This window comes from Acidobacteriota bacterium (genome assembly GCA_018268895.1).
GTDB lineage: Bacteria > Acidobacteriota > Terriglobia > Terriglobales > Acidobacteriaceae > Edaphobacter.
In genome coordinates, this window is record JAFDVP010000001.1 from 1,150,711 (window position 1) to 1,208,381 (window position 57,671).

Consider the following 57,671-nt stretch of genomic DNA (forward strand, 5'->3'; position numbering starts at 1 on the left):
GTTCCGCTGATAAAGAGCTTTGGCTGGGTGCAGTTTTCCAGAAACTCGTAGCTGTAGCTGCGCCCCTCGGCACGGTAGGGAACCCCAAGTCCAACGATCCCCAGGACCCGAGGGTCGCCGCACCCAGCCTGCATCCCCACGAACGAGCCGAACGAGAACCCCGCAACCAGCACCGGAAGTTGCAGCTTCGCGTCCAGCCAGTCCAGCGCGGCCTTTGCGTCTCCAACCTCGCCGCGCCCATGGTCGAACTCCCCTTCGCTCAACCCCACCCCGCGAAAGTTGAAACGGAGCACAGGCAGGCCCATGCCCGAGAAGACCTTCATCGCGTGATACACCACCTTGTTGTGCATCGTCCCGCCACCCAGCGGATGCGGGTGGCACACCAGCGCGGCATAGCGCGCATCGCCGCGGCCGCCATTCAGGATCGCTTCGAGCTTTCCTGCGGGACCGTTGAGGTCTTCGATGGCTTGCACGGAAGGTCGCACGGTAGAAGATATTGCATCCGTCATCGTCTACTCAGTCTAGCGAGAAAAAGACTGCTCGCGTCCAGCATTACGGACATCGCCGGGCCATATCGTATTCTGAACCTATGCCTGTTGACCCAATCCAGCTCACCCGCCAGCTCGTCGATATCGAATCCACGACATATCACGAGGGACGGGCCGGGGCCTTTCTGCATGAATACCTTCTCTCCCAGCGCTATAGCGTCGAGCGTATGCCTGTCGCCCAGCCCGAACTTGCCCTGACTCCCGGCGCGGGTGATGGCGAGCGGTTCAACGTCTACGCCGCAATGGCCGGCACCATGCCCGACGTCGTCCTCTCTACTCACTTCGACACCGTGCCGCCATTCTTCGGCTGCACCGAGGACGACGAGTTTCTCTACGGCCGAGGAACCTGCGACGCCAAAGGCATCCTCGCCGCGCAGGTAGCCGCCGCCGACCGTCTCCGCGAGGCTGGCGTCAAAGTCGGCCTCCTCTTCGTCGTCGGCGAAGAGCGCGACTCCGCCGGCGCCATCGTCGCCAACCAGAACCCGCGCGGATCGAAGTTCCTCATCAACGGCGAGCCCACGGACAACCGCCTCGCCCTCGCTTCTAAAGGTGCTCTCCGAGTTGAACTGCGCGCCAAGGGGAAGATGGCCCACTCCGCCTACCCTGAGCTGGGAGACTCCGCGGTCGACAAGCTCGTCGAGGCACTCCACGGTCTTCTTGCCATGCCTCTCCCCGTCGAGCCTGACCTGGGAGAGTCCGGCGCCTCGACCATGAACATCGGCCTCATCGAAGGAGGCCGCGCCCCCAACGTCATCGCCGACAAGGCCGAGGCGCACCTTCTCATCCGCCTCGTCAGCCCTGCAGACGAGACCAAGCAAAACATCCTGAAGATCGTAGGCGACCGCGCCGACGTCACCTTCTCGCTCGAGCTGCCATTTGTGCGCATGCGCAGGATTGACGGCTTGCCGACCATGGTCGCCAAGTTCACCACCGACATCCCCTCGCTCACCAACTGGGGCGAGCCCTTCCTCCTCGGCCCCGGCTCCATCCACGTCGCGCACACCCCCAACGAGAAGATCGCCAAAAAGGAGCTGCTCGAAGCCGTCGACCTCTACTACAACCTCGCCACTAGCCTCGTCGGATAACTGTTCGGCTTCCACAGGCGTCATTCTGAGCGAAAGCGAAGAATCCCTGTATCTCTCTCGTTGTGTCACGAAGTCAGGAAGTAGCGACGCACCTCAACCATCCATGAACCCACACCGATACACCGGCTATTTGTGACGAGTTTTCCTCACTCGGTGGAGGCTTAACATAGAGCTATGGCCGCCGAGTTCACTCACCTCCATCTGCATACGGACTACTCTCTCCTCGATGGGGCCTGTGACGTCGACAAACTCGCCGCGCACCTGAGCAAGATCGGCCAGACCGCCGCGGCCATGACCGACCACGGCAACATCTTCGGCGCCGTCCACTTCTTCGATGCCATGAAGAAGAAGGGCATCAAGCCCATCCTCGGCTGCGAACTCTACCTCTCCGAGACCGCCGACCACCGTGACCTATCCGGCGGCTACAACCACTTCCTCGTCCTCGCCGAAAACGAAGAGGGCTACCGCAACCTTGTCCGACTCACCAGCGAGGCCGCGCTGCACGGTTTCTATCGCAAACCGCGCGTCTCCAAGGAATTCCTGTCGAAACACACCAGGGGCCTCATCGCCTTCTCTGGCTGTCTCGCCGGCGAGCTCAACCAGCACCTGATGGCCAAAAAGTACGACGAGGCCAAAAAGACGGCTGGCGTCTTCCAGGACATGTTCGGCAAGGACAACTTCTTCCTCGAGGTGCAGGACCACGGCCTCGAGCCCGACAAGCCCGTCCGCGAAGCGCTCTACCGCATGGAGAAGGACCTCGGCATCCCGCTCATCGCCACCAACGACTCGCACTACGTCGCCAGCGACGACTCCCGCGCCCACGAGATCCTGCTCTGCGTCCAGACCGCGGGCTCGATGAACGATCCCAACCGCTTCAAGTTCGACACGCAGGAGTTCTACATCAAGTCGGCCGACGAGATGCACACTCTCTTCGCCGACAACCCCGAGGTCTGCACCCGCACCATGCAGTTCGTCGACCGCTGCAATCTCAAGCTCAGCGCGGTCGACAACCCGTTCCCCGAGTTTCCCGTCCCCGAGGGCTACGACCTCTACAGCTACTTCGAACAGGTCTGCCGCGACGGCCTCAAGAAGCGTCTCGAGACTACCGTCGCTCACCTCCGCGCCAACGGCCTGCTCAAAAAATCCATCGCGGACTACGAAGCCCGTCTCAACCGCGAGCTCGACTGCATCAAGCAGATGAAGTTTCCGGGCTACTTCATGATCGTTTGGGACTTCATCCGCTACGCCAAGGAGCAGGGAATCCCCGTAGGCCCGGGTCGTGGCTCCGCCGCCGGATCGCTCGTCGCCTATGTCATGGAGATCACGGACATCGACCCGCTCCAGAACGAGCTGCTCTTCGAGCGGTTCCTCAACCCTGAGCGCGTCTCCATGCCCGATATCGATATCGACTTCTGCATGAACCGCCGCGGCGAGGTCATCGACTACGTCAAGCGCAAGTACGGCAACGATCAGGTCGCGCAGATCATCACCTTCAACACCATGGCCGCCAAGGCCGCCATCAAGGATGTCGGCCGTGCGCTCGAGATGCCCTACGGCGAGGTCGACCGCATCGCCAAGATGATCCCCGCGACCATCGGCATCACCATCGATCAGGCCCTCGCCGACAAAGGCCCTCTCTCGCAGGCCTACGAAGCCGACCCCAAGATCAAGGAACTGATCGACACCGCCATGCGCCTCGAAGGCCTCGTGCGCGGAGCCGGCGTCCACGCCGCCGGCGTCGTCATCGCGCCCAAGCCCCTCACCGAGCTTGTCCCCGTCACCCGCACCAAGGACGAGGCCACAGTCACCGCCTACGACATGAAGGCCGTCGAGAAGATGGGCCTCCTCAAGATGGACTTCCTCGGCCTGACGACGCTCACCGTCATCGACGACTGCCTCAAACTCATCAAGCAGACGACCGGCGAACTCCTCGACCTGACCAAGATCCCGCTCGACGACACGAAGACCTACGAGCAGGTTTTCCATCGCGCGCTCACCTCCGGCGTCTTCCAGTTTGAATCCGGCGGCATGCGCGACGTGCTGCGCCGCTACAAGCCCATCACCGTTGAAGACCTCACCGCACTCAACGCGCTCTACCGCCCGGGCCCAATCCAGGGCGGCATGATCGACGACTTCATCGAGCGCAAGTGGGGCCGCCGCGCCGTCGAGTACCTCCTTCCCGAATTGGAAGATCTCCTCAAGGAAACTCTTGGCGTCATCGTGTACCAGGAGCAGGTCATGCAGATATCCTCCGCCATTGCGGGCTACTCGCTCGGCGGCGCAGACCTCCTCCGCCGCGCCATGGGGAAAAAAGATCCCGAAGCCATGGCGAAGCAGCGCGATTTGTTCATGCAGGGAGCTGCGGAACGGAAGCACCCAAAGGAAAAGGCCGGCCAGCTCTTCGACCTGATCCTCCAGTTCGCAGGCTATGGCTTCAACAAGTCGCACTCCGCCGCCTACGCTCTTCTCGCGTATCACACCGCATGGCTCAAGACGCACTATCCGGTCGAGTTCATGGCCGCGCTGCTCACCTCCGAAACCTCCAAGCCCGAAAACGTCGTCAAGTACATCGGCGAGTGCCGCGAGATGAACATCCCCGTCGTTCCGCCCAACGTGCAGATGTCGGACGCGAACTTCACCCCCGTGCGCAACGAGCAGGGAAGCGCCATCGGCTTCGGTCTCGCCGCCATCAAGAACGTCGGCCACAACGCCATCCTCTCCATCCTCGAGGCGCGAAGCGCGTTGCACGCAGAAGGGAAGCAGGGCTTCAGCTCTCTCTGGGAGTTCTGCGAGAAGGTCGACCTCTCGCGCCTCAACAAGCGCGTCCTCGAATCGCTCATCAAAGCCGGCGCCATGGACGCCTTCGGCAACCGCGCGCAGACCACCGCCGCGCTCGACTCCGCCATGGAGCGCGCGCAGAAGGCCCAGCGCGACGCCGCCTCCGGTCAGCACGGCCTCTTCGGCATCTTCGACTCAGACGTCTCCTCAAGCAAATCCGCCGACACACTGCCCGCTGTCCCCGAGTGGGACGAGCACACGCGTCTGCAAAACGAGAAAGAGGTCCTCGGCTTCTTCGTCTCCGGCCACCCCATGGACAAGTACCGCGAGAAGCTGCGCAACATCAAGGTCGTCGACACCGCCACCGCCGTCGAGATGAAGCCCGAGCCCCAGGTCTTCCGTCGCGGCCGCGACGAATCTCCGCAAAATGAGATTCAGATCGCAGGTGTCATCACCGGGCTCAAGGTTGCCAAGTCCAAACGCTCCGGCGAACTCTACGCCCAGGCCGCACTGGAAGACACCACCGGCAAGATCGAGTTGATCGCCTTCCCGCAGTCCTACGAAAAGCTCGCCGAAAAGCTAAAGATCGAGGTCCCCGTCCTCGTGCGCGGCGTACTGCGCGGCGAAGAAGACTCCGCTCCCAAGCTGGCCATCAGCTCCATCCAGGCGCTCGAAGACGTCAAGATCAAGCTCCCCGAGGCCCTCCGCATCAAGGTCCCGCTGCACAACCCCGATGCCGCGCTTCTCGAAAAACTTCACGACATCCTCACCTCCATGCCAGGCAAGGGAAAACTCCTGCTCGACCTCGAAGAGCCCGGCGAGTTCTGCGCCGTCCTCGAACCCGCCGGAGTCATGGTCGCCGCCGACCGCCTCTTCATCGACCGCGTCGAAGAGCTCGTCGGCCAGGGCGGCGTCCGTGTCATCAGCTAACCGAACCGGTTGATACGACGTCATCCCCAGCGAAGCGCGCCACCTCACTCACCGTGTCATTCCAGGCGAAGCCGCTCCTGCGGTATAGAAGTGTCATTCCGAGCGAAGCTGAGGAATCCCCGCATTTTTCTCCGGGGGACGCCGGAAACTCCCCGGGTTGCAACTACCCCTGAACCCCGGCAAGACGCAAACCACCGGGAACGGTACAATCAAAGTCGAGAATTCCTGACTTCGATATGGCAGAACATCAGACGAGCAAAGCCGGTCATTCATCAGCCGGGGCACATGTACCGGAGGCCTGGATCAAGACCGAGCTGGCCCGCCACCCGCAGCGCCCTTATCCCATGGACTTCATCGAGGCAATCTTCACCGACTTCAGCGAGATTCACGGCGACCGCGCCTTCGGCGACGACCAGGCGATGTCTGCCGGTATGGCGTGGTTCCACGGCGAGCCCGTCATGGTCATCGGCAATCTTAAGGGCCGCACACTCAAGGAGCGTGTCGCCCGCAAGTTCGGCTCGCCCGATCCAGAGGGCTACCGCAAGGCCCTCCGCGCCATGAAGGTTGCCGAAAAATTCGGCCGCCCCATCTTCACCTTCATTGATCTCGCCGGTGCCTACCCCGGCATCGGCGCTGAGGAGCGCGGCCAGGGCGAGGCCATCGCACGCAACCTCATCGAGATGTCGCGTCTCCGCGTCCCCACCATTGCCACCATCACAGGCGAAGGTGGCTCCGGCGGAGCACTGGCCCTCGCTGTAGCCGATCGTGTCCTGATGCTCGAGAACTCCATCTACTCCGTCATATCGCCGGAAGGCTGCGCCTCGATCATGTGGAAGGACGCCAACAAGAAACAGCAGGCCGCCCAGGCGCTCAAGTACACCGCCTCCGACGTCCAGCTCATGGGCTGCGTCGACGACGTTCTCGCCGAACCCGAAGGCGGCAGCCAGAACGACCCGACCCTCGCCTTCAGCATCGTCGACGACCGCCTCCGCCATCACCTCGCCAGCCTGCGCACGCTTTCGATCGACCAGATGCTCGAAGAGCGCTATCGCAAGTTCCGCAACATCGCCCAGTTCTACACCAGCGACTCTGCCTTGCCCGCCGCTGCCTCAGGCATCTAACAGACCGCAATCACGGAGCATCGACCGTTGTCCGCGCCCGATTCAACTACAACACACGAGCGAACCGGAAGGGCCTTTTCATCCGCGCTCGTCCTCGCGGCGCTCGCCTGGTCGTTCTCCTCGCGGCTGCTCTCCGCAAGCTCGGCGCTCGGCATCACCAACCGCCTCAATATCGATTGGGCGGCGCCGCTGCTCGCCGCGCTCTTCCTCGTCTTTCTGCTGGCAGTCGGCTACTCGCTGCTCGATATCCTCTCGCGCAAACCCGCGTCCGGGCGTCAGGCACTCGGACTCCCCAATCGCCCCACCGCGCTGCGCGAGTGGCTGACCGGCGCCGCCGTCGGCTGGGGAATCGTCACCTTCACCGTACTCCCCATGGCGCTCGTGGGCGACCTCCACGTCGGCTTTTGGTTCAGCTCCGACGCACTGCGGCCCTTCCTCATCGGCCTCGCCACCATCGCCGTGGGAACCCTGGCCGACGAGGCCATCTTTCGCGGCTATCCCTTCCGACGGCTCATCGACGCAACCGGCCCTGTCACGGCCACCATCGTCATGTCTTTGCTCTTCGCCCTCCGGCATCTGCTCCACTTCGGCGCAGGAGGGCTGGCTTTCGTTCTCTCTATCCTCACCGGCGTCGTCTTCTCCGTCTCCTGGTTCAGGACGCACGGTCTCTGGATGGCCTGGGGTATGCGCTTCGCGTGGACAGCGAGCATGGGCGTTCTCTTCGGCCTCCCTGTCTCGGGCACCGTCGACAACTCGACGATCATCCAGACCGCAGCGATTGGCCGAGGATGGTTCACCGGAGACGACTACGGCCCCGAGGCCTCCATCGTCCTCCTCTTCGCGCTCATCGCCGGACTCATCGTCCTCGTCCGCGTCACGCGCGACTACGCATGGAACTACACTCACCCTCCCGTCGTCCCCGGAGGCTACCCCATGGACATAGCGCCTCCGCCCGCTCACACCGCCATGGAGCAGTCCGTACAGGCCCGCGAGCCCGCCCTCATTCAGATACTCCCCGCAACTCCACAGGGCCGCTCCACGACAGACGATCCTGCATCGTGAAGCATTTATGTAATCAACACATTTGAGAAACATCTTGAGCGAAGCGTAGCGGCGTCGAAGGGATCTGCGTTTTGACAACTGAGTGACAAAACAACACCGCCTCCCGCTTGTCAAAAGCTTGGCGAAAGGCGCAAGCTTGTCTATATCTGAGGTGCTTTATGGGACGCACGCACAGATGGGTTCTCCTCACAGGTTGTCTGGCTCTCTTCGCTCCCGCGCTCCGGGCGCAGGTCTTCGTCGTGGGCGAAAAGACCGCGACCGCCGACATCTCGACTGCCTTCAAGGCGACCAATGTACTTCTACCCACCGACAAACTGACCGAGCGTGGCCGCCGCGACCTCGTCCGCAACCTCGAGGCCGAGCAGGGATTCGCGCATCGCGCCCTGCCAGTCGCCGTCATCACGCTCAAGGCCAACGGCGATCTCAGCCCCGGCCCCGACAAGTACCGTCAGATGATCTTCGAGAAGGGACAGGCAGCAGCACCCGGCGACCGTGTCGTCATTACTGCGCTCACCATCAAGGGTAACGAGATCACGCTCGATCTCAATGGCGGCCCCTACGCAAAGCATCGCTTCCTCTCGCATATTCAGCTCAACGATGCTCCCACCGCAGTCACCAATCCCGAGCGGCCTATCGGCTCCCGTATCACCCTCGTCTTTCCCAACGGAGTTCCGGAGATCTCCGCGCCTGAGGTCAAGGCTCTCCTCGAGCCAGTCATTGACTTCGGGGTAAAGACCGGCGACCAGGCCTACGCCGACACGCTCCCGCCGCATCTCCGCGATGCCATCGCCGCGCACGAAGTTCTCGTCGGCATGAACCATCGCATGGTGCTTGCATCACTCGGAGCGCCTGAGAGCAAGGTTCGTGAACAACAGAGCGGCGACCCCAATGGCGCGCGCTACGAGGAGTGGATCTATGGCCACGTCCCACAGACTGTGAAATTCGTCCGCTTCGTCGGCGATCGCGTTACGGTCGTCGAGATCGCCGCGCTGGGAAAGCCCGTTGAGATCCACGACAAGAACGAGCTCGACGGATCGGAGCTTCCCACCAACACCCGCGAGGTCGCGATGGGCGACCGTGCTCCTGCAAAAGAAGGCGAAGACCCTGCCGCCGCTCCCAAGCCTCCGTCGCTTCGACTCCCCGGCGAGGCTGCACCCGCCAACACACAGGGTAAGGTGCAGTATCCGGTCGACAAAGACAAGTCGGCATCAAGGTCTGCTGATCGTCAGCCCATACCGGCCGCACCCGGTTCTTCTGCCGATACAACGGCGAACGATCCTCAGCAGCCGGCGTCACCCATTCCCGACGCATCACAGTCGGGCACCAGCCCCTATCCACAGCAGACCCAGCCGGGAAGTTCCTACCCACAGAACACAACACCAGGGCAGACGCGACGAACGCAGTAGCACCGACTGGAACCCGGCCCACACAACAGATGTCATCGCAACCCGGAATCGTGTAAAATTATCGGGAAGCAACGACCGCAGTTCTTCTCCTGAAGATTTTTTCCGAGGGTAACCTCCCGGACAATCCTGAGAAGTACCCGGATGCCCTTGAGCATCAGGCATTCCAGCGCGAAGCTGAAACATTCGTTAGGGAGAACAAGTCATTATGGCGAAGATTGCCAAGACCGGCGACCGTAAGAAGGTCATGGATACCCACAAGAGCACCGATTGTCCCAAGTGCTCCAAGCCCACCCGCATCGTCAAGCGCGTCAAGGACCGCGAGCGCGGCACCCCCGGCGGCGTCTACATCTCCTGCTCGGCCTGCGAGTTCTTCGAGAAGCTCTAATCGCAAAACCAGCATCATAAAGAAGAGCCCCGGCAAGGGGCTCTTTTGCTTTGCTCTGGAGTCAAAAAACAAAGCATATCTTGCAGCCTGGTTACCTTTTGCTCTATGGAGGGTCGAACCAAAGTTGTACAAAAAATTACTGTAACTCCTCTTGACGATTGCCGCTTCGGACGGGCAGACTCATCACCGGAAAGCAGGGAACAGCGTTTCTATGAGCACCATTAGCACTTCAATCAAAACAGCAGCTTCGGCCTCTTCTTCCTTTTCCTCCCTCCCTCACTTCGACAGGCCAACATACCTGATGTGCCCTCCAGAGTGGTATGACGTGAACTATGTCATCAATCCCTGGATGGCCGGGAATCTGCATCGCCCGTCAAGGGACAAGGCCTTCGCCCAGTGGAAGGAGCTTCATCATCACCTTCAAAAGATCGCCGACATCCGCCTGATCCACGGCCAGCCCGGCTCCCCGGATATGGTCTTTGTGGCCCACACCGCTGTAGTGCAGCACGGAGTCGTCGCTCTCTCGAGCTTCAACCACCCCCAGCGCCAGACCGAGGAGCAGCCGCTCCGCCGCTGGTTCCAGTCCGTCGGCTTCCTCGTATGGGAGACTCCCCGCGAGACTGCCTTCGAGGGAGAAGGAGACGCGCTCTTCAACGCCACTGGCGATCACTTGTGGGCAGCCCATGGACTGCGCACCTGCCTCCAGAGCCATCGGCACGTCGCCGATGCCTGGCATACCAAGGTTACGTCGCTCCATCTCAGAGATCCCCGTTTCTACCACCTCGATCTCTGCTTCGCTCCTCTCTCGGGCGGGCATCTGCTTTATTATCCCGGGGCGTTCGACGCTCCGTCGCTGGCAAAGATCGAGGCTGCCTACGCGCCAGAGATGCGTATCCCGGTAACCGAAGCCGAGGCGACCCAGTTCGTCTGCAACGTCATCAATGTTGGCCCCAACATTTTGATGGGAGTTTCAGGCACATCGGTGGCAAAGCGGCTCACCGACTTCGGTTATAAGGTCACGGAGCTGGACCTGAGCGAGTTTCTGCATGGAGGAAGCTCCGCCAAGGCGCTGGCTCTCCGCCTTAGCGACTCTAAGGTCACGAGCGGCATCCCGGCACAGGTCTGATTTTCAGCTAGATACTAAAAGGCCTGCACCCTCTTTCGGGGTGCAGGCCTTTCAATTTAAGGCATTACTGAGCCTGCTCAATCTCTTCAAGAATTGCTCTCGCAGCCTTCGCCGGATTGGACGCTCTCGTAATCGGCCTCCCGACCACCAACATCGAAGCGCCACGCGCGATCGTCTCCGCTGGAGTCGCCACGCGCTTCTGGTCATCAGTTGCTGAGCCTGCCGGACGCACCCCCGGAACCACCAGCATTGTCTCCTGCCCGGTCGCTGAGCGTATCGCAGCTACCTCCTCGGGCGAGCAGACCATGCCGTCAATGCCTGCACTCTTTGCCAGCTTCGCCAGCCGCAGCACCTGCTCCGCGGGTATCCCCTGAACTCCCGCAGCATTCAACTCAGCCGCATCCATGCTTGTGAGCACCGTTACGGCCAGCAATTTGGGAGCGCCCGGTGCCTGCGCAGCCTCCGCCGCCGCCCGCAGCATCGCAGGGCCGCCTGAGGCGTGGACCGTCAGCAACTCCGCTCCCGTACCGCTCACCGACCGGACCGCACCTGCCACGGTGTTGGGAATATCGTGCAGTTTGAGGTCGAGAAAGATTCGATAGCCGTGGCCGCGAAGGGTCTCAACCAGCTCATTTCCGGCAGCATAGTATAGTTCCATGCCGACCTTCAGCCAGCGGCAGGAGCCGTCCAGCCGGTCGATCAGCTCGAGTGCGCTGCGGCCATCGGGCACATCCAGAGCTACAGCCAGGCGGTCCCGCACATCGTCCGATATCCCTGTCTTCCAGGTAGACCTATCAACAGTATTCATTGAGATAAGTCTAGCCCGGGACAGGCTTCGGTTCGCAGGCCGAACAGGCCGTGGCTGATGAAATTGCTGAAGAGGGAACTATAGACCCTGGGTCGCCATCAGAGGCAGGCGTATCTGGGCCATCAACTGACGCATCATCTCAGAGTCGCCCGGCCGCAGCGTCTCGAGCTTCACTTTGCCGAGGCCTGTGATTCCGACCGCTTTGGCCGCACCATACGAGAGATCGACGATGCGATCCTCGGGCATGGGACCCCGGTCGTTGACCCGGACAAACACCGATTTGCGATTTCTGAGGTTCGTCACCTTGACCCAGGAGTTGAGAGGAAGGCTTCGGTGAGCGCAGGTGAGCCCGTTCATGTCGTACTGCTCACCGTTGGCCGTCTTCTTTCCCTGAAAGTAGTGACCGTACCAGGAGGCCTTGCCTATCTGGTACCACTTGTGAACTTTACCCTGGTCCGAGTTCTTCTGCATTTGCGACGGCGAAGGATCGCTGGCCGAAGCCGTGACTCCCAGCGCCACGAGCAGTGTCACGACGGCAACTCCGAGCCGGGAAGAGACGTTTCCGCCCCTCTGTACAGGAATTATCTTCATGGCATCTCCCATCCCTATATTGTCTTGGCAGAAAACAGCTAAGTCAATCAATCGCTTGAGGTTATGATGAAAAATACCTTGCTGGAATCTCCCTGCTGTGCTAAAGGATATTCCCTATTGAGATGCCGTTAATCGCCCATAAACTGCCCCATTTGGGTCATATTTCGCCTTTTCAGGCAATTCAGGGATGAATCTGCTACTTTTTGAAAAAGTTGGATTTTTTTGTCTTGGAGGCCCATTTCTGCCTCCTGGAGTCTCCTCATAGAACCCAAATGAAGATCGCCCTGACCATTGCCGGTTACGACCCCTCTTCCGGTGCCGGAATCACCTCCGACCTGATGGTCTTCGCCTCCTACGGCCTCTACGGTACCTCGGCCATCACCAGCCTTACCGTCCAATCGACTGTGGGGGTCGAAAGCAGCCACCCTGTTGCGGCAGAAACAGTGCAGCAGACACTCAAATGCCTGCATTTCGACCTGCCGCCGTCCGGAATCAAGATCGGAATGCTTGCCACCGCCGGGATCGTTGAGGTTGTGGCTGAGTATCTAAAGGCTGTTCGTAAAGCCGCACCACATACTCCGATAGTCCTGGATCCGGTCCTGCGGTCAAGCTCTGGGAGGGAACTGCTCTCTGACGAGGGGCTGGAGCAGATGCGCAAAGTTCTTCTGCCCCAGGTCGACTGGGTGACCCCAAACCTCTCTGAGTTGAGCCTGCTTGCCGGGACAGCGGTCGTCAGGCGCGATCAGGTTGCGCCTGCAGCCCGGCTTCTGCAGAGTGGATATCCCAATCTCGCCATACTGGCCACGGGGGGGCATCTCGAGCACCCGGACGATCTTCTTTTATGCCCCGGAACGGCCCCCGTCTGGATCGCTGGCGAAAGGGTCGAAAGCACCTCAACCCATGGCACTGGCTGCGCGTTATCGAGCGCATTGCTTAGCCGGCTTCTGCTGGGCGACGAGGCCCGCGCCGCTGCCATCGCCGCAAAGCGCTATGCGTCCGAGGCCATCCGCCGAGCCGTTCCTCTCGGGCATGGGCACGGTCCCTTGAACCACTTGTGGCCAATTCGAAAGTAGATTCCGAGCCTCATGGCGCGTCCCAGCACGCCGATAGGAGATGAGGACGGAGGATTTACTGTTATGCCAACCGCCTCTAGGAGCGCAGCGCCTTTCTCCCAACACAGGACCAGCCTTCCGGTGAAGCTCCATCCTGCACCTCGGGCCGAAGAGGCCGTACTCACGATCCACCGACGCTCCAGATCGCATCATGGCGCAACGCTGCAAACTCTGGGCCATGCCGCCGAGCACCTTGCTGCCCGGTCTTTCGCCGCAGAAGCTACCGATGCTGGAGACCGGGAGGCGACTCATATACTGATGCGTCTCAGCCGGGAGGTCTTCGACGACTACGTCCGTCTGACGCGTCAGCGCCATCCTGTCGCCGATTGGATTATGGGCCAGGCTGTCCGTGTCTATGGGGCGGCGTGAGGGGCCGTTCACGTACTTCGTCCTGCTAACCTTGAAGTATGTCTCTTACCGTCGTCCTGAACGGACAGTCACGCACCTTTACCACGCTGCCGGAGTCTCCCAGGCTCGAGAACCTTATCCACGAGCTCGGCCTGAAATCGGACCGCGTCGCAGTTGAGGTCAACGGAGAGATCGTTCCGCGTAGTTCGTGGGCCGAGGCTCCAGTTAGCGAGGGTGACCGCCTTGAACTGGTTCACTTCGTCGGCGGTGGAATTGACGAGTAAGGCTGAGAGGCAATCAGGTCCTTCAGAAGCTGCTCCCACCGGTCGCCGTAGTCCTTCCACCCCCCCAGCAGATGCACCCTTTTTAGCGCCGCCTCGCTCATCCTTTGTTGCAGGGCAGGATCGTCAGCCAATTGCTGCATCCTGCCGGCCAGTGCGGCCGTGTCGCGCAGGGGAACGATGAAGCCTTCCACCCGGTCGGTGAACAGGTCTTCGCCGCCGGTCTGGGTTGAGGCGATCACCGGGCAGCCGCAGGCCAGGGCCTGTCCCTGAACCAGTGCAAGCCCTTCTTCGATACTTGGCAGCACCATTACGTGGCTCGTGCCCATCAGTTCCACCAGCCGGGTCTGAGGAACGGCCCCGAGGACCTCGACATTCTCCATCGGCAAGCGACCCAGTACCTGCCGGATGTCGGGATGAATCGCTCCAGCCAGTCTCAGGCGTTTGTTCGAATGGCGAAGTTGAGAGAACGCCTCGAGCAGGTAGGGAACTCCCTTGCGCAAGCCTACAGAACCGGCGAACAGGACCTCGAAACGATCTTTTGGCGGCTCTCCTGTACGCCGGAAGCTTTCAAGCCGCACACCATATGGAATGGTCCGTAGCTTCTCTTGCCGGACACCCATCTCCATAAAGGAGCGAGCTGCAAAGCTGGAAGGAACTGTGATCAGGTCCGCAGCCTCGTAGATCTCTTCTTCTCGTGCAATGTCGCGCATATCCGTAACGGGCCGCTCAACCCCCCAACGGCTGTACTCTTCAGAGACAATCCGTTCCTGATAGCGCTGATGCGAGGACCCCCGGTCGCAGATGAACTTGCCCCCGGTTCGCTGAAGCCGACGGCCTGTCTTCAGGCCGGCACCGGAGATGGCGATCAGGGCGTCGCACTCCATGAGCCGTCGATCCGTCCACCAGTCAAAGGCCAGAGCATTGGCATAGCTCAACTGGTCGTTGAGCCACACATTGGACCAACCCATCTTTGTAAGCTGGAACTCCGGCAGATGTATCCAGGGGAAGGTTCCGACCTTATCGCGCGGCAGACCTTCGCGCTTCAGGCGAAGCCACGGCCAGGTTGAGTAGATTTTCTGGAGATGGCCCCGGCGGTTCAGCTCACGCGCAAGTTCAAAGTGATGGAAGACGCCAAAGACAGCCTGTACGATTCGCATGAACGATGGGGGAGTCCTGCTTGATAGTAGCAAAGTGCAGTGCCAGGACAGTGGAAGACTCCTCATCGCAGTAGAACGCAATATGTACATAATATGTGTTATCAGACATTACTTCCTTGGCGACTTGATACTAATTGCTGCAAAGATCGTCTACAGAGTCAGCACTCCGATATGCACGTCGCGCTAACATGCTGAACAGGTTGCCTGCCTCTGGATCACATTCGTTCCCACTAAAGCTGTCCCGTCTTGTCGCGTTCCTCTGTTGGGGTGTGCCCTCTGCCCTGTGCCAGTTTCAAGTGCAGCCTGGTTCAGCAAAAACCGGATCGTCGACCGGTTCCATAAGCGGAGTTGTCGTCAGCGCTACCATTGGCACCCCGATACCCCGTGCCCTCGTGCAATGGAACGATCAGGCAGTTCTGACTGGCCACGATGGCAAGTTTCTCTTTGATGTTGGGGATTCTGGCAGTTCAGGCACCTTGCAGGTCACCAAGCCGGGGTTCTATGCCAGCCCCGATGGCGACGGTGCGGCCAATGTCTCCTTGCAAAACACCCAGCCTGATCCAATGACGGTGAGGTTATTCCCCGAGGCATTGATTACAGGAACGCTGACGACAACCGATGGTACGCCGATCCCCCGAATTCCTGTCATAGCCCAGCGCAGCACCTATAACGATGGCATCCATCAATGGTCACCTGCGGGTCAGAACCAGACGAACTCCCGCGGAGAGTTCCGCATTGCGCTTCCTCCCGGTGATTACCGACTGGAAACCAGTTTTCAACCTCGGCTTGCTGGAACGGCAAACAGTGTTATTTCTTTGATATATCCATCGCAAAACTCATCCGATACATTAGACAATATTCTTCATTTGCGATCAGGGACAGAAGAGCGGGTTGCTCTCCATCCAGATGTTGTCCCCACCTATCCTGTCGCACTGAAGGTAGAACTGACAGGAGAGCGTGGTTTCCCAAGAATTACTGCGCGTTCTTCTACTGGAGCGGCAGTCTCGGTCAATCTCATGAGGTATGAACCCGGAGCGGTGAGCAGAGTCGAGCTCCCCCTTGGCACGTACACATTAACCGCATTCATGAACCTGGGAGAAAGCTCCGAGTATGGAGAGAGCCAGGTGACTGTTACCGGCCAGAACACCCCGGAGGTTGTTCTCCATATGGCGTCTGTGCCAGCGATTCCAGTCGAGGTCATCGCCGACCAGGGATTGGCTGCAACGTCTGATAAAGTGCCGATGCCGCAGCAACTGGGGTTAGCCCTAAACACCATCCAGGAGAGCGGTCGCTTCGGAAATTCCATGGTTGGCTTGGTTCAGTCGCGTGACCGCAGCTACTTTCACCCCTCCCCTGGGACATACCGGCTTGTCAGCCGAAGCGCTGGGCCGTGGTTTATCAAGTCAGCCAGTTATGGTGTAACCGACCTCCTGCAGAGTGACCTGGTTGTTGCGCCGGGGGCGGGCAGCTCTCCAATCGTGCTTACGGTCAGCAACCAGACCGGGAGCGTTCTGGGGACGGCAAGCATTCACGGGGTTCCGTCGCCTGCATGGATCTATCTCATTCCAGCGGGACCTGCTGCCAATTTGATCTATTCCGTGCGAAGCGGTACGACAGGCGCATTTAACCTGGCATACCTTCCTGCGGGGAGTTATCAGGCCGTTGCGTTCGAGTTGCGGCATCAGGAGAACTACCGCGACCCGAGCGTGCTGTCGAAGTACGCGACGTTTGTGAAGAGCGTCACGATAACGGCAGGCAATAAAGCAATGCTTGACCTGAACGCCATCGCCGCAGGAGAGATGCTTCCGTGAGACGAGTTCCCTTCCCGCAGCTTCTTCTCCTTCTTACTACATTCGTCGTTGCGACGGGAAGGTTGTCGGCCGCTCCGGCACCCTCGTTCACCATTACCGGAGTTGTGGTCGATAGCGTTACGAGCAATCCAATTACACGCGCTCATCTGGATGCGTCCCTTGTTGTGCGTGGAAGGGCCCCGGGACGCAGGCCACAGTCTGCCAGCGGTGCGGATGCCGATGAGCATGGACGCTTCACGGTGGTTCTGCCTTCAGCGGGAGCATGGCATCTTACGGCCAGCGCACCTGGGTATGTGACGCAGGCATACGATGAGCACGGCGACTATTCTTCCGCCGTCGTGCTTACTCAGGCATCCCCTTCGCTGAACCTCAGGTTCAGTCTTCCTCCCCAAGCGCGTATCTCAGGCACGGTTGTGGATGATGCGGCCGAGGCGGTGCGCAACGCGACCGTACAACTGGTCCGGCTGCCTCTATCCAGCCCTGAACATCGCCAAGCAGAGCAGATTTCTTCGCGATGGTTTGTTCAGACGGATGATCGGGGAGCTTACGAGTTCGCCAATCTTGCACCCGGCAATTATCGTCTGTCGGTACAGGCAAAGCCCTGGTATGCAAACTCCGCCCGGCAGAGACGCTTTATGGGAGGAGCTTTATCGGCTTCACAGCCGTCTATGCCTGTGCAGTCGGCGGCCCTGGACGTGGCCTATCAGCTCACGTGGTATCCCGGTATGGACGATCCTGCGCAGGCAGAGACATTAGCGCTCGTGGCAGGCGATGATCGGCGTGCCGACTTTCATCTGACGCCAATTCCCGCCCTGCACCTTCAGATCCCCCCCCCCGCTCCGGCACAGCAAACGGATGGGAGACGTATTCCTTCCTTCCCCATTGTCGAGCGAATCGACACCGGAGGAGGAAACGCTGGCTTTGTGCAACCATCAACGACGACAGGACCACAAGGACAGATCGATGTAGGAGGTCTCTCGCCAGGAACGTACCGGATCCGGCTTCAGGGACAGAATCAGGATTCACGCACTGCGGTCGTAACACTTTCCGAGGGATCGTCACGGTCGATCGATTTCAACGCAGCGGCCGAGGCGATGAGCACTGTCACTGTTCGCTTTGAGATGGACACCGAAGACGGGCGCTCCCCTTTGGTAGAGCTTACAGATACGGCGACGGGGCAACGGTTCTTTCCGGTTGCTGCCGGACGCCCGATGCCGCCAAACATGCGGCGAGGCCCCCAGGCACAAGCGTTGCGCGATATCAGTCTTCAGGTTCCGCCAGGACGTTATGAGGTGAGCTTGCAGAACAGCGGCGATGCCTACCTGACAGGAGTTTCGGCTCAGGGTGCGGATGTGAGCGGGAGATTCTTGACGATTCACGGGGGAGATGTCGCTCTGCTGCTGCACACAGCGAGTGGACACGCGGCGGTAACGGGAGTGGCGGCCTCGAAAGGAGCGCCATGCGTTGGCGCTGTGATTCTGCTGGTACCGGCGGGGCTTGACGACCCGGGATCGTTCACAGCAGTGGTCCGCGACCAGAGCAACACGGACGGCAGCTTTGATCTTGAAGGGGTCGTTCCGGGGCAATACATCCTGATCGCTCTCGACCGAGGATGGGGAGTCAATCTAAGCGATCCATCCACTCTGCGGAGCTATCTGACTCAGGGTGTTCCGCTCGACCTGCGGTCCGGGGCGAACATGAAACAGAACATCGAAGCACAGCTCCCGTGAAACACAGGGGCAGCCTATGTTAGATTCAATGAAGCCCACCCATCGCGGAGAGATGGCCGAGTGGCTGAAGGCGCACGCTTGGAAAGCGTGTATACCGCAAGGTATCCAGGGTTCGAATCCCTGTCTCTCCGCCATCAAACTTGCTTGCTTCCCTGTTTGCCTCGTGTTTCTGCTATTGACCTTGCTCCGGCAGTCGTTCGCAGTTGCCAGGGAGCATAAAGCTATGGGTATCGTCATGGTCGACGTTTTGATAGTTCACCTTGAAACATGTGCTCCATCGGCTGAAATCCATGTAGCGGCTCAACTCTTCCCTTTGCGCATCGGTCACGAAGAGCACTGCCGGCTTTGAGGCGGCGCAGCGCTCGTAGCGCTGGAGTATCGACAACTCAGCAACGTTGCGGCCGTTAACCAGCCCTTCCGTATCGCAGATCGTTCCCTGGGTGAAGTAGCCGATAAACCCGACGTCGCCTGCGATGATAGTGCTGTTGCTGAAGCGTGAAAGATCTTCCTGGCGCATTTTAAGAAATGCCGCCGAGCGTCCCATCATTGAATGGAAGCCAAAGAAGGTATCGAACGGAAGCAGGCATACGAGCATTCCCAGAAATGCCACCTGCCATTTGCGCAGATAGGGGGTATATACCGGGAAGTCACCCGTACTATTGGCTTGTATTGTGACGATGTTCCATAGAACGCTGAACCCAAGAGGCCAGATCAGATACCGGATACCCTGAATATATTGACCGCGCAGGCATGCCAACGACACAAGGATTGGATAACTGGCATTAGCTGCAATCCATACGATTGTTTTTTCGCGAGCCTGCTCACTCGCGCGGATATATTTCAGCGCTATGACGGCCGAGGTCAAATATATCGCCGTCAGGCCAACGCCAAACGCAAAAGAACTGGCTGTCATGCGAAAGACCGTCGAAAGCGTTTCGAGGCTCTTTCCCGATGCTATTTTGGCGACAGCTGTATCAGGCAGCAAATGGTGAAAGTAAAGAGTGATTCCAATCACCGCAAGACCTGCACCCGCAATCAAAGAACAGGCGCGGGCCAAGGCGATCTTTCTCTCCGGACATGAACGAAGGAGATCGGGACCTGCAACGATGATCGCTCCCATGGCAACAAGCAAGCAAAGCTCTACTCGCGCCAGGACCAATAGGAATCCATACAACGCCAGAAGAAACATCGTTCGGAAGGTGACCTGCGTCTGGTGAATGAGAGAAGGTCCGAAGATGGCAAGCAGGCCAACCAGGAATAGAACAAACCCTGTCTCCATTCCATCGGTCAGCCATCGGACCGCCATGGGACTCAGAAGCACCACGAGTAAAGATACGCCCAGAGTCCTGCCCCATTTATTCTGGCTCGACCGCAGCGTCTTATAGGCAACCCCTACAACAAGAAGTAAATAAAATGCGACAGAGACGAGCTTCGGTAGCAGTGGACTGCTTGTCAACCACCGCAGACCTGCGAGCAGACATACGTACAAGACGCTGGATGTCCCATAGTCCTGCTGTCCGCCGTTGTAAGTAATTTGATGAGATGACTGTAGATGCGACGCATATCGCAGATGGATAAGAGCGTCATCCAGCATGTAGTAGCGTGTCGTCAGCAGGACAGCCAATAACCATATTGCAACGCCAGCGCCTGCGAGCATCTCGCTTCGTTTCATGTATTGAACTCTAGCATGATGAAAACGTGCCTCCATGGAGGCATAAAGGTAGGGCCTCGACGGTCTGCCATGGATCTAGAATGTTATATTGTTTTTTCTTGTTTCAACATCAGTGGGGTTCATCGCGGGAACCTTCTTCAGGTCGTCAAGGGTTTTGAAGTCACCGTTCTTTTGGCGGTACGCAACGATGTCCTCCGCCTGCTTGGTGGTGAAGCCGAGCTGGCCTTCGATTTCAGCAGATGTTGCCTTGTTGATGTTGACCTTGGCTGCCATTGGAGGGCAGTTTTTAACCAGGAAGTCGAGTATGTCGGTGAACTCCTCGTCACTTGCGGAGGCCCCGAGCCCAGCCATCTTGGTAATGGTCGCCTCCCAGCCTTCGCGGTTCTGTCCATTAGCGATGACGATCGCAGGCGAATGACACTTTCCGCAGACGCGGATCAATGTGTCCTTTCCCTTCTCATCGGGTAGCCGAGACAGGGGACCAGCCGGCTTTTGCGGCGCAGCCGGTGCCTGCGATTGCGCAGGAGCAGCCTGTTGGCTTTGTGCCGGCGACGCAAGCACCACAGAAGAGGTAATCACGAGTCCCACACCCAGGGTGAGGATTGCGGCTGCCGCTGCAAGTGTGTACTTATGGGTCGAAAGATGCTTCATGTTCATCTGGAAATGGCCCCCGGTCTTGTCGCTGTCTGCGCCGTCTCTGGTTCAGTTCCACGCCCCCCTATTTTAGCCTTCAGTTGGTGTGGCGAGTAGGGATGGATCTCTGATCCATATTATCCAGGATCGCGTATATTGAGACGTCTCATTTATGATGGATGTTATTGTTTACGGCAATCAGTGTCAAGACGACAACGCAAACCTGTGTGGATTGGACTGAAGACGATATTTCATCATGTAGGATTCTGACTATGCCGCCTACGCAAAAAGAGCTCGCCAAACTGGCGGGGGTATCCTCGGGGACTGTTTCCAACGTTATCAGCGGCTCAACCAAGGTCAGCGAGCGCTCGAGGCAAAAGGTACTCGAGGCGATCAAGGCGTTGAATTATCAACCAAATCTGATCGCGCGCAGTTTGAGAACCAACCGGACGCGCACACTCGGAATCGTTGTCCCTGATATCACGATTCCCTTCTTTCCCAAGATCATTCGCGGCGCAGAGTGCGCTGCGCGTGAACGCGGATACTTTTTGATTGTGCTCGACTCTGAAGGGAGCCCGGACCGAGAGTCGGACATGATTGCCCTGCTACGCGCTCAACGCGTTGAAGGGATGTTGCTGGTTACAGCGAGCGGCGAGGAACTTACGCCAGAACGATGGGAGATGTTTACGTCGAGCTTCCCTGCGGTGTGTCTGGACCGTTTGCCCGCAGACCTGAACGTCGACTCTGTATGTGTGGACGACTCTGGAGCGGCGGAGATGGCCATCTCACATTTGATCAGCATGGGGCATACGCAGATTGCCGTTGTGACGGGACCGCTTACACTGCGCAATGAGCAGGAACGGCTGCGCGGCTACCGTCAAGCGCTGCAGAAGGCCAGCATTCCCGCTCAGAAGTCGCTTATCTGGAGCGGCAGTTTTGAGCAGGACGAGGTTGCTCGACTGTGCCAGAACGGCATGTTGAGGGCGGCGAATATGCCGTCGGCATTATTTGCCACCAACGGGGTTACGGGGTTGGCTGCGCTGAGAAGCCTGTACTCCGTTGGATTGAGTACGCCAAAAGACTTTTCATTTACAACCTTCGACGAGATTACGGCGGAGGATTTTTTTCGTCCCGGGATTACCTCCGTCGTTCAACCCACCTTCGATATGGGCTATCGCGCAGTGGAGGTGCTGCTGGACAGAATTGAAAACGGCGAGTTGTACCCCAGGCAGAAAGTGCGGCTTCCGGCAACGGTGACCGTCCGGGAATCGTCGAGTACACCGATTGCCGTGACTGCGGCGAAGGCACAACCTGCTAAAGCGCCTGCCAACCGCAAACGCGGCGTTGACAGGCGTAGATGAACTTTCTTAGTGTGAGACGTCTCATATTGTGAGCGTGATGCCCGAGCCATTCGAAGATATTCAGACGCCGCTTCAGCGCCAGTGTTTACTGCGCGCGCGCGGGATCTCCAAGAATTTTTCGGGCGTGCGCGCTTTACACGATATCTCCTTCGAACTACTTCCAGGTGAAGTGCACGCTTTGATTGGAGAGAACGGCGCGGGAAAATCTACGTTTACCAAGATCGTTACCGGAGCAATCGCCGCCGATTCAGGGTCCATCGAGATATGCGGAAAAACGGTCCACAATAACAATCCAAATCTAGCGCGTTCCCTGGGGGTGTCGGCGATCTATCAGCAGCCGTCTCTCTTCCCCCACCTAAGCGTTGCTGAGAATATCGCGCTGGCTTTAGAAAACAGCGCGTCTTCATGGCGGATCGATTGGAAGACCAGATTTTCGCGGGCAAAGGAACTGACCGATCGACTGGGCGCTCAGATCGACCTCCGGCGGTCCGCCGGGTCGCTAAGCATGGCTGAGCAGCAAATTGTTGAGATAGCAAAGGCCATTGGATCAGAAGCGAAGATACTGTTTCTCGATGAACCTACAGCCTTATTAAGCGATCGCGAGGTTGCCAATCTCTTCAGAATCGTCCATCAGTTGCGTGAGCAAGGCGTGGGAATGGTTTACATCTCACACAGGCTTGAGGAGATTGAACAGATCGCCGATCGTGTGACTGTTCTGCGCGATGGGAGCACCATTGATTGCCGGGAGACGAAAGGGGTAAAGCGCGATGAGATGATCGCAATGATGGTCGGACGCTCTGTGGCTTCGATCTTTCCAAAGCGTTCTGTGCCCATCCGCAATACGGTTCTAAGTGTTTCAAATTTCAGCAACCGCGATCTGGGGCTGCATGATATTTCGTTCTCGGTTCGCGGCGGAGAGATTCTCGGTTTTTCTGGCCTGGTCGGCTCTGGTCGAACAGAGCTGGCTAAGACATTGTTCGGCATGACTCCTGGAGATTCGGCGATATCGATCGCTGGACAACCCGTCCACATCACTTCTCCTCGGCAAGCCATCGATCTGGGCATCGGCTATCTGCCCGAGGACCGGCGTCAGCATGGCCTAATCATGGAGATGGACATTGCCTCGAATATCACAATGGCTAGTCCCAAAGAAGTCTCCCGGTGGGGCTTCATCGACAGAGGCAAGGAACAAGGAGTGGCGAAGCGATACGTCTCCGATCTGCAAGTCAAGACATCGAGCACATCGACGCCTGCGATGAATCTCTCGGGCGGGAACCAGCAAAAGGTCGCATTGGCCCGCTGGCTCGCAACGAAGCCACAGTTGATGATTCTCGATGAGCCGACGCAGGGTGTGGATGTGGCAGCAAAGGCGGAGATCCATCATCTGATCTCGCAGATGGCCGAGGATGGTGTTGCGATCATTCTCATCTCGTCGGAGTTGCCGGAGATACTTGGGATGTGCGACAGGGTTGCAGTGTTTCATGAAAAGACCATCGTTCAGATACTGGATCGCAAGGACACCGCACAGGAAAAGATTATGGCCCTGGCCTTTGGGCACTCGCTCGATGACTCGACGTCGGGTGGCTCTGTATGACGATGCGCACCACGGAGTTCGGAGTACTTGCGGCTAATGTCGTGCTGTTGGGGGTCCTGGCATTCTGCACTCATGGCTATTTCACCCGAGGAAATCTCCTGGACCTGTTTCTGTCGGCGATGCCGGTCATGATTATTGCTGTCGGCATGACGCTGGTGATTCTTACCGGTCATATCGATATATCGGTAGGATCGGTCTTCGCCCTGTGCAGTGTGACGATGGGAATGTGCTCTGCCAGCGGTATCGCGACGCTCCCGAGCGCCATCGTTGCTTGTATTGCCGGGACATTGTGCGGAGCATTCAATGGTGTACTTGTAGCGAAATTACGTATTCCCTCCATCGTCGTTACGCTTGCGACGATGGTCGCTATGCGCGATGGGCTTCGCTGGATGACGCAAGGCGCGTGGGTTGAAGGCCTGCCACCGCGGTTTCAATGGTTTGGTATGTCGTCGACGAGCTACAACATTCTTTGCTTGTTTGTTGTGACACTCCTAGTCGTGCTTTCAGCGTTTGTACTACGGCATCTGCGCTTAGGCAGGGCCGTTTTTGCTACTGGTTCGAACGAAGCAGCGGCGCGAATAGCCGGAATCGACACCAGCCGAGTTGTTCTCGGCGTATTTGCGCTGACCGGACTTCTTACTGGTCTTGCTGCTGCTCTCAACGCTACACGCTTCAAACAGATACCAAGCAACTCAGGTATTGGCCTTGAGCTGAAGGTCATTGCGGCCGTAGCAGTGGGAGGGGCTGTGATTACGGGAGGCTCGGCGAGCATCGCTGGGACCGTCCTGGGGGTCCTTCTTTTGAATAGTATCGGCTCTGCACTGACTTTTCTCGGTATCGACGCTTACTGGGAGAAAGCGATTCAAGGGGGAATCATTCTGATAGCAGTTGCTATCGATGCAATCAAGATGCGGCGAAAGCAGGGTGACAATGCCGTCATCGCATAAAGGAGCACCATCCTTCCGGCTCACTGGAATACAGTGCGCTCTGCTTGCGGGGCTGTTTATTGAGTGCCTGATATTTGCGGTTTCATCTCCAGCTTTCTTTACCGCAACGAATCTGTTCGAAATACTACGCTTCAGTGTGGAGTTAGGACTTCTAGCAGCCGCGCTAACGCCCGTACTGATAACAGGTGGCATCGATTTGTCTGTTGGATCGACGATCGGCCTCGTTTCGGTGATCTTCGGCCTTGCCTCGCATGATTTGCATTGCTCCATCCCTGTATCGATCGCAATCGGGCTGCTCATCGGTGTGGCTTGCGGGGCGCTGAATGCTGTCATGATTGCTGGATTCAGGCTGCCATCGCTGATTGTCACGTTGGGCACGTTCTCACTCTACCGCGGTATCGCAGAAGGAATGACGCACGCAGCAAGAAGTTTTACGGGCTACCCATCTTCCTTCCTGTTTCTTGGTCAGGGCTATGTTGGCGGCGTGGTTCCCGTACAGGTCTTTGTTTTTTTTGCGGTCATCGCGCTCTACGCTCTTCTCCTGCATCGTTCCGTGATTGGGCGCGCTGTCTATGCGATCGGCTTCAACGTGGATGGCGCGAGATACGCCGGTTTACCTGTCGATAAATATCTCTTCCTTGTCTACCTGCTTTGCGGAGCGACCTCCGGACTTGCTGCAATCATTTATGTCTCACACCTTGGGCTGGCTAAATCAGATCTTGGTACAGGGTTTGAGTTGCAGGCGATCACCGCAGTTGTCCTTGGCGGGACATCGGTTATGGGGGGCCGGGGAAGCATCTTTGGCACGCTGCTCGGTCTCTTTTTCCTTACGGTGCTTCAGAACGGTATGCACCTCATGGGGATGCCTTCGGAGATGACTGGGGTGATTACAGGCGTGCTGCTTTTGGCTGTTGTTGCAGTTGATCTGCTGCAAAATAAGTCTGGGGCGACTCAAAAAGATCGCATAGCGCTTTCTGGACAAAGAGTAGTTCGTCTGGCGCCTGTCCTCTTTGTGCTTATTGCTGGCGTTCTCCTGGTGGGCGTTCGATTCCATTGGGCGCACAATACCGATCGGAATGCTCTCACAGGGAGTGGCCATCGTCCCGTCATTGCAGTGATGCCCAAAGCCAAGGGTGATCCTTACTTTGTCAGCGCACGCGCGGGGGCGGAAGAGGCGGCGAAGGAACTTGGCGTCGATCTGATATGGGACGGGCCGACAAGTCTCGATGCTTCGCAGCAAAACGAGCTTGTAGAGAACTGGATTACGCGCGGAGTGGATGCAATTGTTGTTGCAGTCGAAAACAAAGGAAGCATCTCAACCGTATTGCGCAAGGCAAGGCAACATCACATCGCTGTGCTTACCTGGGATGCCGACGCAGAGACAAATGCGCGAGACTATTTTCTTAATCAGGCAACTCCCGAAGGAATCGCAGATGCACTCGTCGACGAAGCTGCAAGGCTACTTCCCGATGGGGGGCAGTTTGCGATCATTACGGGAGCCTTGAGCGCTGAGAATCAGAACGAATGGATTGCATTCATCAAAGCATCTGTTGCCAAAAAGCATCCGGATCTGAAGCTTGTTACGGTACTTCCGAGCGATGATGATCGCGACAAGGCATTTCAGCAGACGCAGACGATTTTGAAGGTTTATCCCGAGATTCGTCTCGTAATGGCGATCTCAGCGCCGGCTGTGCCTGGAGCAGCGGAGGCAGTTCAGCAATCGAAACGATCTGTCGACGTTATTGGCCTTTCGCTGCCTTCCATCTGTAAGCCATATATTCACAGCGGAGTGGTGCGGTCGATCGTTCTCTGGAACACAAGAGACCTGGGCTATCTGACCGTATATGCCGGGTGGCTCGATGCTACAAAGCGAATCGCTGCCGGAACTAGCTCAGTGACGGCAGGACGCCTAGGAAGACTTGACGTAAAGGGTAGCGAGATTGTTCTCGGCAAGCCTCTGCTCATCAACAAGGACAATATCGATCAGCTGCCATTCTAAGGGACGATCGTATCTTCAATTGCCGCTTGCACCGCCTGGGCGCTATCAAGAATTTCAAGGGCGATCTGGAACCTGCGCACTTCACCGGGTTGGATGGTCTGGAGCGTTCCTCTTTGGCGTTCGGCTGAACGACCGAGCGTCCTGCAATTCCCGGGCTCCAGACCAAGCACGAAATGATTCTCGCCGGTCATCTTCCACTGTACAAATTCCGGAAGCGTCGTTGCATCGTAGCTGAGCCGAATACCAAAGTCGGGACGATTGCGATCACGAACGAGGACCACTGTAGCCCAACCATTGGTCTTGCGTTTCATCTCGTGGAAATACACTCGTTCCTTCTGGTTTCGTACCGGCGCTTCAAACATCATCCAGTTGTCTAAACTCTCCTGAGACAATCCATCGATCGGATTGACCTTTGAAGGAGACGCGAATATCCGGGAGTTTTCCGTCAAAAGAGGGTAGCCAAAGTTGAAGTGATAAAGAACCATCAGGGGGCTTTCTCTCACTCCCTGATTTTCAACGCGGTCTTCAATTGTGAAAGCTTTGCTGCGTAGTGTGGTCGATATGGTTCTCTCAAGAAGCAGGTTTGCCCCATGAACGGCGGTCTCTCTGGCACGCCCTCGAATCTCAAACCGGCAGTCATCGTTATCCCAGGTCTCATCCCAACTGACATGCTCAGCGGAGGTATTTGAAATAGATCCGTGGAGTCCCAGTTCCCGGCCGTCGTCAATTGATGGCGACCCAACTGTCGTGAGGCCGCAGGTTGTCAGCAGGCCGCCAGCAAATGTCTCGAGCCAGTCCAGCCCGCGGCTTGAGTAATACGATGGATGAACCAGCCCGGTGGGCGAATGCCAGCACAAAGACTGGCCGAGAAAGCTGGCCTCATAGATGTCCATGCCCTTGTCGGGAACGATCCAGAGCTCCAAGCCAGCCGCAGTGCGAACGCGCAGCGTTGCGATTCCCTTGCCTCGTCCCTCGGCGTTGACGAGGCTGGTAATGCCGCCTACCTGGGAGAGTTTGCCGACACGAGTAAGTAACGCTTCTTTCGCCCCTTGCTTACTCATACGCCTAACGCCCTTTTGTGCTGAACCGTAGCGGCTCTTATGGAAGTTTCTTCAGCCAGATATTGCGGTGCGAGATCTTTACATCTCCTCCGCCTTCGATCTCAAATGCTAACAGACCCTCGGCTTTATAAAATTTGGGGTCCGTATCGACAAGCACCGCCATGACGTGCCCATTGATAATATGCGTGAAAGTGTGACCGTCGGCTATGATCTCAAACTGATTCCATTCACCCGGCTTAATGTAAGACTTCAACTCATCGGAACTCCCCAGAGTCGCAAGCAGCCTCGGCTTCTGTCCGGGCTCGGTTGCAACCACCTGTCCGCGCCATGCAATGATTCCGCGCGGACTGTCCTGTTCATAGAGCTGACCGGAATAGCGGTTGTTGTAGTCGAAGTCCCCCTGGTACCCCATCAGGTTCCACTTGGCATGTTGCTGTAAGGTGTCCTGGTTGCGCTTGAATCTCAGCTTCTGCTCTTCGGTCATCTGGGCAAGACGTTCAGGTGGAATCTGGCGTATCTGGGGCAGAACGCTTGTGCTGCGATATTGAATGCCGCCGTTGGCTCCTGTGCCTTCCAGCTTCATCTCAAGCCTGAGCCTGAAGTTGCCCACCTCGCCGCCGCGCCAGATAATATTGGTCGTTCCTGACGGGTGCTGGTCGCTCGAAACGCCAACAATGGCGCCATCTTCGACATGCCAGACCTCTGGCGGTCCATCCCAGCCGTTCAGAGTCTTGCCATCGAAGATCTGCGTCCACCCGGTATGGTCGTTGAAATCGATCGGTTCCGGCTGGACGAAACGGCCACCACCGGCAGGAGGTGCGGCAGGACGCTGTGCATTGCAAAGCGATGGCGAGACCATACCAACAGATGCAATAGCGATCACAGCCGCGGCGCGCCAGAAACCTTGTCGGAACATATCCATCTCCTCGTTACTCGTGAGAGTTTATCGTCAGGAAGCGATCGCTTCCCACTGCTTCGTTTTCGCCGACTTCAGAACGGCGTCAGTGACATGGTCGACCGCCAACCCGTCCTTGAAGGTAGGTGCCACTTCGCGCCCCTCACCGAGGGCTTTCAGAAAGTCGGCCACTTGATGAATGAACGTATGTTCGTAACCAATCTGTAAGCCAGGTACCCACCACTGCTTCATGTAAGGGTGGTCGCTATCGGTAATGTGAATGCTCTTCCAGCCGCGCAGGCGTCCCTCATCGCGATGGTCGAAGTATTCCAGGCGATGGAGGTCATGCAGGTCCCATCTGGCCGATGCGCGTTCTCCGTTGATCTCCAATGTAAAGAGTGCTTTGTGGCCACGGGCGTATCGCGTCGCCTCAAAGAGCGCCATTGAGCCGTTTTGAAAGCGGCCGATAAAGGAGCTGGCATCGTCAATTCCAACAGGCTCCATCTTTCCGCTCAGGCTGTGCTTGCGTTCCTTAATGAAAGTCTCCGTCATCGCGGCAACTTCAGTGAGTGATCCATTCAGCCACAATGCCATATCGATATTGTGTGCAAGAAGATCGCCCGTAACACCGCTGCCGGCCACGGAAGAATCGAGACGCCACAAGCCCTCGCCGCCTTGCGGGAGATCCTGGGAGATCGTCCAGTCCTGTAGAAACTGCGAGCGATAGTGAAATATCCGTCCGAAGCGACCTTCGTTCAAAAGCTCTTTCAGAAGAGCTAGAGCTGGAACGCGGCGATAGTTGTACCAGACCATGTTCGGACTCTTCGACGATTCGACTGCGTCTACCATCGCCTTCGCTTCGGAGGCCGTCCTCGCCAGAGGCTTCTCACACATCACGATCTTTCCGGCCTTTGCGGCGGCGACGGCAATCTCCGCATGTGTATCATTCGGGCTCGCAATATCGATCAAGTCGATGTCGTTGCGTTGAATCAGCGTGCGCCAATCCGTTTCGATCGACTCAAACCCCCAGTTTTCGGCAAACCCTTTCACCCTGTCGGCGTTTCGCGCGCAAACAGCCTTCAGTACAGGACGGTAAGGAAGATCGAAGAAGCGCGGTGCTTGCAGGAACGCATTCGAGTGTGTCTTCCCCATGAAGCCATAGCCGACCAGACCGACATTGAGTTGTTTCTTCGCCATGCTTTCCTTACTCCCATCCATGCGCATCGCGAACAGCAATCAACGTCCGGAGCACTTCATTCCATGTCTTCGGCGAGTTCATCGTCGCATTGGGGAACATGCAGCCATCCCAACAGATATGCTGAAACGCTCTGGTAGAACTGCCATCGCTGCTGCGCATCCACAGACCGGCCACCTTGACGATGTCCATCTTGCCGTTTGGATCGTCCGCCGGACAGTGGCGTCCAGTCTTGTCGTGCGAACCCGTGCCATGCACGGTGCCGTCGTTCTGCGCGACGTGGAAGTCCATCGTCCAGGGACGAAGCGCGTCGGTCAGCTTACGCAGAGCCTCCATCAGCACATCCTGTTGCGACCAGTCGAAGTTCTCCGGCAACAGGCGGCTCTCCGGCGAGTTGTAACCAAGCGTGTAGAGCAGCGAGTGGGCCATGTCAGCCTGAAAGCCAACCGTCTTCGGCATCCCTACAAGCTCCAGAAGCTCCACCATATGCTTCCAGCCGTGCATGCCTCCCCAGCAGATCTCACCTTCCGCCGCGAGCCGTTCCCCAAAGCTCTCCGCGATCGTTCCAGCCTCGCGAAACGTCGTGGCAATTCGCTTCGTATTTCCTGCCGGGTCCTTGGCCCACTCCGCTGGGCTGGTGGCCGAATCGATTCGCACGACGCCGTAGTGCCTCACGCCGAGTTCCCGCAGCGTCTTCGCCATGGAACATGCTTTCCTGACCTGCGTCAGAAATCTTCCACACTCTTCATCGGAGCCCATCGCCGAGCCGCCTCCCGTCGGAGGCCAGACCGGCGCGACAAGCGAACCGACGACGAGGTTCCTCCCTGCGATATCATCCGCAAGCCTTGAGAGATCGTCTCGCGTCGAATCGATATCCACATGCGGCAGGGAGGCGAACAGGTCGACGCCGTCAAACTTCGCTCCATCGACCTCCGCCGCTGCCGTCATGTCCAGCATCGTCTTGAGGTCGATCGGCGGCTCCGAGTCTGGCCCCTTGCCCACCAGACCGGGCCACATTGCGTTATGGATAGCCGGCTTCGTATGCAGTGCTGTGCCGCTCACGGGTCCTCACTTCTTCAACAGTGGTTCTGCGTCCGGATTCCCGGGGCCAAAGTGCTTCAACATGACGAGTGGATCGGTCGAACTCGTATTCTCGATCACGACCCCTTCCTTTGCAATCGCAGCGGTGACAAACACCTCGTCTTCGGTCATCTGTCCGAACCGAATCATCGAAGGCGTGGATATCGTCAGCTTGCCCATCCGGCCATGGCCTTGTGTCACGATCACGCCATAGGCTGCGGCATCCTTGATGGCGACCTTCTGTCCTGGAAGTATCGTCAACTCCTTCGCGGAGTAATACTTTGTGCCGTAGGTGACCCAGACCTCACGGTAGCCGCGGTCCTTCATCGCCTGTTCATCACACACCGGCCGCGGGAAGGTCTTGTTCGACTTGGCAAACTCAGGATTCACGTTGGCATCCCAATCGAGCATACTGATCAGGTAGTCGATGTCCTTGCTGAACTCCGGCTTTACGTCCTTTGTGAGCAGGCCCCAATCCACAATGCGGCCTTCGACCTCGGACTGGAACATTGCGAAAACATCGCTGTTTACCTGGGGCTCATAGGTCACCAGAGAACCCGGCGCATGCAGAATGCCTGGGTCGATCTGCCAGCCCTCACCAGGAACCAGACGATACGCTCTCGCATAGGCGAGGATGCCGTTGTCTCCCTGGTTCCACTTCTCAAGGCAGCGACGGATATCGTCCTTTGTCGTACCCGGCTCTAGCCCCATGTAGGTGTGCGGAAAGTTGTTCTGGATCTGGTTGTACTGTGGAGGAAAGTAGTACGCCTCTGGCTTTCCCTTCTGCCCAACAAGCTTTGCAAACTCTTCCGTCTGGTGCATATGGTGCGGAATGGGGCCCATGTTGTCGAAGAACTTGCACAGCAGGTTCCAGCCGCCCTCGCGATTCATCACATCGGAGCCAAGCAATACATCACCCGCCGTCTCAACGGCCTCTTTCAAGAGGAAAGCTTCCCCCTGCGCCGGTTTGACGTAGCTCAGGCCTTCATCCTGAAGCGTGTCCGGCCCATTGGATGCCTTCGTTGTCGAGGAGAACCAGCGCTCGTTGATCCCGCCGCGATGTCCGCCAAATGCGTACAGGTCGTCTGGGTGCAGCTTCAATCTTCTTCCAGGAACCATAAACGAACGTGGTACCCAGCATGGAGCAAGTCTCAGAACTCCCCCACCCGCATTGACGGCTTCTTCTAAACTCGTGCGCTTTAACATCCTTTATCTCCGACAAAAATGTTCCAGTTGCGATGGCCCGGCCCCTACACGAGCCGCATGGAGGCCTAGTGTTCTATTCCAATTCCAAAGGAATAGAGTGTATTGTCGTGGGTGACAAAAAACACATGGCCATCGCCTACCGAGATACCGGCCATCTGCGCATACGTCGGAATCTCCTTGCTGCTGGAGTAGAGTTCCTTACCGCTCGCGCTATCGAGTACCGACAGCCTTGCAGGAACCTGCGTGTTGCCCTGTGCCAGCGCGATCACGAACCCATTGGCAACCACCGGCGGAGCCGGATTCACCATGTCTTTTGAGACCCATTGCGGCGACAGCGACAGCTTCCCGCCCTCATCTTCTACCTTGAATGCCGCTACGCTGCCATGTGGCGCTGCGCCATCCTTCGTCGCAAACTTCGCTGAGGTGCTTACGGCCCCATGCACCGATGCAAACACCCACGCCGTTCCCGACGCTGCATCCTGCCACACCGACAGAGCATCGGGCGCTGCCGTAACCGCGCTGCCGCCTAATGCCGCTTCAGCAAGTGTTGTGTGATGATCCGCTCCACCCGGAGCTTTCGCATCCAGCAGTACAAGCCCCCCGTTCTTACCTGGAGCGGCTACCAGTTTCCTCTCTTTATACGTAAAGGCAACGGGAGTCACGTTGCGCAAAGCGCCGCCTGCATCGTACCAGCCCTTCACCTTCGCATCCGGCGACACAGCGATCACGCTGTTGGCATGGACACCGGCGGCTTCATCACTTGCCCCTTTGCCCGTTACAACAATCGCAGCGTCATCGCTCAGAGTCGGAGCCATCGTCGTCAGCAGCGGCACACTCTTCGAGTCATACACCGAGACCGGATAACTTGCCGTCGTCATGTCCACCATATAGAGCGCGTTCTTCGCGCCTCCGCATTCCGCCGATGTCGTCGTGTAGATCACCTTGCCGTTGATGCCCAACCCCTTGCCCGTCCCGACCTGCCCAGGTAGAAACTTCACCGGCTGCGCAAAGTCAGCGCCAGTCGTAACGACCTGCTCGTGCAGCATTCCGTCGGCAGCCAGCCAGTACAGGCCCTTCAACCCAAAACCTCCGCCTCCCGCGGCAACACCCACTCGCCTGTCGCCAACGGCCAGCGGTCCCGCCGGAGCTGGCGGTCTGGTTCCCGGCGCGCGGCGCGCGCCAAAATTGATCACCAGTGGTGGCTCCATCGTCATCGCCATGTTGGAAGCGCCGCACGCGGATGGAGCAGTATCAGAACGTTTCTTCCATAACACCTTGCCCAGCTCTGAGTCGACAGCGTAGACGTTCTGCCTGTCCGACCAGATCACGAAATCCTTGAAGCCCTGGGCATTGATGAGCCGGAAGATCAGCAGCGGCTCACTGTAGGAGCGAAAATCTCCTGACCCGTTACCAAGCTTCAGCTTCCACAAAAACTTGAAGTCCTTCGCCAGCGACTCCTTCGTAATGGCATTCTCGTTCTTCTGGAAGCCAGCCCTGCCCGCATCGTTACGATAGGTGGTCCAGTTCCCTGCATTTTGCGCACCGGAGACAGCCACCGAAAAAAGCGTACCTGCCACAGTCAGGCCGATCGATACCTTCGACGATCTTTTCATACTGAAGTAGTCCTCTTATCCAACTCTGTCGAATCCCTGTCACTCGAATTGCTTACTTGATGCCGAAGCAGTAAATCGTTCCGTCGAACGAACCAAAGATGATCTTGCCGTTCGCAATCGACGGGCCTGCCTGGTGCAGGAACGAGGTCACCTGGTCGCCGCTCGAATACAGCTCCTTGCCTGTCTGCGCATCGAGGATGAACAGCTTCGCAGGAACCGATCGCTTGATACGGTCCTGCGCGCTGTACAGCCCACCCACGGCATCGTTTGTCTGGCCCGTAAATTCGCCGCCAGCCAGTTCGACAATCAAACCATTCGCAACCACTGGAGGCTCCGCGGTGGTCATGTCTGTCGACTGCCACACCGGAGTCATCACCGTCTTGCCGTTCTTCTCTTCCACCTTGAACGCCAGCACACCGCCGTTCGGCGTATCGCCGTAGTTGATGGGGAACTTGAATGTGGTCGGCCCGCCATTGGGGGCCAGCACCCACTGCGTCCCCTTCGCATCCTTCCACGCGGCAAAGCTTCCCCATTGCCCTTCAGTCTGGAAGTTCACGTTTGCGTTCGCAATCAGCTCCGACCTGTAGAGTGGCGTCATGTGATTTGCTCCGCCCATCGAGCGGCTGTCCATCAGATAGAAGCGCCCTTCCTTGCCCCCCCCCACGGCGATATCGCGTCCTTTGTACTCGAACACCACCTGCGAGGAGTTGATATCGAGATCGCGTTGCGTCAGCCACTTCCAGTTCGACGGCGTGAAGTAATCCTTCAACGTCAGCGTGTCGTGTGAAAACGTATACGCCTGGAACGTCGTCGCCAGCAGACCCTTCGCCGGGTCGTACGGATGATCGCCGGATGAGAAATAGATCGTGCCGTCGTTTCCGACCGCCGGTCCCGCCGTTCCCCATAGTCCACCCTGCGGCGGCTGCGACTGCGTGACCTTCTTTGTCACGGTGTTGTAGGCATACAACGCGTTTGCAATACCACCACATCCCTGTCCCGTGATGGTGTAGACCACGCCGTCCACAAGATTCAGGCCGTACGGCTTGCCATACACACCTGACAGAATCTGCACCGGAGCCTGTTTCTCATCGCCAGTCGAGGGGTCGAGAAAGCGCAGGTAGCCATCCGGCGTAATCAGGTACATCGTGCGTTCGCCCTGTCCCGCGGGTGTGATCACAGGATTCGCCGACAGCGCATTGGTGCAGATAAATCCGCGCCCCTCGCCATCCTCCTGCGGCTGGTTCGACGCCCACGTCAGCTTCTTCTCCCAGACCAACTCGCCTGAATTGACATCGAGCGCAAAGACCTGATCCCTGCTGCCTGCGATCAGCGCGAGCGTCTTAACGCCACCCTTGGTCTGAATGCCGTTCACGATCAGCGGCTCGCGAAACGACTGCATGCCCATCGTCCTGTTATCGACCTTCACCTTCCACAGCAGCTTCACCTGTCCGGCGTTCTGCGGAGTGATCTTCGACTCATCGCGCTGCCACGCGTCGCGCAGCTTGTTGTAGCTGCTCGTCGTCCACTCAGCCGAGCTCTGGCCAAACAGCCTTCCCTGGAAGGCCGTTGCCAGAAAAAGTCCGGCCAGAACGGCACACCCTGCGCCTTTTGCCCTCCGCGAAAACGCGCTGTGCTTCATCTCCATAGAACGCTTCCTTGTCGATTCTTCGGTCGAACTTCCGGATAAGGTTTGGTTGACCGCACATGGCAAAATGTCGGCCATGCGGGGTGCTGAGGCTGAAAATATGAGACGTCTCATTTCGTCGAGGATATTATCGACCGTAGATCGGTTCTGTCAAGAACATATTTCCTGCGAGCGATCTGTGGCGATTCATCCATCTGTTTCGTCAAACAGACAGAGTGGTCGACCACCGATCGTCCCGTTTTACCCACCATATGTAGTTGAGTACCATAAAGACCTGACATGCCCGCGGCCACCTTAAAGATTCCAGGCATTCCCCTCCCCGCAAGGCTGCGTGCTCGTCGACACACCTTCACTTTCCAATTATTCCTATCCTTCCTGGCTTCGGCAGCCCTGCCTCTCGCAGGTTGCCATGCAAAGATTCCGGAAACCCCGACAGGAAGCCCGATCAACGTTCATCCACCTCTCGGGCTTCCGCCGGTGCCCATCCCTGCCGGCAATCCACCTACGCTGCAGACCATAGCACTCGGGCGCCAGCTCTTCTACGAGCGACGTTTATCAAAGGACAATTCCCTCTCCTGCGCCTCCTGCCATAACCCGAAGCTCGACTTTACCGACGGCCGCAGAGTCGCACAAGGCGTCGGGGGAGCGACCGGGGTCCGCAACGTCCCTACTGTCCTCAATGCGGCATATCTTCCGCTGTTGTTCTGGGACGGACGTGCCCACGACCTCGAACAACAGGCTGGCAGCCCCATTGCCGATCCCATTGAGATGAATCAATCGCATAAAGTAACTGTATCCAAACTGGCGAAGGACCCGGCTTATCGAACAATGTTCGCTGAGGCCTTCGGAAGCAGTGACATAACGATTGGGAGGGTCGAAAAGGCACTGGCCAGCTTTGAGCGCACAGTGCTGAGTGGAAACTCGGCCTTTGACCGGTACCAGTACGACGGCGACAACAAGTCCCTGTCGCCTGCACAGCAGCGCGGCCTCGCCATCTTTATTGACCCCAACAAAGGCAACTGCTCCGCCTGCCACACCATCGATCCCAAGCATGCGCTGTTTACTGACGGCAAATTCCACAACATCGGCGTAGGGGTTGATGATGAGGGAAATCTGAAAGACCTGGGCCGTTACAACGAGACACACATTGACTCGGACAGAGGGGCCTTCAAAACGCCAACCTTGCGCAATGTCGCGAACACGGCACCGTATATGCACGATGGAAGCCTTCAGACACTGAAACAGGTCGTCGATTTCTATGCCGGTGGAGGAAACTCCAACCTGCATCTCGATAAGAACATCAAAACGATCAAGCTGTCCGGCCAGGACCGAGCTGACCTTGTAGAGTTTTTAGAGTCACTGACCGGCGAACTCCCTCCCAACGTTGGGCCTCCTGAAAAGAGATAAGCGCTCTATGAAAAAGACACAATTTGCAATCTGCCTCTCCCTCTCCTTTATAGTTGCGTGCTCTGGCTGCTCGCGTAACCTCTCTCAGAGTGCCCCGAAAGAAGCCACGCCCCAACCTCCGCAGTACTTCCATGTTGATCCCGCTACAGCCGCGGAGATCGCTGGCAAGGTATCTTACATCGGACCGAAGCCAACACCGAAGAAGATCGATATGAGCGAAGATCCTGCCTGCGTCTCGGCACATCACGGCCAGGCGTTCGATGAATCGCTGATTGTTGGGCGCAACCACTCTCTGGCAAACGCCTTCATTTACATCAAGAGCGGTCTTGAGGGAAAGACATTCGAGGTTCCGGCGACACCTGTCGTCATCGATCAGAACGGCTGTTGGTTCCATCCGCATGTGATGGGAGTCCAGACGAACCAGGTGGTGAAGATCGTCAACTCCGATCCTGTAACGCACAACATCCATCCCATGGCCGAGGTCAATCGCGAATGGAACCACAGTCAGGGGCCGGGAGATCCTGTGCTCACCCGAAAATTCGTCAAGCCTGAGATCATGATCCCAGTCAAATGCAATATCCATAGCTGGATGCGCGCGTATATCGGCGTTCTCGATCACCCCTACTTCGCCGTGTCGAAGGACGACGGCACCTTCAAGATTCCAAATCTTCCGCCAGGAACGTATACGCTTGCCATATGGCAGGAGAAGCTAGGCACCCAGGAGCAGCAGATTACAATCGCTCCCGGACAACATGCCGTCGCAGACTTCACCTTCAAAGGAAAATAGATCATGCGCTTTGCCTTGAGTTCGCGTTGGATGCTGGCAGGTCTTCTCGTTATCGCCGGCTGCAAATCACAGAGCACCACTCCCGCGGCCAAGGAAGCAGTTCCAGTCGCGTCCGGTGCGCCAAAGATCTACGTCACCAACGAGGTCTCCGGCGACCTTTCCATCATCGACAGCGGCAATTGGAACGTCCTGGCAACAGTTCCTCTCGGCAAACGACCTCGCGGCATTCACGCCAGTCCCGACCAGAAGACGTTGTACGTTGCGCTCAGCGGAACTCCCATTGCCGGTCCTGACGTCGACGAGAGCACCCTGCCGCCACCGGACAAAAGCGCCGATGGCATAGGTGTCTTCGATGTAGCGACGAATAAGCTCGTCAAAATCATCAACGGAGGATCCGATCCCGAGAACTTCGACATCAGTCTCGACGGCAAACAGCTCTACATCTCGAATGAAGACATCTCCGCCGTCAGCATCATCGATATTGCGTCGGGATCGATCGTCAAGACGCTCAAAATTGGAGCGCAACCGGAAGGTGTGAAGATAACGCCAGATGGCAAGCAGGTCTACGTAACTTCGGAAGAGACCAGCGAAGTTGCCGTACTCGATCTTGCTGCTGGAAAGATCGTATCGACGATCAAGGTAGGGCATCGCCCAAGAAACATCGCTTTCATGCCTGATGGCAAGCATGCCTATGTCAATGCGGAGAACGATGGAACCGTTACGCTGCTGGACACTCAGAAGCATAAGATCGTCAAGACAATACAGATTGGGCAGGCCGGGCTGATCAAGCCGATGTTCGTGCTGCTCTCACCCGATGCAAGCCGCCTCTACGTCAGCACGGGACGTGGCCACAAGGTCTTCATCGTCGACACGGCAACGAATGCCATTCTAAACTCTGTTGAGGTGGGGCAAAGGCCATGGGGCCTCGCGCTCTCACCCGACGGCAAAACACTCTACTCTGCCAACGGGCCTTCCAACGACGTCACTGCTGTCGCATTGCCAGACGCGACCGTGATCAAAAAGATCAAGGCGGGAACCGGCCCCTGGGGGATTGTTGTCCTGAAGAACTGATCACACGGGCTTTGTCGTGTGGAAGTACTTTTGATATGCGACGATCCAGTTCGTCGAGATGTCCCTCTGCGCTTCGGCAAGGTCAATTTTGCCATCGCAGACCATCCTGTGCAGGTGACGCTCCAGCGCATCCTTCGCCTCGGCATTCCATTGCGAGGAGTGATAGGGCTGCGGCCAGAGATTATGAATGTCATTCGTTCCGCCCAGTTGCGGATTGATCAGGTAATCCACCTGAAACTCCGTCCCTTGCCGCTCGCTGGAGACTCCGTATTCGTGGAAGACCTTCTTTTGGATCGACGAAGGAACTGCCGGATCGAGATCGTCATCGTCCTGTGCCATACACAACTCCTGTAGCGCAACCTGCCGGACAACGCCAGGCGTCAGCCCTCTATCTGGCAGCATGGCCATCGCGCTTGTGGGCCGAGAACTGCCAGATCCAAATGTTTTGCCAATCCCTGCGAGGGCCAGTGCAATGACAATGACCGCGGCTGCCATCTGCGGAATACGTCTCCGGACGATCAACCACCCAATTGGACTTGTATGACGTTCTTGTTCTGCCTCAAGCAACTTCACCATCAATTGCTCACGTACCGCTGCATTGCCATCTGTCTGTTTTGACCGTGCGAAGAGGTCCCTTAGCTGCACGGCACTCCGATCGATCCCGGACATCCTGTGGCGGCAATCTGAACACTGGTGAATGTGCAGCTCAATTCGGGTCATCTCGGCAGGAGGCAATTCTCCATCGATATAGCGAATGGCTTCAAGTAGGACGACATGCTGTTCACTTTTCTGCATGATGACCTCCGCTAAATCTCAATCAACTTGCCAAAGGATCGCGATAGCGATTTGTGCACAAACCCAAGAGAGACGTTCAACACACTCGATATATCTCTATACTTCAACCCCTCTGATCTCAACTGCAGACAGAGCCGATCCATCTCAGGCAACGTAAGAAATATATTCTGCAGCCTGCGCTGCTGCTCGCTGAACAGCACTTCATCCTCGGGGCTGAAGACGGCAACAGGAATCCCCTGCTCCTTCCAGCCCTCTGTTCGTCCCGACAAGGCATACAAAGTCCTGCGCTTGAGTGCCAGACGATGTGCCACACGGAATACCCAACCCGCCAGATTGCTGCGCGGTTTCCCTGCTTTCAGGTGCCGGAATAGCGCAAGAAAGGTCTCCTGAATAACGTCTTCCGCGTCCGGGGGCTTCAGACCAAGTGACGCGACATATCGCAGCAACCGTGGACGATATTCTTCGTGGAGACAGAGCACCTCACTCTCTGGCGATTCGTCGCAGTCGCGCAACTCGCCACTCAAGAGCGTTTTGACTGATGTAGCGAGTGAGTTAGTCATACACAGGTCTCTTCCCCGAATTTGACTGCGTAGTCCCACGCTGAATATGTAGCCTGAAAACGCTGTCGATCGCTTGCGGCGATAAGCTGAAAATATCATTAAGGTGATCTTAAGTATTGCTTGTGATACTTAAAACCAGGGCTGAACGATGCGGGTTTTATTGGTCGAAGACGAGCAACGGCTTGCAGAGAATGTCGTGGCAGCACTGCGTGAGGTCGGTTTGGCGGTCGATCACGCTGGAGATGGATCCACGGCGTCACTTCTCGCGGACCAGGACGTCTACGACGCCATTGTCCTGGACCTGATGCTTCCCGGAAAGAGCGGCCAGAAGGTACTCAGCGATCTCAGGCAGAGGGGATTGCACACACCAGTACTGATTCTGACGGCTCAGGAAGGCAAGGAGTCAATTATTCAATTGCTCAACGCCGGCGCCGACGATTATCTTGGCAAGCCATTCGATCTCGGAGAACTCATCGCGCGGGTCAAGGCGCTTATTCGCCGGGGAAAGGGCAAGGCAACCTCAGTGCTGGCGATGGGAGAGATTGAGGTCAATACCGTTAACCAGACCGTTCATCGTCACAACCAGCCAATAGAGCTCTCACCCACCGAGTACCGCATATTGGAATACCTGATGCACCGTCCGCGTGCAGTCGTCTCAAAGCAGGAGTTGCTGGAACATCTTTACGATTTTGATTGGGAGCATCACTCCAACGTCATTGAAGCTCACATCTCCAACCTTCGAAGAAAACTCAACCGCGCCGACTCCGAACCGCTGATCGAAACGTTACGTCACAGAGGCTATCGCCTCCGAAGCGGGGACGTATCGTGAAAAACGGCCTCATCTCGATTACGCGCCGCCTCGTACTGACCGTGCTGGCGCTTGAAGTTCTCTCTGCACTCGCTCTTATTACCGCAGTGGCTGTTCGCGAGCGGCACCTTGAGATGAAGGCATTCGACGCAACTCTTGTGGGCACTGCGGACTCCCTCATGGGAGCAGTACAGGACGCGGAAGATGAGCACGACAATGTACTCCTCGATCTCCGTGATATGCACCTCAACAAAAACGCGATCTATCGCGTGGTAGACGAAAGCGGAAAGGTTCTCGGATCTCAGGGAGATGTGGTTACTGCTTTCAGTGGCTATTCCTCATCTCCTGGATTTCACAACGTTACCGTTGCAGGGAGACATTACCGCCTATATGTCATCCACGGAGTTCGCGTCATCGACCCTGGCGCGCCTACAGGGGGTGTCACGCATCACATCAACATCCTTTACGGCATGCCGTTCGGGCGTGTATGGCACGAGGTCGTGGAGGCAATCCGCTTTTTCATTTTTGCAACGGCCCTCCTGCTAGGCATCACGACAGTTGTCATGCTGTGGTTCATCAAGAAATACCTCTCACCCTTACATGAACTGGCTCGCGAGGCCGATGGCATCAGTTCGAAGAACTGGACGTTCGAGGCTCCGTCCAGTGCCAGGAACACCGTGGAGCTCCGCCCGCTTACGGACGCTCTTGAGGCTGCGCTGGCAAGGCTGCAACGCGCGTTCGAGCAGCAGCGGCGTTTTACCAGCGATGCCGCGCACGAGCTGAAAACCGATGTTGCCATCGTGAAGTCTTCCCTGCAATTGCTCTCTATGCGCAGGCGAACTCAAGATGAGTACAGCCACGGTCTTGCGCTCAGCCTTGAAGATTTTGCGCGCCTTGAAGAAACCGTGCAAAGAATGCTCACGCTTGCCCGCCTGGAACAGTCGCCGGACGATACTCCCCACAGCACTTCCGCCAACTGCTCACTGAGCGAGGCCATGGAGGAAGCAATCCATCAAAGCAGCTATTTGGCCCGGTTGAAGACAATCGATATTGTCTTTACCTCTGTCACAAATACTGTGGTGCCGCTCGACCATCGTGACGCTTTATTGTTGTGCTCCAACGTCCTTCTCAACGCGTTGCAACATTCCAGCAAAGAGAGTTCGATTCACATTGCGCTTGAAGCTGAAGCCGGGAACATGCTTCTGACGGTTCGCGATCATGGCGAGGGTGTTCCTCTTGAAGACCTGCCCTACCTCTTCGAGCCGTTTTATCGTGGCGACCCGTCACGGAGCCGAAAGAGCGGAGGAACAGGGCTCGGACTTTCTATCTGCAAAGCCATATGCGAGCGCGTAGGTGGTGCTATACGAATATCCAACCACGACGATGGCGGGGTCGTTGTAAATGTCACGCTTCCAGTTGTTGTCGCGCACACAGCCGAACCTTCCGCCGTCCCCCTCTCACCAATCAAGGTGCCTGGCCGTCCCTAGAGCTTTGCAGACGGGAGACTTGAAAGCTCCTCCGTCACAATCCCGGCGGCAAGCTCACACATCTCTCCGCTCACATCGAGGTGTGTCACAAATCTTACCGAGTGCGGACCAACAGCGCTCGCAAGCACCCCCTTGCCCTTCAACGCAGAACAGAAGGCTGCGGCATCGTAGCCTCCTCTCAGGTTGAAAATTACGATATTCGTTTGCACTGCGTCCAGGTCAATCTCTACGTTCGCTCCACTCGCAACCGCTTCAGCAAGAATCCGCGCATTGGCGTGGTCCTCTCCCAGCCGCTTCGGCATCTCATGCAGGGCAAGGAGCCCAGCCGCTGCCAGCACTCCTGCCTGCCGCATCCCGCCACCCAACGCCTTGCGAAACGAACGTGCTCTTTCGATCAATTGGGCCGTTCCCAATAGCATCGAACCCACCGGCGCACCGAGCCCCTTCGACAGGCAGAACATCACCGTGTCGAACCCTGCGGTGAGCTCAGCAACGCTCGTACCCAACGCGGCAGCCGCGTTAAAAACTCTTGCGCCGTCCAGATGCACCGGGAGTCCGGCCTCTTCCGCGCCGCGCCAGATCTCCTTCATCACTTCCAGAGGAGTCACCGTTCCGCCTGCCATGTTGTGCGTATTCTCAATGCACACCATGCCTGTAGGTTGCCGGTAATAAATCTTCGGGCCAATGGCGCGGCGAATCTTCTCCCAGGTCAGGACTCCTCGTTCCCCCTCAACCGTCCGTGGCTGGCAGCCGGAAAACGCCGCCATCGTCGCCATCTCCCAATCCATCACATGTGCCCGCGCCTCGCAGATAACCTCCTGCCCATGCTCCGTGTGCAAACGAATGGCGATCTGGTTCCCCATCGATCCAGTCGGAACAAAGATTGCTGCCTCCTTCCCGAAGATTCTGGCAGCGTCACTCTCCAGTCGGTTCACCGTTGGATCCTCGCCGTATACATCGTCTCCTACTTCAGCTTCCGCCATGGCTTGTCTCATGGCCGCTGTAGGCCTCGTTACCGTGTCGCTGCGAAGATCGATTGTCATGCCCGCCTCTCTCCTCCCAAAGTGCAGGAGCTACACCTACGTCGCTACAGCAAGCAGCAGCCTGCTGAAGACTTCGTTCGAAGCCATGCGTCCACGCGCCGTCAATCGAACACACTCGCCGTCGATCTGCACCATGCCTGCTTCCCTCGCCTCGAGTACCGCTGGCATTACGCTCTGCACCGAAGCAAAGCCAAATCTCTCACGCAACACATCGAGATCGACTCCTTCGTTCAATCGAAGCCCAAGAAACAATGACTCCTCAAAGGATGCATCTCGTCGAACGGCCTCGTGTTCTGGAGTCTTACTGAATGGCAGCAGTGACAATACCCCGTCCGCGCTCCCCATGTAGGTATTCAAGTTGTCAATGTTCTGAAAACGAATCGCTTCCCCTTCGTGCTTGAGCCGCGGCAGCATTGAATGCGCATCAAGACCGAAGCCCAAATAAGGCAGGCGCCTCCAATACTTCAAATTGTGCTTCGACTTACGGCCTTCACACGCAAAATTCGATATCTCATATTGCCGAATACCGGCTGCGTCAAGCATCTCGCAGCTTCTCTCGTAAAATGCAGCTGCCTCGTCCTCCGAAGGCATTACGTCCGCGCCGTAACGCACGCCGCCAGAGATCACCTCGCGTCCCAGTCGCGAGTCCTCGTCGATCTCCAGCATGTACACGCTCACATGGTCGACTCCGCAGGCAATCGCCCGCTGTACCGACTCGCGCCAACTCGCCTCCGTCTGGTGCGGCAGGCCCGCAATCAGATCCAAGCCGATCGAGTTCACTCCTGCCGCACGCAGCCGCGCGATCTCCGCCTCGCACTGCGCGCCGGTATGTAGCCGTCCCACCGCCGCAGACTCGCGGTCCACAAACGATTGCACTCCCAGGCTCACGCGGTTCACACCCTGCCACAGCAGTTCCGTCAGCGTCTTCTCTTCAAGCTGCCCGGGAGCACACTCCAGCGTTGTTTCCGCGCCCGCGGTCACATCGAACGCATTCCGAAGCGCAGCGAAGATGCGCCTGAACTGCTCGTCCGAAAGAAGACTCGGGGTTCCGCCGCCGAAGTAGATCGAGTCCGCCTCGCGCCCGAGCTCTGCCTCCATCCGCTCCGCGCGCTCTCCCGCCCCGCGTATCTCTTCGCACAACCGGTCGACATAACCGTCCATCCTCCCCGGCGCAAACGCATCCGAGGCAAAGTTGCAGAAGCTGCACTTCGCCTTGCAGAACGGCACCGAAAGATAGAGTCCTACGCGATGATCTGCCGTCACAACAACCTCACCTGCTATTTTTTCACGGACACGCTTTTCTTTGTGACCAATAACCTCGTGCTCGAATCCAACAGGTCGATAGAATCGTCCACGAAGGTCAGGGACGATTCGAAAGGACTCCAGGGATGTCAGCAGCTCTTCGTCTCGCAACCGTTGCCATTGCGTTACTTCCTCTCGCAGCCTTTGCCCAGTCCCGCACTCCTGTTCTCGTCGAACTCTTTACATCCGAGGGATGCTCCAGTTGTCCACCTGCCGACAAGCTTCTGGCAGCGCTGAAGGCCCAACAGCCCGTCAGCGGCGTCCAGGTCGTCGTCCTTGAAGAGCACGTCGACTACTGGGAGGGTCTGGGCTGGCATGATCGATTCTCCTCGCCCCTCTATACCCTGCGGCAGAAAGGCTATGCTCCGCGGCTCCGGTTCGACGATCCGTACACTCCGCAGATGGTTGTCGATGGCTCCTTCCAGTTCACCGGCAACGACCCATCCAAGGCTCTGACATCCATCGCCAAAGCAGCGGAGTCGCCCAAGATTCCCCTTGATCTCGCAGCGCCGACGATGGACGGAAAGCACGTCGCCAGCTCCGTCTCCACATCGAGCAAAGATCCCCTGCCTCACGACGATCTCTATGCGGCCCTGGTCGATCTCACCGACTCTACCGACGTCAAGGGTGGCGAAAACGGAGGTCACCACCTTGACCACGTCAACGTCGTTCGCACCTTTCAGCGCATCGGAAAGCTGCAGGACCTCGCCAAGGGCCCGGTCCCGTTTCGCATCTCGGCGCCCTCTGAGGAATCCGCGTCACATATGAACCTAATCGTCTTCGCCCAGATCTCCGATCAAGGCGCCATTCGTGGAGTCGCAACAGTCCCTGCACAAAAACAACCTTAAGATTTTTCTATAACGACGCACGAGATGGCGGAGCGCACCGCCCCTCTCGTCACATCGATAAGCTCTTTAGAATCTTCCTCTACCACCGGGCATCTAGAATGCATAGAGATGGCCGACCGGCAGACAGTGACTGATAAAAAGCCTGCAAAGAAAAAGCCGCAGGACGAAGAGATCATGGGCAAGGCCTACGATGGCCGTCTCATGCGCCGTCTGCTGGTCTACCTCAAACCATACAAACTACAGGTTGCACTGTCCGCTGTCGCCATCCTGGTTAAGGCCGCTACCGATGTCCTGGGGCCGTATCTGGTTAAGGTCGCAGTCGACACCTACATGGCCGAGCTCCCGCCCACGAACCTTTCATGGCTCGCGCAGCATCTCAGCCGCGACCGCATGACCGGCATCAGCCAGCTCGCAGGACTCTACCTCGGCGCTCTGCTGCTGTCCTTCGTGCTCGAATTTGTACAAACCTACCTCATGCAGTGGACCGGCCAGAAGATCATGTTCGATCTTCGCAGCCAGATATTCCGCCACCTGCAGCGCATGTCGCCCTCGTTCTTCGACCACAACCCCGTGGGCCGACTCGTCACCCGCGTCACATCGGATGTCGACGCGCTTAACGAGATGTTCACCTCCGGCGTTCTCGCCATCTTTGAGGACGTCTTTGTTCTTGCCTTCATCGTCATCATTATGCTGCGAATGAGCTGGCCACTGGCCCTGCTGACCATCTCGGTCATTCCGGCAATTCTTTATGTGACGAAGATATTCCGCAAGCACGTGCGCGACAGCTACCGCCGCCAGCGCTCCGCCACTGCCCGCATCAATTCCTTCACACAGGAGTATGTGAGTGGAATGTCCGTGGTTCAGCTCTTCAACCGCGAGCGTCGCGCCTTCAACGATTTCTCAGCCGTCAACGCAGAAAACAAGAGGGCCTGGTCCGACGCGATCTTCGCCTACGCACTCTACTACCCTATCGTGGAGTTTCTCAGCTCCACCGCCATCGCACTCGTCATCTGGCGCGGGGGGGGCAGCGTCATCCACGGCGCTGTCACACTCGGCGTCCTGATCGCGTTCATGCAGTACGCCCAGCGCTTCTTCCGTCCCATCCAGGACCTCAGCGAAAAGTACAACATCCTCCAGGCCGCAATGGCAGCCGCCGAGCGCGTCTTCAAGCTCCTCGACACTCACTCTGAAATTGTTACGCCCGCGCATCCCATCACTGGCGACAACTCGGGCCGCGTCGAGTTCCGCAATGTCTGGTTCACTTACCAGACGCTCAGGCCCGAACAGCTAGCCTATCTCGCAGCCCACGACCCGGGTGCCCCACATCTTGATTCTGAGATGTGGGTTCACGACATCGAATGGATACTCCGCGGCGTCTCCTTTACCATCAACCCCGATGAGACCGCCGCCATCGTCGGCCATACCGGTGCCGGCAAGACGACCATCACCGGCCTCATGATGCGCTTCTACGACATCCAGCACGGCAAGATCCTCGTTGATGGCGTCGATGTCCGCAGTCAGGACCTCACTACTCTCCGCCGCCGCTTTGGTGTCGTCCTCCAGGATCCCTTCCTCTTCACGGGCACCATCGCCGATAACGTTCGCCTCGGATCGGCATGGATCACCGACGAAGCTCTCGAAAAGGCCTGTGACGAGGTCAACGTCGGCGACTTCATCCGCACCCTCCCCTTCCAATTCAAGGAGCCGGTCCGCGAGCGCGGCGCCACGCTCTCCACCGGACAGAAGCAGCTCATCAGCTTCGCCCGTGCTCTTGCCCACGCGCCGCGCATTCTCATCCTCGACGAGGCCACCAGCTCCGTCGATACCGATACCGAGCTTCGCGTCCGCCTCGCCCTCTCGCGCATGATCGCCGGACGCACCTCAATCCTCATCGCGCACCGGCTCTCCACCATTCAGCGCGCCGACACCATCCTCGTCATGCATAAGGGCCAGCTTCGCGAACGCGGCACCCACCAGCAGCTTCTCGCCCTGCGCGGTCTCTATTGGAAGCTCTACGAACTCCAGTTCAAGGACCAGGAGCTCGGAACCGGAGCAGACGCTTCCATACCTCTCCAGCCTCTCAGCGCTGACTGACGCGCAGCCTCGCGCAGCGTAATCGCTGACTATTTAATCGAACTGAAACATTGGCGGCTTATTCCACGCCCAACCAGCCTTAATACTCCGGCTATTCACCGAAAAGTAACGCAATTTTCATTGAGTCCCTCCAGACTTAATCCAGACCCCACATGAGGACTCAATGAAACTCATCCGCATTCTTGCCGTTTTAACATTGTTCGTAACCGCCAGTCTCGCGCAGACCACGACCGGTAGGATCTCCGGTTATGTTCAGGACCCCTCCGGATCGGTGATCCCTGACGCCAAGGTCACGCTGATCAACGAGAAGACCGGACTCAGCCGTCAGACCACCACAAATCAGGACGGTCTCTTCAACTTTTTCTCGGCGCCACCTTCGACATATACTCTGCAATTCTCTGCGTCAGGTTTCACGCCGCTCACGAGCAAGAACCTCACACTTCAACTAGGTCAGGAACTCAGCCAGACCTACAAGCTCACACTCGAAGGCAATCAGAGCACCGTCAGCGTCGAGGCCAATGCAGTCGATCTCGATACCTCGTCGGCGAAGATCGGCGGCAACGTGGCCAGCCGCGAGATCGAGAATCTCCCTATCAACGGCCGCCAGATCTCGCAGCTCTACCTGCTCGTACCTGGCGCCACCAACGCAGGCTCCGGCACCTTCGATAGCATCCGCTTCTCCGGCCGGTCCAACGAGCAGAACATCATCCGTCTCGACGGAATCGAAGCGACCTCCATTATCGATACATCCCCGGGCAACCTCAACGGTGAGCTGACCTCGCTCTTCCGCCTCCAGCAGTCTCTCGAAGCCATTCAGGAGTTCCGCATCGACTCCTCCAGCTACCCCGCCGAGATGGGAACCGGGACTGGCGGCCAGATCAGCTTCCTCACCAAGTCCGGCGGCAATGCCTTCCACGGCTCCACCTTCGAGTATCTCCGCAACGATTTCTTCGACGCGCGCAACCGCTTCAATGCGAAGTCCACTCCCACCGCTGCCGGCGGTAACCCCAAGTTCCGCCTCAACCAGTTCGGCGGCTCCATCGGCGGCCCCGTTCTCAAGGACAAGCTCTTCTTCTTCGCCAACTACGAAGGGCTTCGTCAGGTATGGGCTGCCCCGTACACGCAAGCAACACTCAGCAACTACACCAGGTCGCAGATTTCGACCACCAGCGCCATCTATCCTCTACTTGCTGCGTTCCCTGCCGATCCCTTCCCTTCTGACCCTGCATTCGCCTCAAGAACGGTAACCACGGTTGGAGCCAACCGCATTCAGGAAGACTTCGGCGCCATCCGCTTCGACTACCACATCAACGACCGCTTCAGCGCCTATGCTCGCTATAACCGCGACCAGGGCGTCTCCACGCAGGTTCAGGACGCCTCGCTCAGCAAATTCGGCCAGGTTGAAGTTCCACAGAACGGTGTTCTCGCCTTCAACCAGATATGGTCGTCGCACATCTTCAACGAAACCAAGTTCGGCTTCAACGGTATCAAGATGCGTGTGCAGGGAATCCCAGGAGCAAGCCCCAACGCCGACCTCAGCCGCACCCGTATCGCTGTCGCCGGTCTCACCAACGTCGGCGCGCTCATCAGCCTTTCCAGCTCCTTCAATGGAGTCGGCGCTCCCTACACCGGCCAGAGCTACTCCTACATCGACAACTTCTCCTATCAGAAGGGGAACCACAACATGAAGTTTGGTGTTGAGGTCCGGCCGCTCTCGCTCTACAACAACCAGATCGGCGGAACCACCTACACCTATAACTCCATCGCCGCCTTCACCAGCAACTCGCCCAACCAGATCCAGTTCTACGGCGACCTCAGCGACAAGAGCCCCTTTACCGGACTCAGCGGCAACGCACAGGTCAAGCAGACCTACTACATCGGCTACGCTCAGGATGAGTGGCACATCAAGCCAAACTTCACCGTCAGCTATGGTCTGCGGTACGAGTACTACTCCCCGCTCCACGAGGCACGCAACAAGGTTGTTGTCTTCAATATGGCAACAGGGAATATCCAGCCCGGATACACCGGTGACTGGTACACCAGCTCGAAGGCCAACTTCGGTCCGCGTCTCGCACTCACCTGGTCACCCGGATTCTCCAATGGCCAGACTGTCATCCGCGCAGGGGGCGGCGTCTTCTACGGCCCCGGTCAGACCGAAGACCAGATCCAGCCCGAAGCCAACGACCGCGTCCAGCGCACCTTCACCTCCGGCAAGGTCTATCCCATCAACCCTGCCACCGATGTGTATGCGAACTACGATATCAACAGCCCGACCCTTGGCTATCAGCCCCGCGCCTACGCTCCCAATTACAAGCTTCCGGAGCGCATCACCACCTACACCGCTTCTGTCCAGCAGAGCCTGCCAGGACAGTTCCAGTTGATGGTTGCCTACGTTGGATCGACCGGACGCAATCTGTTCCTTCGTTCCATCACCAATCTCATCACCAATGTGACGACGAACCCCACCACTGGTGCTGGAACGGCAGTTCGTGAGTTCGGCAGCCGCTTTGCCGAGATCGACTACAAGACCTCGGGAGGCACCGATATGTACAACGCGCTGCAATCCTCACTCCAGCGGCGCTTCGCTCATGGTCTGTCTATGGGCGCACAGTTCACCTGGGCCAAGGAACTCGGTACATCGAGCGGATCCAACGAAGCCACTACGGCCCAGGCGCCTATCCAGATCTACGGTGCTGGTCTGGAGTACGGCCGTGGGTCCTCTGATATCCGCAATAGCTTCAACTTCACCGCCCTCTACGATCTGCCCTTCGGACGGGGCAAGCAGTATGCGCTCTCCGGCCCCATGGATCTGCTCGCCGGCGGTTGGCAGGTAGGCAGCATCGTCAACGTCCGCAGCGGAGTTCCGATTGACGTCCTGATCACACGTCCCGACGTCGCCTATGTTGGGAACCCCGGTGCCAGCATCGCCGGACAGACCTTCGCCAGCCCTGTCGTCGCAGGCGGCGTTGTTCAGACGACGGCAGTCGTCAACGTTCCCGGCGGCGGCAACACGCGCAACATCCGCCGGCCGAACGTCGTTCCCGGTGTTAACCCTTATCTCAAGTCAGGAATTAATTACATCAACCCTGCAGCGTTCTCAGCTCCAGCGCCGGGAACTTTCGGCAATGCGCGTCGTAACGATCTAAGCGGCCCCAACCTCGCTCAGCTCGATATGACCCTCGGCAAATCGTTCCACACCACCGAGAGGTACACGCTCGATTTCAAGGCCGAGGTCTTCAACATCCTCAACCACCCCAACTACTCCAACCCGGGTAACGTCCGCCTCGCTCAGACTCTGACCACTGGCGCGGCGAATCAACCCGGAGCACCCTTCAGCGCTGCAACAGCCGGATCTTCGTTTGGAAACCTCTCATCGACCGTAGGCAATCAGGTCGGTATCGGAGCCAATCGACAGATCCAACTCTCACTTCGCGCCAGCTTCTAACTTACAGCGTGGAATAAACAACTCTTCCATCACTCAAAAACTAAGCCGCAGCCACCAATCTGGTAGCTGCGGCTTCTTACTGTCTAAAGACCCATCGGAGAGGGTCAGTTCTTCTTTGCCTGGAACTCTTTCACAATCGCAAGATACTTCTTCGCGCTCTCCGTGACAACTTCGGGTTTCCCTTCCGCCATCGCCTTTGTATTCACCAGATCAGCGCCTACACCTAAAGCAAAGGCTCCAGCTTCCAGGAAGTCGTTCGCCGTCGCCAGCGAGACGCCGCCCGTAGGAATCATCTCCACCTGCGGCAGCGGCGCCTTTAGCGAGCTGAGGTACTTGGCTCCCCCCATCGCGCTCGCGGGAAATATCTTCACGACATCCGCGCCCGCCTCCCAGGCCGTAACCACCTCGGTCGGCGTCAACGCGCCCGGCAGCGCCGCAACCGAGTAGCGATGGCACATCTCGATCGTCTTCACATTCAGCGCCGGGCTCACAACGAACTTTGCGCCCTCAAGGATACAGGCCCGCGCCGTCTCCGCGTCCAGAACGGTTCCCGCGCCGATCAGGATGTCGGGACGCTGCTCTGCCAGCTTGCGCATCACCTGGATCGCGCCCGGAACCGTCATCGTAATCTCGAGCACCGTCACACCGCCCGCGGCAATCGCCTCGGCCAGCGCCAGCGCCTTCTCAACCGATTCGGCACGCAACACCGGAACCAGTCCAATCTGCTTCAAAGAAGCCAACACTTCAACCTTCGTCATACGCCCTACTCCTAACCTGCGATTTGCCATCCTGAGCGAACGAAGCGAGTCGAAGGACCTGCATTTCAATCTCGCTCAGTCAACAATTTCTGTCTTACCGCTGTACGCGAGCGCCGCCGCCCTTCATCACGCGCTGAACCTCATCGAACGTCGCCATCGTCGTGTCGCCCGGCGTCGTCATCGCCAGCGCTCCGTGAGCGCAGCCACAGTTCACGGCCCAGTCGGCGCCCTTTTCGTTCAGGAACCCGTAGATCAGCCCCGAAGCGAACGAGTCGCCGCCGCCCACCCGATCGAAGATCTCGAGGTCGGGCATCGGCCGCGCCTCGTGAAACTTGCCCTCGTAGTAGCAGACCGCGCCCCAATCATTAACGCTGGCCGTCTTCGCATGACGCAGCGTCGTCGCCACGGCCTTGAAGTTCGGGTACGCCGCGACTGCCTTCTCGATCATCTTGCGGAAGTTCGCCGAATCGAGTTCGCCAAGATCGTCGCCAACGCCCTCAATCTCGAAGCCGAGCGCTGCGGTGAAGTCCTCTTCGTTGCCGATCATCACGTCGACATACTGCGCAAGGTCGCGATTGACCTCGGTCGCCTTGGCCTTACCGCCGATCGACTTCCACAGCGAGTCGCGATAGTTCAGGTCGTAGCTGGTCATCACGCCGTGCTTGCGCGCCGCAACCAGCGCCTCCTTGCAGACCTCGGGTGTCGTCTCGCTCAGAGCGCAGAAGATTCCGCCGGTGTGGAACCAGCGAGCGCCTTCCTTACCGAAAATATCGTCCCAGTCGATCTGGCCGGGCTTGAGCTGACTGACAGCGGTGTTGCCGCGATCCGAACAGCCAAGAGCGGCGCGCACGCCAAACCCGCGCTCGGTGAAGTTAAGACCGTTACGCACCGTGCGGCCCACGCCGTCATACTTGACCCACTGCACATGGCTCTGGTCGACGCCGCCCTGGTTCATCAGATCCTCAACCAGGCGTCCCACCGGGTTGTCGGCAAGCGCCGTAACGATCGCCGTCTTCAGCCCGAAGCAGCGCCTGAGGCCGCGAGCGACGTTGTACTCGCCGCCGCCCTCCCAAACCTGAAACTGCCGCGTCGTCGCGACACGAACGTCGCCCGGATCGAGACGAAGCATCACTTCGCCCAGGCTGACCAGATCCCACTTGCACTCTTCCTTCTTGCGAATCGTCAAACTTGCACTCATCTATCTAAGCTCCGTAATTGCTACTGCGTCCATGTCGTCATACACCTGGTTCTCTCCGCCCATGCCCCAGCAGAAGGTGTAGTGCTTTGTTCCCACACCGGCATGGATCGACCACCCCGGTGAAACCACAACTTCCTTGTTCGCCATCACCAGATGGCTGGTCGCGTCCGGGGGCCCCATCAGGTGAAGCACGCGATGCGCCGGGTCCACATCGAAGTAAAAATAGACCTCGCTGCGCCGCATATGCGTGTGCGGCGGCATCGTGTTCCAGTTGCTTCCCGGCTCCAGCATGGTGAAGCCCATCACCAACTGGCAGCTCTTGATGCCGTCTTTATAGATGGCCTTGTAGATCTTCCGCCGGTTGCAGGTCTCGACCGTTCCCAGCTCGACCGGCTTCATATCGGCAAACTTCACCATCGCGGTCGGATACTCCGCATGCGCGGGATAGCTCAACAGGTAGAACTCGGCGGGCTTCGACGCATCCTTGCTGGCAAATGTCACGTCCTTCGAGCCGCGCCCCACATAGAGCACATCCAACTTGTCCATCGCGAAGGTCTTGCCGTCGACGGTGACCGTGCCGGCGCCTCCGATGTTCAGTACGCCTAGTTCGCGGCGCTCGAGAAAATAATCAGCGCGGAGTTCCGGCTCTGCCTCAAGTTTCAGTGCGGTCTTTGCCGGCACAGCCGAACCGATCACGGTGCGGTCCAGGTCGACATAAGCGAACTCGATCTCGCCCGGCTGGAAGAACTCTTCCAGAAGAAATGTCTCACGCAGCTCCTCGGTGTTCATCAAGCCGTACCGAACCGAATCTGCCATTTGGTAGTGCCTCATTGCAACTCTCCTCTATTTGCAGAGCCTCTTAGGCAGTCTTCTGTGACAAGGATATCGTTCGTCCTTGCAATACCCCTAAGCCATATGCCCTAACCAGGGTCGGGCCCAGAGAAAAACTGTGAGCGCCCTGGAAACGAACCCTTCAACCATACGAAACACGAAATACGAGCGTCAATAACACGTCTGTGGAGACGGGGGCAGCATTCGACTGTTATTCGTTTGCTCCTTGCAGTGTGCGTCGTTAGATTAAGAGAGATATGCCAAACATCCTCGACTCATTTCGTCTGGACAATAAGGTTGCCCTCGTTACCGGCGCCGCTACCGGCCTAGGCGCCGCCATCGCGCAAGGGCTGGCCGATGCGGGCGCGACCGTGGCAGTGCATGGCAACCGCCGGGCAGCAACCGAGACGGCCGACGCCATCGGGCCAAAGGCTGTCGCCTTTCGCGCCGATCTCTCCAGTGCCACGGGAGCAGAGCAACTCTTCATGGAGGTCAAAGGGAAGCTTGGCCGCGTCGACATCCTGATTAACAACGCCGGCACCATCATTCGCCACAATGCGGACGAGTATCCGCTGGAAGACTGGATGACGGTGTTGCAGGTCAATCTGACCAGCGTCTTTCAGCTTTCGCAGCTTGCCGGGCGTGACATGATCGCTCGCAAGGCGCCGGGAAAGATCGTCAACATTGCTTCCCTGCTCAGCTTTCAGGGCGGCATCCGCGTCCCTGCGTATGCCGCGAGCAAGGGCGGAGTCGCGCAACTGACAAAGGCTCTGGCGAACGAGTGGGCGCCAAAGAACATCCAGGTTAACGCCATCGCGCCCGGCTACATTGCCACAACCAACACCGAGCCGCTACAAGCCGATGAGACCCGCAATCGCCAGATACTCGAGCGCATTCCCGCAGGCCGATGGGGTGATCCGACCGACATCGCGGGAGCCGCGCTCTTTCTGAGCTCCCCTGCAAGCGACTACATCACCGGCACGGTGTTGACCGTCGATGGTGGATGGATGGGCCGCTGACGTAGCGGCTATTCAACCGGGAGCGCCACGCCTCCACGAGCGCTCGACAGATACGCGGCCTCAACGGTCCGCATCGTGTCGATGGCGTCCTCAACGCTGGTTGGAAGTGTCTTAGCGTCTCCTTCGATGTAGGCCTGAAGCGATCCCATCGATCCCATAAAGGCGTCTGGAAACCAGTTGCCGGAGACGGGCACGGGCTTCCAGCCTTCGCCGTTGCGGAGCGCGTACTCAAAGTTGTCCGGTTCTCCGATGGGATAGTTCAGGTTCACACCCATCTGCGCGCGCATGGCGCCGTTCATGCCCTCCCACTGCACAAAGCTCCGCTGCTTTTGCGGAGAGAAGTCGTGGCTGTGGTTGGTGTCGATGAAGACCCGCTTGTCGTCTCCATAATCGAAGACGATGACGCTCTTCGTCGATGCAAGATTCGGTGTTCTAGGGCTGCGGACTGTCTTGGCGTAAACGCTATTCGGATTGCCGAACCAGCTTCGAACCAGATCAATGTAATGGATGGAGTGATAGGTGATCTCAAGCCTCGGGGCCGTGTTCAGAAAGCTCCATAGTTCCCACGGCATGTGTACGCTGAGCGAGACTTCCATATCGTGCAATTCGCCCAACGCTCCGCTGGCGCTCATTGCACGCGCCACAAGCATGTTCGGCGCCCAGCGAAGCTGGAAGTTGACTGCGGCAACCAGCCCCTTGGCGCGGCAGATGCGCAGAATCTCAATGGCCTCGGCCAACGTATCGCCCATGGGCTTCTGTATAAGTACGGCCGAGCTATCTGGCAACTGGGGGAGGATGCTGGGAATCGCCTTCGCAGGAACCGCCACGTCAAAGATGGCGTTTGCAGGAGCAAAGCGGATGGCCTCACCAATCGAATCTGTCCCAAGCGGGACACTGAACCTCTTTGCCAGCGTCTCGGCGCGCTCGCGATTGACGTCAACCAGCGCGGTGACGGGAAAGCCAGCCTTCGCATATGCCGGCAAATGGGCATCGTGAACAATGCCGCCTGAACCGATCATCACAACAGGCCGTGGCGTTCGCGGCTTCGGTTCAGAGACATCGCGCAGGATATCTTCGATGTTCATCGGCAAATTCACTCCTTTTTTACTGGCACAAGTAAAATTCTATTCCCAGAATTTTACTTGACCTTGACTGTTTCATTGCTTGCACCATGGCCTGTCACGCCGTAACCTACCCAAGATGCTCCCGGCGCTCGAACTCGCTTTGCTTTCATGCGTTCTGCTCGGTCTTCGGCACGGTTTTGACTACGACCATCTCGCTGCAATCACCGATATTACAAGCGTTCAGCGCAACTGGCGCGAAGGCATGAAGCTGGGACTGCTCTACGCGCTGGGGCACGCCTTCACCGTCGGGCTGCTTGGCTCTGGAGTCATCTTCCTGCATCTCCGCCTGCCTGCGGGAATGGATGAGGCTGGTCAACGGCTGGTGGGAGCGACGCTGATAGCGCTGGCTCTCTACGTTTTGGTCGCTTTTTTGCGTAGGGGTTCATTGCAACATCGGCATCCTGTGCCTTCAAGCCGTATTGCATTGATGATTACAGGCCTTCGTTATGCTGCATGGTACCTGCGTAAGCTTATTGCACCGAGAACGCCTCAGCCTGAGGCCTTTGCGTTTCGTTATGACCGCAGTTCGGTCTTCTTCGTTGGAATCATCCACGGGCTTGGCGCGGAGACCCCATCGCAACTGCTTCTCTTTCTGCTGGCAGCCAACCTGGGTGGAACCAGCCGCGGATTTCTCGGTTTGTTTTGCTTCATTGCGGGACTCCTGGCAATGAACACGTTGATGACTGCATCTGCATCCGGACTTTTTGTCTCCAGCCGAAACAGACCGCGATTGCAATTCGTGATGACTTCGTTGACAGCGGCATACAGCTTCATCGTCGGAACGGTCTTTTTGTTAGGAGTCAGCGACAGGCTGCCTCCCTTGCTCCACTAATTGGCTCATCTCCAAGGACTCAGGGTATGATTCGCGTCCCGTTCCACGATCTCAACTCCGTTCTGTACAAGGCAATGCTCGACCTCGGCATACCAGAGGACCGCGCACGCCGCTGCGCTCAACTCTTTACCGAGACGACGCGCGATGGCATCTACACTCATGGGCTGAACCGCTTTCCCCGATTCTCGGCAATGGTAAAGAACGGTAGCATCCACGTCGATGCAATTCCTACGCTTACGGCTGCCTTTGGAGCCATCGAGCGATGGGATGGCAATCGAGGCATCGGCAATCTCAATGCTCAGGACTCTATGTCGCGAGCCATTGAGCTTGCGCGCAAGAACGGCATCGGTGCGGTGGCCCTGGCGAATTCAAACCACTGGATGCGAGGCGGCGCCTTCGGTTGGCAGGCAGCGGACCAAGGCATGTTCGCCATCTGCTGGTCGAACACCCTCGCCAACGTTCCGGCGTGGGGAGCGACGACTCCGGCAATCGGCAACAACCCACTGGTACTGGCTGTGCCCCGTGCAAACGGCAACATTGTGATCGATATGGCAACAAGCCAGTTCTCTTACGGAACACTTGCCTCTTACAGCAAACGCGGTGTTCCGCTGCCGGTCCCCGGCGGCTACGACTCCGACGGCAACCTGACGGACGATGCTGGCGCGATTGAGAGATCGCAGCGATCCCTTCCAATTGGCTATTGGAAGGGATCGGGGCTGGCCGTGGTGCTTGATGCGATCGCCGCGATGCTCTCGGGTGGCACGGCCACACATCAGTTTCCCAAGGATCCGCAGCGGGAAGCAGGACAGTCCCAGGTCTTTCTTGTGATCGATCCGGCCAACCTTGCCACGGCATCGGAGCTGAACCATATCGCCGATGGCATCGTCGACTCGCTACGTCAGGCAACGCCCATTGACCCGGCCAAACCGATACGCTATCCGGGCGAACAGACGCTTCAGCTTCGCGAAGAAAATATGCGGCTTGGGGTCCCCGTCGACGAAGACGTATGGCAGCAGGTGAGCGTGGGACGTTTGTAACAAAGGTGCAACTCGCGAAGCTCCTCACCATTCGATACCATC

Annotated in this window: 48 protein-coding genes and 1 tRNA gene (1 of these 49 running past the window's edge); 28 read left to right on the plus strand and 21 right to left on the minus strand. The window is 57.9% G+C overall.

Translation table 11 applies throughout. The annotated features are described in order from the left end of the window. A protein-coding gene (locus tag JSS95_04975) for an alpha/beta hydrolase (protein ID MBS1799161.1) crosses the window boundary here: on the minus strand, positions 1–509 show its 5' portion. 199 nt of this gene lie to the left of the window's left edge; the window shows 509 of its 708 coding nt (coding positions 1–509); its start codon is at positions 507–509; its stop codon lies beyond the left edge, outside the window. Between the two features lie 80 nt (positions 510–589). Between JSS95_04975 and JSS95_04980 the strand changes: the two genes are divergently transcribed. The 7 genes from JSS95_04980 (at position 590) to JSS95_05010 (ending at position 10,441) form a co-directional block, all read left to right on the plus strand. Next, positions 590–1,633 (plus strand): M20/M25/M40 family metallo-hydrolase, encoded by a 1,044-nt coding sequence (locus JSS95_04980; GenBank protein MBS1799162.1) that lies wholly within the window; start codon positions 590–592, stop codon positions 1,631–1,633. 174 nt (positions 1,634–1,807) lie between these two features. Continuing rightward, on the plus strand, positions 1,808–5,341 hold the full coding sequence (gene dnaE, locus JSS95_04985) for a DNA polymerase III subunit alpha (protein ID MBS1799163.1): 3,534 nt from the start codon (positions 1,808–1,810) through the stop codon (positions 5,339–5,341). Positions 5,342–5,577: 236 nt separating this feature from the next. Further along, positions 5,578–6,462: an acetyl-CoA carboxylase carboxyltransferase subunit alpha gene (locus tag JSS95_04990; protein ID MBS1799164.1), complete on the plus strand. Its 885-nt coding sequence runs from the start codon at positions 5,578–5,580 to the stop codon at positions 6,460–6,462. A gap of 27 nt (positions 6,463–6,489) precedes the next feature. Beyond that, a complete protein-coding gene (locus JSS95_04995; protein ID MBS1799165.1) occupies positions 6,490–7,524 on the plus strand; it encodes a CPBP family intramembrane metalloprotease in 1,035 nt (344 codons plus the stop codon). 158 nt (positions 7,525–7,682) lie between these two features. Next, the gene (locus JSS95_05000; GenBank protein MBS1799166.1) at positions 7,683–8,930 is read left to right on the plus strand and encodes a hypothetical protein; all 1,248 of its coding nucleotides are present in this window, start codon (positions 7,683–7,685) and stop codon (positions 8,928–8,930) included. Positions 8,931–9,135: 205 nt separating this feature from the next. Continuing rightward, positions 9,136–9,315, plus strand: a complete 180-nt coding sequence (locus JSS95_05005) for a hypothetical protein (GenBank protein ID MBS1799167.1) — start codon at positions 9,136–9,138, stop codon at positions 9,313–9,315. A 211-nt stretch (positions 9,316–9,526) separates the two neighbouring features. Continuing rightward, the gene (locus tag JSS95_05010; GenBank protein MBS1799168.1) at positions 9,527–10,441 is read left to right on the plus strand and encodes an amidinotransferase; all 915 of its coding nucleotides are present in this window, start codon (positions 9,527–9,529) and stop codon (positions 10,439–10,441) included. Between the two features lie 64 nt (positions 10,442–10,505). Here the strand turns inward: JSS95_05010 and pyrF are convergent, their stop codons facing one another. Together pyrF and JSS95_05020 are read right to left on the minus strand one after the other, a co-directional pair. Further along, positions 10,506–11,249, minus strand: coding sequence for an orotidine-5'-phosphate decarboxylase (gene pyrF / locus JSS95_05015; protein ID MBS1799169.1), 744 nt, complete (start codon positions 11,247–11,249; stop codon positions 10,506–10,508). 78 nt (positions 11,250–11,327) lie between these two features. Beyond that, entirely contained in the window at positions 11,328–11,852 is a 525-nt protein-coding gene (locus JSS95_05020; protein MBS1799170.1) for a septal ring lytic transglycosylase RlpA family protein, read from the minus strand. A gap of 260 nt (positions 11,853–12,112) precedes the next feature. Here JSS95_05020 and thiD point away from each other — a divergent pair, with 260 nt between their 5' ends. The 3 genes from thiD to thiS all read left to right on the plus strand — a co-directional run bounded on the left by thiD (position 12,113) and on the right by thiS (position 13,584). Further along, a complete protein-coding gene (thiD, locus tag JSS95_05025) occupies positions 12,113–12,913 on the plus strand; it encodes a bifunctional hydroxymethylpyrimidine kinase/phosphomethylpyrimidine kinase (protein ID MBS1799171.1) in 801 nt (266 codons plus the stop codon). Positions 12,914–12,976: 63 nt separating this feature from the next. Next, the gene (locus tag JSS95_05030) at positions 12,977–13,321 is read left to right on the plus strand and encodes a hypothetical protein (protein MBS1799172.1); all 345 of its coding nucleotides are present in this window, start codon (positions 12,977–12,979) and stop codon (positions 13,319–13,321) included. A gap of 38 nt (positions 13,322–13,359) precedes the next feature. Next, entirely contained in the window at positions 13,360–13,584 is a 225-nt protein-coding gene (thiS, locus tag JSS95_05035) for a sulfur carrier protein ThiS (protein ID MBS1799173.1), read from the plus strand. On the opposite strand, the gene JSS95_05040 is transcribed toward thiS, so the two are convergent. Continuing rightward, complete coding sequence (locus JSS95_05040) at positions 13,554–14,741, minus strand: glycosyltransferase family 4 protein (GenBank protein ID MBS1799174.1); 1,188 nt, start codon at positions 14,739–14,741, stop codon at positions 13,554–13,556. The two genes, thiS and JSS95_05040, sit on opposite strands and share 31 nt — an antisense overlap. A 392-nt stretch (positions 14,742–15,133) precedes the next feature. Between JSS95_05040 and JSS95_05045 the strand changes: the two genes are divergently transcribed. From JSS95_05045 to JSS95_05055, 3 genes are all read left to right on the plus strand, one after another. Beyond that, positions 15,134–16,552 (plus strand): hypothetical protein, encoded by a 1,419-nt coding sequence (locus JSS95_05045; protein ID MBS1799175.1) that lies wholly within the window; start codon positions 15,134–15,136, stop codon positions 16,550–16,552. Beyond that, positions 16,549–18,282 (plus strand): carboxypeptidase regulatory-like domain-containing protein, encoded by a 1,734-nt coding sequence (locus JSS95_05050; GenBank protein ID MBS1799176.1) that lies wholly within the window; start codon positions 16,549–16,551, stop codon positions 18,280–18,282. Before JSS95_05045 ends, JSS95_05050 begins: the two co-directional genes overlap by 4 nt. A 46-nt stretch (positions 18,283–18,328) precedes the next feature. After that, a tRNA-Ser gene (locus JSS95_05055) sits at positions 18,329–18,416 on the plus strand. Between the two features lie 38 nt (positions 18,417–18,454). Here the strand turns inward: JSS95_05055 and JSS95_05060 are convergent. After that, on the minus strand, positions 18,455–19,954 hold the full coding sequence (locus tag JSS95_05060) for a hypothetical protein (GenBank protein MBS1799177.1): 1,500 nt from the start codon (positions 19,952–19,954) through the stop codon (positions 18,455–18,457). Positions 19,955–20,029: 75 nt separating this feature from the next. Further along, on the minus strand, positions 20,030–20,605 hold the full coding sequence (locus tag JSS95_05065) for a helix-hairpin-helix domain-containing protein (GenBank protein MBS1799178.1): 576 nt from the start codon (positions 20,603–20,605) through the stop codon (positions 20,030–20,032). Between the two features lie 254 nt (positions 20,606–20,859). Here JSS95_05065 and JSS95_05070 point away from each other — a divergent pair, with 254 nt between their 5' ends. The 4 genes from JSS95_05070 to JSS95_05085 are packed head-to-tail and all read left to right on the plus strand — an operon-like array spanning position 20,860 to position 26,488. Next, a complete protein-coding gene (locus tag JSS95_05070; GenBank protein MBS1799179.1) occupies positions 20,860–21,948 on the plus strand; it encodes a LacI family DNA-binding transcriptional regulator in 1,089 nt (362 codons plus the stop codon). Between the two features lie 37 nt (positions 21,949–21,985). Next, on the plus strand, positions 21,986–23,542 hold the full coding sequence (locus tag JSS95_05075; protein ID MBS1799180.1) for a sugar ABC transporter ATP-binding protein: 1,557 nt from the start codon (positions 21,986–21,988) through the stop codon (positions 23,540–23,542). Continuing rightward, complete coding sequence (locus JSS95_05080; GenBank protein MBS1799181.1) at positions 23,539–24,489, plus strand: ABC transporter permease; 951 nt, start codon at positions 23,539–23,541, stop codon at positions 24,487–24,489. The genes JSS95_05075 and JSS95_05080 overlap by 4 nt, the downstream gene beginning before the upstream one ends. Further along, on the plus strand, positions 24,473–26,488 hold the full coding sequence (locus tag JSS95_05085) for a substrate-binding domain-containing protein (GenBank protein ID MBS1799182.1): 2,016 nt from the start codon (positions 24,473–24,475) through the stop codon (positions 26,486–26,488). Before JSS95_05080 ends, JSS95_05085 begins: the two co-directional genes overlap by 17 nt. Here JSS95_05085 and JSS95_05090 read toward each other — a convergent pair. From JSS95_05090 to JSS95_05120, 7 genes are all read right to left on the minus strand, one after another. Further along, positions 26,485–27,549: an aldose 1-epimerase family protein gene (locus JSS95_05090; protein ID MBS1799183.1), complete on the minus strand. Its 1,065-nt coding sequence runs from the start codon at positions 27,547–27,549 to the stop codon at positions 26,485–26,487. The genes JSS95_05085 and JSS95_05090 overlap by 4 nt on opposite strands. Before the next feature lie 37 nt (positions 27,550–27,586). Further along, positions 27,587–28,465, minus strand: a complete 879-nt coding sequence (locus tag JSS95_05095) for a DUF1080 domain-containing protein (protein ID MBS1799184.1) — start codon at positions 28,463–28,465, stop codon at positions 27,587–27,589. 33 nt (positions 28,466–28,498) lie between these two features. Further along, positions 28,499–29,641 carry a Gfo/Idh/MocA family oxidoreductase gene (locus JSS95_05100; protein ID MBS1799185.1) on the minus strand — a complete coding sequence of 381 codons (1,143 nt, stop codon included), beginning with the start codon at positions 29,639–29,641 and terminating at the stop codon, positions 28,499–28,501. 7 nt (positions 29,642–29,648) lie between these two features. Continuing rightward, positions 29,649–30,656, minus strand: a complete 1,008-nt coding sequence (locus tag JSS95_05105) for a TIM barrel protein (protein ID MBS1799186.1) — start codon at positions 30,654–30,656, stop codon at positions 29,649–29,651. Between the two features lie 51 nt (positions 30,657–30,707). Continuing rightward, a complete protein-coding gene (locus JSS95_05110; protein ID MBS1799187.1) occupies positions 30,708–31,925 on the minus strand; it encodes a hypothetical protein in 1,218 nt (405 codons plus the stop codon). Positions 31,926–31,990: 65 nt separating this feature from the next. After that, positions 31,991–33,538 (minus strand): hypothetical protein, encoded by a 1,548-nt coding sequence (locus JSS95_05115; GenBank protein MBS1799188.1) that lies wholly within the window; start codon positions 33,536–33,538, stop codon positions 31,991–31,993. A gap of 52 nt (positions 33,539–33,590) precedes the next feature. Further along, positions 33,591–35,183: a PQQ-binding-like beta-propeller repeat protein gene (locus JSS95_05120; GenBank protein ID MBS1799189.1), complete on the minus strand. Its 1,593-nt coding sequence runs from the start codon at positions 35,181–35,183 to the stop codon at positions 33,591–33,593. Between the two features lie 279 nt (positions 35,184–35,462). Between JSS95_05120 and JSS95_05125 the strand changes: the two genes are divergently transcribed. From JSS95_05125 to JSS95_05135, 3 genes are read left to right on the plus strand one after another with little or no spacing between them, the layout of a single operon-like run. Then, complete coding sequence (locus JSS95_05125; GenBank protein MBS1799190.1) at positions 35,463–36,590, plus strand: c-type cytochrome; 1,128 nt, start codon at positions 35,463–35,465, stop codon at positions 36,588–36,590. Between the two features lie 7 nt (positions 36,591–36,597). Further along, a complete protein-coding gene (locus JSS95_05130) occupies positions 36,598–37,377 on the plus strand; it encodes a carboxypeptidase regulatory-like domain-containing protein (protein MBS1799191.1) in 780 nt (259 codons plus the stop codon). Between the two features lie 3 nt (positions 37,378–37,380). Beyond that, positions 37,381–38,448, plus strand: a complete 1,068-nt coding sequence (locus tag JSS95_05135) for a beta-propeller fold lactonase family protein (GenBank protein ID MBS1799192.1) — start codon at positions 37,381–37,383, stop codon at positions 38,446–38,448. On the opposite strand, the gene JSS95_05140 is transcribed toward JSS95_05135, so the two are convergent. Further along, positions 38,449–39,243 carry a zf-HC2 domain-containing protein gene (locus JSS95_05140; protein ID MBS1799193.1) on the minus strand — a complete coding sequence of 265 codons (795 nt, stop codon included), beginning with the start codon at positions 39,241–39,243 and terminating at the stop codon, positions 38,449–38,451. Between the two features lie 11 nt (positions 39,244–39,254). Further along, positions 39,255–39,755 (minus strand): sigma-70 family RNA polymerase sigma factor, encoded by a 501-nt coding sequence (locus tag JSS95_05145; protein MBS1799194.1) that lies wholly within the window; start codon positions 39,753–39,755, stop codon positions 39,255–39,257. 196 nt (positions 39,756–39,951) lie between these two features. Between JSS95_05145 and JSS95_05150 the strand changes: the two genes are divergently transcribed. Both JSS95_05150 and JSS95_05155 read left to right on the plus strand, forming a co-directional pair. After that, a complete protein-coding gene (locus tag JSS95_05150) occupies positions 39,952–40,632 on the plus strand; it encodes a response regulator transcription factor (protein ID MBS1799195.1) in 681 nt (226 codons plus the stop codon). Then, entirely contained in the window at positions 40,629–42,098 is a 1,470-nt protein-coding gene (locus JSS95_05155) for a HAMP domain-containing histidine kinase (GenBank protein ID MBS1799196.1), read from the plus strand. Before JSS95_05150 ends, JSS95_05155 begins: the two co-directional genes overlap by 4 nt. On the opposite strand, the gene JSS95_05160 is transcribed toward JSS95_05155, so the two are convergent. Next, complete coding sequence (locus tag JSS95_05160) at positions 42,095–43,141, minus strand: aminotransferase class I/II-fold pyridoxal phosphate-dependent enzyme (protein ID MBS1799197.1); 1,047 nt, start codon at positions 43,139–43,141, stop codon at positions 42,095–42,097. The genes JSS95_05155 and JSS95_05160 overlap by 4 nt on opposite strands. A gap of 36 nt (positions 43,142–43,177) precedes the next feature. Next, positions 43,178–44,404: a radical SAM family heme chaperone HemW gene (gene hemW / locus JSS95_05165; GenBank protein MBS1799198.1), complete on the minus strand. Its 1,227-nt coding sequence runs from the start codon at positions 44,402–44,404 to the stop codon at positions 43,178–43,180. A 125-nt stretch (positions 44,405–44,529) separates the two neighbouring features. Here hemW and JSS95_05170 point away from each other — a divergent pair, with 125 nt between their 5' ends. The 3 genes from JSS95_05170 to JSS95_05180 all read left to right on the plus strand — a co-directional run bounded on the left by JSS95_05170 (position 44,530) and on the right by JSS95_05180 (position 50,830). Beyond that, positions 44,530–45,291 carry a DUF1223 domain-containing protein gene (locus tag JSS95_05170; protein ID MBS1799199.1) on the plus strand — a complete coding sequence of 254 codons (762 nt, stop codon included), beginning with the start codon at positions 44,530–44,532 and terminating at the stop codon, positions 45,289–45,291. A gap of 108 nt (positions 45,292–45,399) precedes the next feature. After that, positions 45,400–47,385 (plus strand): ABC transporter ATP-binding protein, encoded by a 1,986-nt coding sequence (locus tag JSS95_05175; GenBank protein ID MBS1799200.1) that lies wholly within the window; start codon positions 45,400–45,402, stop codon positions 47,383–47,385. A gap of 163 nt (positions 47,386–47,548) precedes the next feature. Then, complete coding sequence (locus JSS95_05180) at positions 47,549–50,830, plus strand: TonB-dependent receptor (protein MBS1799201.1); 3,282 nt, start codon at positions 47,549–47,551, stop codon at positions 50,828–50,830. Positions 50,831–50,934: 104 nt separating this feature from the next. Here the strand turns inward: JSS95_05180 and JSS95_05185 are convergent, their stop codons facing one another. The 3 genes from JSS95_05185 to kduI form a co-directional block, all read right to left on the minus strand. Next, a complete protein-coding gene (locus JSS95_05185) occupies positions 50,935–51,588 on the minus strand; it encodes a bifunctional 2-keto-4-hydroxyglutarate aldolase/2-keto-3-deoxy-6-phosphogluconate aldolase (protein ID MBS1799202.1) in 654 nt (217 codons plus the stop codon). Positions 51,589–51,682: 94 nt separating this feature from the next. After that, on the minus strand, positions 51,683–52,786 hold the full coding sequence (locus JSS95_05190) for a sugar kinase (GenBank protein MBS1799203.1): 1,104 nt from the start codon (positions 52,784–52,786) through the stop codon (positions 51,683–51,685). Further along, positions 52,787–53,617, minus strand: a complete 831-nt coding sequence (gene kduI / locus JSS95_05195) for a 5-dehydro-4-deoxy-D-glucuronate isomerase (protein MBS1799204.1) — start codon at positions 53,615–53,617, stop codon at positions 52,787–52,789. Positions 53,618–53,883: 266 nt separating this feature from the next. On the opposite strand from kduI, the gene JSS95_05200 reads away from it, so the two are divergent. Then, on the plus strand, positions 53,884–54,636 hold the full coding sequence (locus JSS95_05200; protein ID MBS1799205.1) for a glucose 1-dehydrogenase: 753 nt from the start codon (positions 53,884–53,886) through the stop codon (positions 54,634–54,636). 8 nt (positions 54,637–54,644) lie between these two features. Here the strand turns inward: JSS95_05200 and JSS95_05205 are convergent, their stop codons facing one another. Beyond that, positions 54,645–55,721, minus strand: a complete 1,077-nt coding sequence (locus tag JSS95_05205) for a Gfo/Idh/MocA family oxidoreductase (GenBank protein ID MBS1799206.1) — start codon at positions 55,719–55,721, stop codon at positions 54,645–54,647. A gap of 115 nt (positions 55,722–55,836) precedes the next feature. On the opposite strand from JSS95_05205, the gene JSS95_05210 reads away from it, so the two are divergent. Both JSS95_05210 and yiaK read left to right on the plus strand, forming a co-directional pair. Continuing rightward, positions 55,837–56,592: a hypothetical protein gene (locus tag JSS95_05210; GenBank protein MBS1799207.1), complete on the plus strand. Its 756-nt coding sequence runs from the start codon at positions 55,837–55,839 to the stop codon at positions 56,590–56,592. A gap of 26 nt (positions 56,593–56,618) precedes the next feature. After that, positions 56,619–57,629, plus strand: a complete 1,011-nt coding sequence (gene yiaK / locus JSS95_05215; protein ID MBS1799208.1) for a 3-dehydro-L-gulonate 2-dehydrogenase — start codon at positions 56,619–56,621, stop codon at positions 57,627–57,629. The last annotated feature ends 42 nt before the right edge of the window (positions 57,630–57,671 follow it).

Coding starts and splice junctions, on each gene's coding strand:
- JSS95_05000 (MBS1799166.1), top strand. CDS start 7,683: ATGGGACGCACGCACAGATGGGTTCTCCTCACAGGTTGTCTGGCTCTC.
- JSS95_04990 (MBS1799164.1), top strand. CDS start 5,578: ATGGCAGAACATCAGACGAGCAAAGCCGGTCATTCATCAGCCGGGGCA.
- JSS95_05085 (MBS1799182.1), top strand. CDS start 24,473: ATGCCGTCATCGCATAAAGGAGCACCATCCTTCCGGCTCACTGGAATA.
- JSS95_05125 (MBS1799190.1), top strand. CDS start 35,463: ATGCCCGCGGCCACCTTAAAGATTCCAGGCATTCCCCTCCCCGCAAGG.
- JSS95_05040 (MBS1799174.1), bottom strand. CDS start 14,741: ATGCGAATCGTACAGGCTGTCTTTGGCGTCTTCCATCACTTTGAACTT.
- JSS95_05140 (MBS1799193.1), bottom strand. CDS start 39,243: ATGCAGAAAAGTGAACAGCATGTCGTCCTACTTGAAGCCATTCGCTAT.
- JSS95_05095 (MBS1799184.1), bottom strand. CDS start 28,465: ATGTTCCGACAAGGTTTCTGGCGCGCCGCGGCTGTGATCGCTATTGCA.
- JSS95_05030 (MBS1799172.1), top strand. CDS start 12,977: ATGCCAACCGCCTCTAGGAGCGCAGCGCCTTTCTCCCAACACAGGACC.
- dnaE (MBS1799163.1), top strand. CDS start 1,808: ATGGCCGCCGAGTTCACTCACCTCCATCTGCATACGGACTACTCTCTC.
- JSS95_05110 (MBS1799187.1), bottom strand. CDS start 31,925: ATGTTAAAGCGCACGAGTTTAGAAGAAGCCGTCAATGCGGGTGGGGGA.
- JSS95_05065 (MBS1799178.1), bottom strand. CDS start 20,605: ATGAAGCATCTTTCGACCCATAAGTACACACTTGCAGCGGCAGCCGCA.
- JSS95_05175 (MBS1799200.1), top strand. CDS start 45,400: ATGGCCGACCGGCAGACAGTGACTGATAAAAAGCCTGCAAAGAAAAAG.
- JSS95_05210 (MBS1799207.1), top strand. CDS start 55,837: ATGCTCCCGGCGCTCGAACTCGCTTTGCTTTCATGCGTTCTGCTCGGT.
- JSS95_05130 (MBS1799191.1), top strand. CDS start 36,598: ATGAAAAAGACACAATTTGCAATCTGCCTCTCCCTCTCCTTTATAGTT.
- thiS (MBS1799173.1), top strand. CDS start 13,360: ATGTCTCTTACCGTCGTCCTGAACGGACAGTCACGCACCTTTACCACG.
- JSS95_05180 (MBS1799201.1), top strand. CDS start 47,549: ATGAAACTCATCCGCATTCTTGCCGTTTTAACATTGTTCGTAACCGCC.
- JSS95_05150 (MBS1799195.1), top strand. CDS start 39,952: ATGCGGGTTTTATTGGTCGAAGACGAGCAACGGCTTGCAGAGAATGTC.
- JSS95_05160 (MBS1799197.1), bottom strand. CDS start 43,141: ATGACAATCGATCTTCGCAGCGACACGGTAACGAGGCCTACAGCGGCC.
- JSS95_05020 (MBS1799170.1), bottom strand. CDS start 11,852: ATGGGAGATGCCATGAAGATAATTCCTGTACAGAGGGGCGGAAACGTC.
- kduI (MBS1799204.1), bottom strand. CDS start 53,617: ATGAGGCACTACCAAATGGCAGATTCGGTTCGGTACGGCTTGATGAAC.
- JSS95_05190 (MBS1799203.1), bottom strand. CDS start 52,786: ATGAGTGCAAGTTTGACGATTCGCAAGAAGGAAGAGTGCAAGTGGGAT.
- JSS95_05090 (MBS1799183.1), bottom strand. CDS start 27,549: ATGAGTAAGCAAGGGGCGAAAGAAGCGTTACTTACTCGTGTCGGCAAA.
- JSS95_05135 (MBS1799192.1), top strand. CDS start 37,381: ATGCGCTTTGCCTTGAGTTCGCGTTGGATGCTGGCAGGTCTTCTCGTT.
- JSS95_05005 (MBS1799167.1), top strand. CDS start 9,136: ATGGCGAAGATTGCCAAGACCGGCGACCGTAAGAAGGTCATGGATACC.
- JSS95_05205 (MBS1799206.1), bottom strand. CDS start 55,721: ATGAACATCGAAGATATCCTGCGCGATGTCTCTGAACCGAAGCCGCGA.
- JSS95_04980 (MBS1799162.1), top strand. CDS start 590: ATGCCTGTTGACCCAATCCAGCTCACCCGCCAGCTCGTCGATATCGAA.
- JSS95_05185 (MBS1799202.1), bottom strand. CDS start 51,588: ATGACGAAGGTTGAAGTGTTGGCTTCTTTGAAGCAGATTGGACTGGTT.
- JSS95_05075 (MBS1799180.1), top strand. CDS start 21,986: ATGCCCGAGCCATTCGAAGATATTCAGACGCCGCTTCAGCGCCAGTGT.
- JSS95_05115 (MBS1799188.1), bottom strand. CDS start 33,538: ATGAAAAGATCGTCGAAGGTATCGATCGGCCTGACTGTGGCAGGTACG.
- JSS95_05100 (MBS1799185.1), bottom strand. CDS start 29,641: ATGGCGAAGAAACAACTCAATGTCGGTCTGGTCGGCTATGGCTTCATG.
- yiaK (MBS1799208.1), top strand. CDS start 56,619: ATGATTCGCGTCCCGTTCCACGATCTCAACTCCGTTCTGTACAAGGCA.
- JSS95_05060 (MBS1799177.1), bottom strand. CDS start 19,954: ATGAAACGAAGCGAGATGCTCGCAGGCGCTGGCGTTGCAATATGGTTA.
- JSS95_05105 (MBS1799186.1), bottom strand. CDS start 30,656: ATGTGGCCCGGTCTGGTGGGCAAGGGGCCAGACTCGGAGCCGCCGATC.
- JSS95_05070 (MBS1799179.1), top strand. CDS start 20,860: ATGCCGCCTACGCAAAAAGAGCTCGCCAAACTGGCGGGGGTATCCTCG.
- JSS95_05010 (MBS1799168.1), top strand. CDS start 9,527: ATGAGCACCATTAGCACTTCAATCAAAACAGCAGCTTCGGCCTCTTCT.
- JSS95_05170 (MBS1799199.1), top strand. CDS start 44,530: ATGTCAGCAGCTCTTCGTCTCGCAACCGTTGCCATTGCGTTACTTCCT.
- pyrF (MBS1799169.1), bottom strand. CDS start 11,249: ATGAATACTGTTGATAGGTCTACCTGGAAGACAGGGATATCGGACGAT.
- JSS95_05120 (MBS1799189.1), bottom strand. CDS start 35,183: ATGGAGATGAAGCACAGCGCGTTTTCGCGGAGGGCAAAAGGCGCAGGG.
- JSS95_05080 (MBS1799181.1), top strand. CDS start 23,539: ATGACGATGCGCACCACGGAGTTCGGAGTACTTGCGGCTAATGTCGTG.
- thiD (MBS1799171.1), top strand. CDS start 12,113: ATGAAGATCGCCCTGACCATTGCCGGTTACGACCCCTCTTCCGGTGCC.